A 43,945-nucleotide genomic window follows, 5' to 3' on the forward strand; every position below is an offset into this window, starting at 1 on the left:
AAACAATTTGGTGCTGATGGAAATTTAATGAGACAGAAATCAGCTTTAGCAAAGCCAATTCAGGATCAGGTTTTTACAGCTGTTCAAGATATTGCCGAAGCTAAAAATTATGATTTCATTTTTGATAAATCGTCAGATTTGACAATGCTTTTTAGCAATAAAAGATTCGATATTAGTGATCAGGTACTGCGTATTTTAAACAGAACTGATAAAAGAGAACAATTGACTAAAAAACAATTGAAAGATCAGGAAGCTAAGGAAAGTAAAGAAAATGCAATTGATGAAAATCCGGCAATGGCAGATCGTCAAAAAGCATTAGATGAAAAGAGAACTGCAAGAGAAAAACTGATTGAAGACAGAAGACTGGAGCAGGAAGCTAAGAAAAAAGAATACGACGACAGAAGAAAAGCAATTCAGGCAGAACGAGAAGCTAAAAAAAATGGCACGGTTTCTGAACCAGCAAAAACAACCGAGGCAGCAAAAACAACTGAAACGGCTAAACCTGGAGAAACAGCTAAACCTGCGACAACAACTACTGAGCCTGCGACAACAACTACTGAGCCTGCGACAACAGAACCTGCAGTAGATAAAGCGGCAGAAAGACAAAAACTTTACGAACAGCGTAAAAAAGAATTAGAAGAGAGAAGAAAAAAAATACTCGAAGAACGAGAAGCGGCTAAAAAAGCAAAAGAGGCCGAAACACAAAAAACAAATACGACCAATAATTAATTAATTTTTTAAAATGATGAAACAAATCAAAACTTTACTAATTGCTGCAATACTTATTTTAGGAGCAAGTAATACAATGAACGCACAGGCGAAGGTTGCCCATGTTGATGTTAGCGAGATTATGTCGAAAATGCCTGCTATGCTAGATGCTCAAAATCAACTGCAAAAATTAAGTGGGACATATGATGCTGAATACAAAAAAATGGTTGACGAATACCAAACAAAAATCAAAAAGTATGAAGCTGAAGCAGCAACTGTAACTGAGGCTGTAAACGGTGATCGTTCTAAAGAAGTTCAGGATATGCAAAAAAGAATTGTTGACTACAGAGACAATGCTCAAAAAGAACTTCAACAAAAAGAAACTGATATCGTAAAACCTTTAATGGAAAAAGTAAGAGCTTCTATCCAAAAAGTTGGTAAAGCTAAAGGTTTCCAATATGTTTTAGATGGTTCTACTCTTCTATTAGCTGATGGTCCAAACATTACTGCTGACGTGAAAAAAGACTTAGGATTCTAATAAACGAATTCCTTTAATTAAACTGCTTAAATTTTAAAAATTTAAGCAGTTTTTTTTTACATTTATTTAAAATTAAAATCCATTAATATTTCCAGATTTCTACTAAATTGGAATATATTTTTATTTCAAAAAATACTAATTTTGTATTATGACAAACAATAATCCTATAGGCGTTTTCGACTCTGGTATTGGAGGAACTTCAATCTGGAAAGAAATTCACGATTTACTTCCAAACGAAAAAACAATTTATTTAGCCGATAGCAAAAATGCTCCCTACGGTCAAAAAACAAAAGAAGAGATTGTTGCCTTAAGTAAAAAAAATGTAGAGTTTTTACTTGAAAATAATTGCAAATTAATTGTCGTAGCATGCAACACTGCAACAACAAATGCAATTTGGGAACTTCGTAATGATTATGATATACCGTTTATAGGAATTGAACCTGCAATAAAACCTGCTGCCAATAATTCTAAAACGCAGGTTATTGGAATCCTGGCTACAAAAGGAACCTTAAACAGTGAACTGTTTAATAAAACTGCAGAGATGTTTCAGCATACTACAATTATTGAGCAGGTTGGTTACGGTCTGGTTAAATTAATTGAAGATGGCAATTTATATTCTCCAGAAATGACTCAATTATTAGAGGAATATTTACAGCCTATGATCGATGCTAATATTGATTATCTTGTTTTAGGCTGCAGCCATTATCCTTATTTAATTCCGCAGATTAAAAAGATACTTCCGGATCACATTCAAATCATAGATTCTGGAGAGGCAGTAGCAAGACAAACACAAAATATTTTGCGTGAAAAAGTCGGTTTTACTGACACTCCAAAAAGTGAACCTATATTTTATGTCAATTCAAATCCAGCGGTTTTAAAATCTATTTTAGAAGATAAATATCCGGTAATTGAAAAAGACTTTTAATTAATCAAACTTTCGTTTCACAAACCAAATTCCATCTAAAGATAAATTAAGGGTTATCTTATGATAATTTTCTTTAATAAGATTTTCTGATATCCTGCCTCTTTGACCATAGGAATATGAAATATTTAGGGACGAAGAGGTATTTTCGATTGGCAGATTAACTCCCACAGAAATTGAGGCGTTGTTAACTCTTTTTCCGTCAACTTCAAGATAACCGGTATCAAAATTTGCTCCCGCAGAATAGGTTATCCTATCCCAATATTTACGAATATTTCTATTAGCATTGAAGTACGAAAATCCAAGGGCAAATCTGTCCTGATTTACAAAATCTCCATAAAGATCAGACTGCCTGGTATCATTCCACAAACTTTTTTCGTAATCTAACGTCATGTTCAAAACATTCTTAAATCGCTTGCTGATCCCTACTCCTATTTCTAAAGGCATATAATAATCATCCACATCCGAAGCTGTTTCAGACTCAATAACATTAACAACTCCATCTGCAGATGTTTGAACAGATTGAACTTTTGAGCCTTTAATTTGTGCCGGAAGTTTAAAAGTTGTTCCAATTGTCAATGTGGAATCTATTTTATACTGCGTTCCTAAAGTAGCACGAAATCCGCTGTAATCTGTTTTTTTATGAACATTAGTAATTGAATTCAAAATAGTAAAGGTGCGGTCGTCTGTAATATTTCCAAATAACAAAGCGGCAGTAGCTCCAACAGTCAGCTTTTTACCAAAACGATATCCATAGGAAAAATCAAAATCATTTAATCCTCCTGAACCAGCTGCAGACAAATTATACGATTCCTTACTATCTGCAATAGGCAGTAAAAGATTTGAAATTTTATACGTAGAACTCGAATACGGTTTAAGTGCAATACTAAAACCTGAATTCTTAGTTACGGGAAAAGCAAAAGCTAAATGAGAAAACTGAAAGTTATTTCGCTTCTCGGTTTTGGATTTACTTTGGTATGTTGTTCCAATAGCTTTTCCGCCCACATCAAGCATAAAATGATTTAAAGGCATAAACCCTAAAGACGCCGGATTTAGATTATTAATAAAACCTTCTGAAGGCAAAGCGATTCCGGAAGATCCAATTGATGAAATCGCACCAAAATCGGCATCATACACACTTCCTAAACCATACAATGAATAGGGCGAACTCGAAATACTTTGAGAAAATGAAGTCAGCGCCATTAAAATGAAGCAGCTTACAAAAATTATTTTCTTTTTCATTTAATAGGAGAGGTAATAAATTTTTATTAGAATTTTATTTTCGGGATGTTTTTGATCTCCTAAAACAAGTCTGTTAACTGATTTAGAAATTCCGGGCAATGTTAATATCAGGGATGATCTTGAATCTGACGCTTTCAGCATTTCCTTTTGTAAAAAACTGCCCAGCGGAATGGTATAACCTATATTTTCATTAAACTCATCACTTTTCTGGCTCAAAGTTCCATAAACTGCCGCTCCTGCAGCATTAAGCAAACTGCCGCTAATTCTGTTTAAATTATCGCCTACATATACTTTTAAAGAATCTGCCAGAGGATATTTATTAGAATACGAATTGTTTACAGGTTTTATAAACATTTGAGCGTCGACAATGGCTCCGTTACTTGAAATATTTTTAAGCTGCTTTATATTCGGAAAATCAATACGGCAGGCAACTCCGCTTCCAGACTGAATAAAACCTTGTTTATTGGTTAAGGAACTTGAAAGTTTACTGGTCGAAACGGGTAAATTTTGAATTATAGTTCCTGTTTTATCGAGCGATATAGAGTTAAATTGTGTCGCTGTATTTGACATCAAAAAATCGATAAAAAAAGAATCGGCATCTGTGTCACCCTGATATTTGGAATAATACATTCGAACTTTACTGGTAGCAGTATGAAATCCTATTACACTTGATGAATTAGAACTTGAAGGAACAAGCACTAATCCTTTTAAATATTCAGTAAGATTATCTAAACCTGTAATTTCTCTCTTTTTTATTTTTTGAAAGAGCGCTTCTCCAAAATCCTTACTCATTTTAATATTAATAGAATCTTTTTCTATTGGACGGGGTTTGTACGAAACAGTACCCAGACTTTCGTCGCTGTAGGTTAAAGTGGAGTTATTGTAAAAACTATCATCGTCTTTATTTGGCTTTACTTTTTGGGTTAATCGATGAATATCAAATTTTTGAACCTGAGTAGTATCTCCGTAATAATAGTTATCATATTTTAAAATCATGGAAATAGAATCAAAAACAAAATTTACAGTCTCAGTATCTGAACCTGAATTATTCAAGGCATAAGAACTGGCAGAAAGCTGGAAATAACTGTTTGATTTTACTTTTCCTAAAATAGGATCATCATAATTACCTATTAAAATTCGGCTTTGTCCCGAAGTAATAAGTGAATCGAAATTTATAGTTGACATTTCGACCGTAAGCGTGTCGATCATCACTACTTTATTATTTATAGCCAAATAATCTGAACCTACAACAAAATTTCCTTCATCAGTATCTGTACCGCAGGAAAATATAGTAAAAGCAAAAACTAACATTAATAAAAACTTGCCCATAATCAATTTTTTGAGCAAATATAAAATGCCGTCTTCTGTAGCACACTATAACATATACAGTCACGTGTTTTTAGACTATCAAAGGCGAAAAAACATCTACAATGGAATATCGCAAATAAATATTTCATTCGACCTTAAAAAAGGCTGTTTTGTCTATCAAAAAGAGTCATACATATATCTTCTTTTTTTTAAAACCTTCTCCAACCTACTTTTGAACCAATAAATAAGTAATGAAAATAAGGTTTATAATTTGTTCGGTTTTTTTAGTGTCATTTCTAAATATGAAAGCGCAGGAAAATTTTTCAGTACAGCTGAATTTGAAAACAGAGCCTACTAACAAAATTGATTTTACTGAAACAAGTATTGGTGTTTCGTTCAACAAAAAAATAAGTTCAAAAAGCCTGATTACAAATACGCTGGAATATTCGAATTTGAATGTAAACTATGATTTAGGTCATTATGAATCCTTTGAAGATTTTGACAAGTTACAGCAGATTAAGAACAAATTTGAATTTTCGCAGGAAATATCAAATTCGACAAAACTGAATTTTGCGGTTACGCCAACGTTCAGTTTTCAGGAAAATTTAGGTTTTTCTGATTTTACACTTTTAGGAAGTTTTGAAATAAAACAGGAATTAAGTTCAAAAATGACTTTAAGTATTGGAGCCGCAAGAACCAGCGTTTTTGGAAACCCAAAATTTCTGCCGTCAGCCTCTTTAAATTATAAAATGAATGACAACGCTAATGTGCTGATTGGTTTTCCGGATTCAAGGATTTCGTATTCGAATAACATACGCAACAAGTTTAGTTTAAGTAACAGCTTCAACGGAAGTTTTTACAATTTAAATATTCAGAATGAAATAGATAAAAATGCGGCAAAAGCAACTTTATCACAAATGACAACCTCATTTGAATATGAGAGAAATGTCGATAAAAACTGGTTTTTAAATTTTAAAGCCGGATATGATTTTGACAAAAAATACAAATTAACCGATGGTGATAATCATACTCTTTATGATTTCAACATAAGCAACGGATACATTTTAGGAATTGGGATCAAATACAAACAATAAATAAATTTTAAACACTATGAATAATCTAAAAAAAGGAATATTATTCGCAACCCTGCTTTCGAGCCTCTTTTTTATAAGCTGCAGCAATGATGACGATGACGATGATTTAGTAGGTAACTGGATTAAAAAATCTGCGTTTGACGGTCCTGCAAGATCTAGTGCAACAAGTTTTGTAATTGGAGATTTTGCTTATATAGCAACGGGTTATACCGGAGATGAATACTTAAAAGATTTATGGGCTTATAACTCAACTGGAGATTACTGGGAACAAAAAGCTAATTTCGGAGGTGTTGCCAGAAGTTCGGCATCAAGTTTTACGCTAAATAATAAAGGTTATGTGGGACTTGGTTATGATGGAACTAATAAATTAAAGGATTTCTATCAATATGATCCATCAAGCAACAGCTGGACTCAAAAAGCTGATTTTGCAGGAACAGGTCGTTATGCTGCCGTTGGTTTCCAGGCTGGCGGAAAAGCTTATTTTGGAACTGGTTATGATGGAAATTATTTAAAAGATTTTTACCAGTATGACGACCAGGTAAATACATGGACGCTTGTAAATGGATTTAGCGGTAATAAAAGACGTAATGCTACTGTATTTGTAATTTCAGATAAAGCTTATCTGGTTACCGGAGTTAACAATGGCGTGTATCAGGAAGATTTTTGGGAATTTGATCCTGCAACTGATGTCTGGACAAGAAAAAGAGATATCGATAAAGATACAGATGATGATTACACCTGGAATGATGAATATGCCATTACAAGATCTAATGCTTCTAGCTTTTCAATGAACGGATTAGGATATGTCGTGGGTGGTGAAAATATCAAAACGGTTTGGGAATACAATCCTTCAACAGATCTTTGGGAAGAAAGAACAGCTATGGAAGGTGCAACAAGAACTGATGCTGTTGGCTTTACAATTAACAATCGCGGTTTTTACATGTTAGGAAGAGTGGGTTCTACTTACTTTGACGATGCATGGGAATTTAGACCGCAAGATGAACAAAGCGACGATGACAATTAATACTAAACAATTCTTCTGGAGTAAAATCCAGAAGAATTTATTGCTTTTCATTCTGGTTTTACAAATTGTTTCCTGTACAAAAAAGGAGGTTTTCAAAACCGAATCATTTAAAACAAATTCAGGCTGGGGATATTCGATTTCTTATAAAGATAAAATCATAATCAAACAATCGATTATTCCTGTTATAAATGATAACAAAAGTTTTTCGACAGAAGAAGATGCTTTAAAAACAGCCCATTTTGTGGTTGAAAAACTCAAACAAAACTTATCTCCAACGGTAACCAAAAATGAATTAATTTTATTAAAAATAAAATTATAAATGACACTAGATACCATTAAAAATACAAATTCAAATAAAATACTATTCCATTTTATGATTTGGATTTTCTTTATTCTAACATCGCTGATTCAATTTTATGAAAGTCCATTTAGAATCAATAATGATTTCTATGTACAATGGGCAACGGGAATTCTGTTATTTTATCTGAATTATTTTTACTTGGTACCTGCTCTTCTTTTACAAAAAAAGTATTGGAAATATTTTCTGTTCATTTTTATTCTTATTGCTGTCTTCATGATTATCAGGATTCATTATTTTATTCCTGAGTTTAGACATATGAGAACAAGAATGATTCCGCCTGAAGCAATTAACCTGTATAAGCAAAGAGGCAGAGTAATGATGGCGCCGGCGAGACAGCCGTTGTTTTTTAAAATTGGCCCGTCTTTTTTTTATATTTTAATTATTACCATAAGCGCCGTTATTAGAACACTGACAGAGTTTTATAATAATCAGCAAAACAAACTAATCGCCGAAACACACAGAACGAATACCGAATTGATTTATCTGCGCAAGCAAACCAATCCGCATTTTTTATTCAATTCGTTAAACAGTATTTATTCTCTGGCACATAAGAAATCTGATTTGGTCCCTGATGCCATCGTGACCTTATCTGAATTAATGCGCTATATGCTCTACGAAACAGATAACAAAACGGTGGCTTTAGAAAAAGAAATCAATTACATCCAGAATTATATTGAGCTGCAAAAACTGAGGCTGAATAATATTGAAGACATTGTTATAAATGTTCACGGCAATACCAAAAACAAGTTTATTGAACCTTTGCTTTTAATTTCTTTTGTAGAAAATGCTTTTAAGTACGGAACCGATTATAAAGGTGCTACGCATGTAAAGATTAAGATATTCATTTCTGAAAATGATCTGGATTTTTGGATCGAAAATACTATCGAAAATTATGAAAAAGATCCTGACAATTCTGGTATCGGACTTGTAAATATTCAAAGCCGACTGGATTTACTTTATCCAAATGCACACGAACTGACTATTAATCAGGATAATCATTTTTATCGCGTTCATTTAAGTTTAAAATTAGATGAAATAAAAACCACATAAACGTTAAAATGATACTTGGATTAATTGCGTACTTTTATGATAATTTTAAAACTTAATTCATTGGTTTAAAACTACTTTTGACTGCCAAAACAAATTTAAAAACTTAATTTTCAACAGATGAAATGTGTAATTATAGATGATGAACCTTTAGCAGTTGAACTATTAGAAGATTTTGTCAAGAAGGTAGATTCGCTTGAACTGGTCAGCACTTTTAATAATGCGATCGATGCTGTTTCATTTATCAATCAAAATAATATTGATTTGATTTTTCTTGATATTCAAATGCCGCATTTCTCCGGAATTGACTTTTTAAATACAATCGAAAAAAAACCTTTGGTAATTTTTACAACCGCTTATTCTGATTATGCCGTTGAAGGTTTTAATCTTGGTGCGGTTGATTACTTAGTAAAACCAATTCCGTTTCATCGTTTTTTAAAATCTGTGGTTCGGGCGCAGCAAATCAGTAATCCTGCAGCGGCTGTTCACCCAATTTCTGAAAGTATTCCCACTCCGGAAGTTGAACAGGATTTTATGTTTGTGAGAGCTGAGTATGAAAATGTAAAAATGAATTTTTCGGATATTCTTTTTATCGAAGGCTTGAAAGATTATGTAAAAATTTACACGACAGACAATAAATTCACGCTGACTTTAATCAGTTTAATAAAATTAGAAAACCTGCTTTCAAACAAAGGATTTTCGCGAATCCACAGATCTTATATTATCAATATCAAACATGTAAAATCAATACAAAAAAATAAAGTTTTGATTAGCGACAAACGAATTCCAATAAGTGAAAGTTATCAAAATGCTTTCTTTGAAAAAATCAATTTATAGGTTATTAAATTCCAAAAATGAAAATTCCAAATCCCAATAGTTATTGACACTTCATTGGGATTTGGAATTTTCATTTTTGGAATTTATAATTTTATTTTTCGTTTTTAAACCAGCCAGAATACATTACGTAGTTGTTTGATATACGTTCAATTTCTCCGCCAAAGTCAGATTGATCTATATCTTTTACTTTTTTAGCAGGAACGCCCGCAAAAATAGTTCCCGAAGGAACAACTGTATTTTGGGTCAAAACTGCTCCGGCCGCTACGATCGAATTACTTTCGACAACGCAGTTATCCATTACAATAGCTCCCATTCCTATTAAAACATTGTCGTGAATTGTACAACCGTGAACGATCGCATTATGTCCTATAGAAACATTATTTCCTATAATTGTTGGGTGTTTTTGATACGTACAGTGAATTATTGCGCCATCCTGAATATTTACTTTATTTCCTATTTTAATAAAGTGAACATCACCGCGAACAACTGCATTAAACCAAACGCTGCAAGATTCACCAAAAGAAACATCGCCAACTATAGTTGCATTTTCGGCAACGTAACAATCTTCTGGAATTGCAGGTGATTTTCCGTTTACAGATTTAATAAGCATAATAAAATTTTAATTAATTGCCGGACAGTTACAATCGTAACGTTCCTTTCTACAAAATATATTAACTCCTAAAGTAATCTGGTGGTATCCGCCAGTATCAAATTTTACATCGCCTGTAACCTGAGAATAGGTGTAAGCAAACATAAAGTTTTTAAAATTCACGCCCACAATTGGTGTAAAATATTGCAGTTTTTGATTTGAAACTCCGCTTCCAGAGCTAAACTGAGCTCCGTCAAAACTTCTTCTATAAGATAAAGCAGCCCATAAACTTCCAAAATCTAAATTCTTATAAGCTTTTAAGTTCAGGTCAATAGATTTTTCTTTTGTCTGATCAAACAGTTGAAATAAAATAGACGGTTCCCAGGTAATTTTATCTCTTTTCCCAAATACATAACCTGCACTAAAAAGAAACTTTCTTAAATTATCACTTTCGTAATCTGTATACAATTCTCTTCTGGTTTCAAGAACGCCCTGAACCGTTGCATGCGCATAAAGATCTAAATAGTTATAAGAAGCTCCAAAATCTACATTAAAATAAGAGTCTTTTTGAATAGAACCAAAAACAATTGGATCAAAAGTACCGCCAAATTTTGTTTCATCTAACTGATTCTGAATCAATCCTCCGCTAATACCAAAAGAAAGCTGATTTAAATCGACTTCATCTCTTGAAAACATAATATGATGCGCATAGGTAAGCTTTACTCCTTTTTCAGAATGATATCCGTTTTTATCATTAAAAACAATAATCCCGGCACCGGAACGCTCTCCTAATCTTCCGTTAACACTTAAAGTTTGAAGTGTTGGCGCATCTTCCTGACCAAACCATTGCTTTCTGGCTGTTAATCTAACTTTTGCACAATTTGCTGCTCCAGCCATCGAAGGATGAATCAAGTAGTAATTATCTGATAAATAATCAGAGTAAACAGGAATTCCTTCTTGAGAATAAGTATAAAAAGTCGTTATTAAAAAAACAATTAATAACTTGATTTTTAATTTCATAATGGCGGGCTAGTTAGTCTAATTTTTACACTCTTGATAATTTCGTACGAATTATTTGAATAGAGTCTTAATTATTTTATTAAAAAATCAAATATAGGTAATAGTAGAAAATAACTTTAGTAAATTTGCAAAAAATTACTACCATGACAAAAATCACTATAAAAGAGACTCAAAATCCTACTATCCTAAAATTCGAATTTGAAGATTTCATTACTCAAAATCAAAACTTTGAATTCAAAAACATAGATGAAGCCCAAGCTTCGCCTTTAGCACAGCAATTGTTCTATCTGCCGTTTGTAAAAACCGTTTATATTTCAGGAAATTTTATTGCAATCGAAAGATACAGCATTGTAGAATGGAGTGACGTACAAGATGATGTTGCAGAGCAAATTGCAGCATTTGTAGACAAAGGCGGTGTTATCATTAAAGTTGACGAAAACAAAGCAAAAAAACAGCCTATTACGGTTTATGGAGAAACAACTCCAAATCCTTCTGCACTTAAATTTGTGGTAAGCAGAATGTTGACTAGAAACGCGGTTGAATACAAAAATATTGACCAGACTGTTTCTTCTCCGCTTGCACAGGAATTATTCAAATTTCCTTATGTTAAAGAGGTTTTTATTGATGAGAACTATATTTCTGTTACTAAATACGAAATCAACGACTGGTCTGAAATCACTTTGGAGTTAAGAACATTTATTAAGCAATTTATTGAAAACGGAGGAACTGTTTTAGATGAAAATCTAATTCAGACTACTACTAAAAATGATGTTACAAAAGATGAAGCATTTGACAAATTAGATGTTACATCTCAGCAAATTATCAATATTTTAGAAGAATACGTAAAACCAGCAGTTGCGGCTGATGGTGGAAATATTGCTTTTGATTCTTATAATGAAGAAGACAAAACTGTAAAAGTGATATTGCAAGGTGCGTGCAGCGGTTGTCCATCGTCTACTTTTACTTTAAAAAGCGGTATCGAAAATATGCTGAAAAGTATGTTGAATGATGAAGCTATTAAAGTTGAAGCTTTAAATGCATAAAAAATTTCAATTATCTATAATTGTAAGCGTCTCATTTGAGGCGCTTTTTTTATTTCATAATTAATTAAACGAAAATTAAATTGTTTTTCTCCAAAAATAATTAATATTGTAACCTTAACTAATCATTTTAAAACCATGGGATTATCATCATTTTTCAGCAATTTGTTTGGCTCGGCAAAAGAAACAGCAGTAGATTTTGCAGATCAGGCCGAAAATACTTTTGAAGAAGTTAAAGAAGCCTCAGAACCAATAATCGATTCTGCAGCCGAATATCTGGAACATACTAAAGATGCCGTGAGCGAATATGTAGAAAAAGCATCGGATTCTATACATGATGTGATTGATTCTATCAAAGAAGTAATTACTGAAACTGCCAACGAGGATTATAAATTGGTTACAGAAACTGTAGTTGATGTGAGCGAAGACGGAGTAACAGATTCAGACTCTGAAGAAGAGAAGTAATGGAACTATTTTCATATAAAAACAAAATATAGCTATATTTGCAAAATCATTTTACCTTCTCTTTGAGAAGGTTTTTTTATTCAAAATAATATGTACATCAATCCTGAACAGTTTAGCAATTACGCTACAAAATTCATCAATATTTTAATCGATTATTCTCCAAAACTAATCTCAGCATTACTGATTTTATTTGTTGGTCTATATGCTATTCGATTAATCAACAGAGTAATTAGAAAAGTAATGGTGAAGAGAAATCTTGACCCAACATTGACCAAATTCCTTGCTGACATTTTATTGTGGGCACTTCGAGTTTTATTGTTTGTTACTTTTATTTCAAAACTGGGAATAGAGACTTCTTCGTTTGTAGCTATTCTGGGTGCAATGGGTCTTGCAATTGGTTTATCACTTCAGGGTTCGCTTTCGAATTTTGCGGGCGGAATGCTGATTATCGTTTTCAAGCCTTTTAAGGTTGGAGATACAATCGAGGCTCAGGGAGTTATTGCAACGGTTTTAGAGATTCAGATTTTTGTTACCAAAATGCTTACCGGAAATAATCAAACGGTTTTTGTTCCAAATGGCGCATTGTCAAACGGAACTATTATTAATTATTCGATGCAGGGAGAAAGAAGAGCCGATTTGACTTTTTCTGTTTCTTATGATTCTGATATTAAAAAGGCGAAAGAAGTTTTATTGGATGTTTTAAATAAAAATCCAAAGGTTCTTAAAAAGCCCGCACCAGAAGTTTTTGTGAAAAATTTATCAGCAAGTTCTGTGGATTTTGCAGTTCGTCCGTGGGCAAAAAATATTAATTACGGATCTGTTTTTTCTGATACTTTAGAAAATTGCAAAGCAGCTTTAGACGAAGCAGGAATTTCTGTCCAGCCGTTTACCGTTCAAAAATAAAAATTAGATTATTGTTTTTTTGATGGCAGTGTCATCATAAAATCTTTTAAATAATAAGGTTCAAAATAAGCGACATCAACAGTGTCGCTTTTTTGATATTTATCAAAACTGATTTTACTCATTTCTCTTGCCGAAGGGTATTTGATTTCTTCTAAAAATACAAAATTTTCTTTATTTAAAACTGATTTGCATTTCTCTGCACAATCTCCAACGAAATAAAGTTTTTCTGTATAGGCTGCAAAAGATTCTTCTGTAATAATCTCAGCCTGAATCCCTCTTTCAACTTCTAAATCAGCAGTAAAAATTTCGCTGTATACTTCCATTCTTCTGGCGTCCAGCATCGGAATAATTTTTCCGTCAGAAACATTTGCTTTTGACGCTAAAGTCTGCAAAGTATCTACAGCAATTAACGGAATATTTAATGCAAAACACAATCCTTTTGCCGCCGAAACCCCAATTCGTAAACCTGTATAAGAACCTGGTCCCTGACTTACTGCAATGGCTTTTAAATCCTGAACTGAAATGCCTGATTCTGCAATAACTTCTTCAATAAAAACATGAAGTTTTTCAGCATGCGAATATCCTTCTTCAGCAATTTCTTTACAGAGAATGGTTTCTCCATTTTTTGCAATTGAGACTGAACAGTTTTTGGTAGCGGTTTCGATATTGAGAATGAAAGACAATGTATTTAATTTTAAGTATTTATATTTAATTAGAAATTCTAGTATACACATAAAGCGACACTATAATTAGTACAGGAACAGCACATATACTTATTGCCAAGAAAAGTAAATAAAGTAAAACCTTCTTTCCGCTAGAAAAATAAACATATTCTTCGGTATAATATTTACTTGTATACGCCTTATAATGCGTGTAAAAAAGAACTCCTAAAATAACAATAAATCCAATACCAATTGCTTCAAAAAAACCGTTTGGTACGCTTCCACATAATGAAATCATACTACAAATTTATTTTTTTGGAGCATCCGCTTTTTTAAGCTTTACTTTATCTCCTGAATTTAATTCCTTAGAAACTGTTGTGTAAGGCCCTGTAATTATCACATCACCCGGTTTCAAACCAGACATTACTTCGATATTTGTATCGTCCTGAATTCCTGTTTTAATAATTCTGATTTTAGCTTTGTCCCCTACTTTAACAAAAACACATTCGAATTTTTTATCGCTTTTTGGAGCAGCTTTTTTCTCGTTTGGATCTTCTACTTTAAAGTCAGTAACGGCTGTTGTATCTGACTTTACTACAACAGAACTAATTGGCACGGCTAAAACATTGTTTTTAGTCGTTGTAATAATATCAACAGTAGCTGTCATTCCTGGTCTAAAAGGCGAATACGCTGCTGGTTTCCCTTCTAATAAATCCTGATAGGATTCTTTTAAAATACGAACTTTAACTTTGAAATTGGTAACCTGATCTGAAGTTAATGTTGTACTTGCAGAATTTGAAATACTAGTTACAACACCTCTAAATTTCTTTTTTAGATAGGCATCAACTTCAACATTTGCTTCGTCCCCTATTTTAATTTTTACAATGTCATTTTCGTTTACATCAACTTCAACTTCCATGTTATTAAGATTCGCAACTCTTAAAAGCTCTGTTCCAGCCATTTGCTGCGTTCCTAAAACACGTTCTCCCAATTCAACATTTAGTACCGAAATTGTACCATCTGCAGGAGCATAAATTGTTGTACGTCCTAAGTTGTCTCTGGCTTCTGTTACAGAAGCCGAAGCACTTTGAACATTATAGTAAGAAGATTGTTTTGTTGCCTTTGCGACTTCATAAGTTGATATGGCTTTATCCCAATCTGATTTTGAAATTACACCTTTATCATAAAGCGTTTTATTACGCTCATAATTTGCTTTTGCCTCCTTAAAACTGGCTTCAGACTGCACTAAACCGGCTTTAGTTCCAGATAAATTTGCTACTGATCTTTCTAAACCTGAAGTATACAAATCAGGGTTTATTTTTACCAGTAAATCGCCTTTTTTTACAACCTGGCCTTCTTTTACATTTAATGCAATAATTTCACCGGAAACCATTGATGAAAGTTTTACTTCAATTTCCGGCTGGATTTTTCCTGTTGCCGAAACTGTTTCTACAATTGTTGAAGCAGCTACTTTTGATGTTTCAACTTCTTTTCCTTCATCTTTGTTTCCTATTACTCCTGCTTTGGAAAGCCCTATTAATGCTATGATAATAATTACAGCTCCGCCAACTAAGAAGTAAATTGTTTTTTTTGACATAATAAATTATTTTGTAATAATTGGAACAATTGGAATTCCGAAATAGAACTCAAGTATTTTTATTTTGAACATGTAATCGTATTTCGTTCTGATAACATCAGATTGTGCATTTGTCAGCAAAGTTTGTGCTTGTGTAAAATCAAATGAATTCATTAAACCAACATCGTACTTTTCTTTAGCATAATTATATGCCTGCTGTCTTGCTTCTAAAGTAATCGTTGAAGATTCATAAGTATTTAAAGCGCCTTTTGCATCTGTAAATGCTGTATAAACGTTACGTTGCAAATCTAAACTTTTTTGCTCTAAATCTATTTTAGATTTCTCTAAACTTACTTTGTTTCTTTCAACATTGTTTTTTACAGAGAAGCCATTAAATATTGGAACACTTAACTGAAAACCAAAATTATGCCCTTTGTTATCACTAAACTGTTGAAAAACAGGATCCGGACCTGCGTAAAGTGGATTTCCAGCACCATCAGTTCCAATTAATCGATCACTGTAACTTGCGCTGGTACTGAATTGGTAAAAACCTCTCAAAGTTGGCTGATAAGCTCCTTTTGCAATAGCCACATTTTTTTCGGCAATTTCCAGATTCGTCTGAGCTAATTTTAATTCTGTTCTTGTTTCTTTTGCTTTATTGTAAATATCGATTGGGCTTTGCGCCATGATATTATTTTCATCTTTAGCATTTGTATCATCGATTACATCAAAATCTGCAAATTCTTTTAATTGTAAAAGCTGAGCCAAACTTAATTTCGAAATCAATAAATTATTTTCAGAAACGGTAATATTTTGTTTATCTGTTGCTACAGTCGCTTTTAAATCAAACAAATCACCACGCGGAATCGTTCCGGCATTTACCATTTCTTCAGAACGCGAATAACGTTTTTCGTCGATCGCTAATTGTTCTTTCTTTATTTTTAAATCTTCTTTGTTCGATAAAATCTGAAGAAAAGCATTGGCAACATTCAACGAAATATCTTCCTGCATTTTCAGCAGTTGATATTTTGATGCTATAATAGAAAGACTAGCTCTTCTATATGCATTTTGATTTTGCAGACCTTTGTAAATATCAACATTTGCGTTTACCCCTAATGAAGAATATTGTGTTGTTTGTGTAGTCGCAATATTCGTAACAGGGTTAACGTTCAAACCGATATTCCATGAATGTGAAGCATTTCCATTTACTGTTGGAAGATAACTTCCTAATGCTCCTCTTTTGTCAATCGTTGCAGTTTTGACATCCAGTTCAGATAATTTAATTGTAATGTTATTATCTAATGCGTATCTCACACATTCTTCCAATGTCCATTGTTTTGATTGTGCGTGTCCGGCTAATCCAAACCCGAACAACATAGCAAAAACAAGACTATTATATTTATTTATTTTCATATATTTTGAATGAAAGCGCAGTCAACCAAACTACGCAAATTTAACATTTTTTAAAACCAAAAAACTCTTTACAGCTTCAAATTATTTTTTCTCTTCTTTTTCGTCAATTAAACCCTGATTCCAGATTTTAATTTTATCTGTGTTTTTGATTCCGCTTTTAACCTGAACGTAAATTCCGTCGCTTACACCCAAAACTAAATCTCTTCTTTCAAATTTTTGAGGTGCTGTTTCAACTTCTACATATGGTTTTTGAGTTTTTTTGTCAAATTGAACTAATGATTCTTTTATAGCCAGAACTTTATCTGCTTTTTCAAGAATAATAGATGCATTTGCGCTTAAACCGGCTCTAATAAATGTATCATCTCTATTTTCTAATCTTGCTTTTATTTCAAACTGAATTGCTCCGTTTTCTACAACTCCTTTTGGTGCAATATCAGTTAAAACTGCTTCGAATTTTTTATTTTCAATTGCTCCAACAGTTATTTCAATTGCCATTTTTTCTTTGATTTTTCCAACCTCAGATTCGTCAATTTTTCCAATAAAAATCATTCTTCCAACATCGGCAACACTTGCAATTGTAGTTCCTTCGTTGAAATTATTACTTTCAATAACCTGGTTACCCACTTTTACAGGAACTTGTAAAACCATTCCGTTTACTGTTGAACGAATTAAGGTATTAGCATAACTTCCTAATGAAGTCGTTGTACCTGTTTTAACGATATCTAAGTTTTGTCTTGCAGCCAGATACGTTTGTTTTGCTTGTTTGTAAGCTACTTGTGCCGCATCAAAATCATTGGCAGAAATTACATCTTTATCAAAAAGTGTTTTTTGTCTCTGAAAGATTTTCTCCTGATTGTCTAAAGCAATTTTGGCAGTCTGAACCTGATTTTGAGTACTGCTTACATTAGATACGTTGGCTACAACTCTAATTTTAGCGATCATATCTCCTGCTTTTATTTTTTCTCCCGCTTTGATATAAACCTGCTCAATAATACCTGAAATATTTGGTTTGATTAATACCTCTTCATCAGGCTGAATATTACCAGTCGCAATTGTATTTTTTACGATTGTTTTAATCTCTGCTTTTTCCGTTTTAAAAACAATTGGCGATTCTTGATTCTTTGCGTATAAATAGTAAAGTGCGCCAAAAAAGACTATAGCAATTAAAATTAAAATGGTTACGGTTACTCCTTTTTTCATTTTGTTTTTTAGTTTAATCGATTATTTTTTTGATTGATAATTTTATTCTGTTCGTAAAGCATCTACGGGCTTTACATTAATTGCGATCTGTGCCGGAATAAATCCTGCCAGTAAACCAGATCCTACTAATATAATTAAAGCAACAAATACAACTCCTAAGTCGACACTTGGATTAGCAAACATGGTATCGTTTCCGGGCGGCATCGAATCCAGCGCCATGTTTAAGAGGGCTATAATTCCTGTTGCTACGGCAATACCAAACATTCCAGAAATGATTGTTAAAAATATAGACTCAGATAAAATCTGACTGCGAATTGCTCCCGGAGTTGCCCCTAAAGCTCTTCTAATTCCTATTTCTTTTGTACGTTCCTTAACTACGATCAGCATAATGTTTGAGATTCCAATAACACCCGAAATCAAAACTAATGTCCCCACAAAATAGGCAATGATTTTCAAGATATTAAATAAACTCTGCACTTTATTGAATTGCTCGTACAAATCAAAATTCCCTACTGCCCTATCATCTGCAGGATTTATGGAATGAAGTCCTTTTATTATTTCTAAAATTTTAGGTTTCAAGTCGGTAATCGATGTTTCATCTTTTGCCGTAAGTGCCATCCATCCTACTTTGTCTCCATAATTAAAAGCCTGTTGAAAAGTCGTGAACGGAATAAAAATATTTTTTTGTTCCTGTTCTGCATTTCCACCTTGCTGTTTAGATTTGTAAACACCTACAACCATAAAGTTGACACCATTAATTTTGATATAAGTCCCAACAGGTTCTTCTTCTTTTCCGTAAAGTTCACTAATAACACCTTTACCAATTATAGCTATTTTTCTTTTATCCAGAATATCCTGCTGGTTTATAAATCTTCCGTTTATAATATCCATTGGCTGCTGTTTGATCAACTCGGGATAATCTCCATAAATGGTAAAAGCAGACGTTTTTGTACCTCGAACCACATTATTTGTTCCGTTAAAATCTCCTAACTGATTTCTTGGCGAAACATATAATAAATCCGGCAGCGCTGCTTTTAAAGCTGCAACATCACTATTTCTAAAATCATAACGACGTGTTTTTGGCAGGCCTTTATACGCTTTAGAGGTTGTCTGGCTCCACATAAACATTGTATTTGTGGCAATTCCGTCAAATCCTTTTTTAATACCGTTTTCTAAACCTTGTCCTGCTGCAAGTAATATCACTAATATGAATATACCCCAAAACACTCCAAATGCAGTTAAGATTGTTCTAAAAACATTTGCTGTCAGAGCCTGTAAAATCTCATCCCAATTATCTTTCTTAAACATAATTTATTCTTCTCTAAGTGCTACAATAGGTCTAATTTTGGCGGCTCTGTATGCAGGAAAAAAACCTGCCATCGCACCTGCAAATACAAGTAAAATAAGCGTCGTGAATGCTACGCTAAAATCAACCTGCGGATTCACAAAATATTCGCTTTGTACTTGCGGACCAACAAATTCAAGCAATAACAAACTTGCCAGCAAACCAATAAAACCAGCAACAGTGGTAATAAAAATAGATTCATGAAGGATCATAGAAATAATAGAAAATGGTGACGCTCCAAGCGCCTTTCTAATTCCAATTTCTTTGGTTCTTTCTTTCACAATAATAAGCATAATATTACTTACCCCTACAACTCCGGCTATAATCGTACAAATTCCAACCCACCAAAAGAATAGCCTGATATAAAGATTCAAATCATAAAATTGCTTAACATCTTTAACTGAGTTGTAGGCATTTACCCCTCCATCATCATCAGGGGCTACCATATTTTTACTTCTAAGTAAAGCCTTTAAATCTTGAGTAAATTTCTCAGATTGAGCCAAAGCTTCATCATAATCTTTTGTCTTTTTTAAAGTAAAGAAAATGTTACTTATTTTATCTCCTCCTCCATAAGCTCTCTGAACAGTTGTTTTAGGTAAATACGCCCTCGCTTCCTCTCTCTCCCCACCAGGATCTGTAAAAACTCCTACTACTTTAAAATTGACATTATTGATTGCAATTTCTTTTCCTAAAGGATCTTTGTCTTTAAACAAATCTGTTTTTATTTTCATCCCAATAGCAACAATTTTTTCATTATTTGTCAAATCATTGCTATTAACAAATCTACCTTGAACAATAGTAAGATTTTCAACTCCGGCATAATCAGGATCTACTCCTTTATATTGATAAGTACCCGATTCTTTCCCATATGTAAATGAAGCTCCCCAAAAATTATATGATGCAGACCTTAATTCTAATTTATCACCAAATTTTTGAACCGATTGATTATAATCGCTATTTCTAAATTGAATTTGTCTGCCAGGATTTAATCCTTTATATTCTTTAGTTGTAGTTCCTGACCAAACTTCAATAAGACCAGTAGCATCACGCTCAAAACTTTTTTCAATACCGTTTTGAAGCCCTTTTCCCGCTCCAAGCAAAATCACCAAAATAAAAATCCCCGAGGCCACCGATACTCCTGTCAAAAAAGTTCGGAGTCGGTTTTTGGAAATTGCATCAAATATTTCCTGCCAACGCTCAATATTAAACATAAGATGAAGCTCTAACTTGTTCTACTAATTTATCGTCGATAATTAATCCATCTTTCAGGACTACATTCCTTTTGCACATTGCGGCAATATCAGGTTCGTGTGTAACGATCAAAATTGTTTTTCCTTCATCGTTAATTCCTTGAATAAGTTCCATAACTTCATAAGAAGTTTTGGTATCTAAAGCTCCTGTTGGCTCATCGGCAAGTAAAACTTTTGGGTTCGAGGCCAATGCTCTTGCAATTGCAACACGTTGTTTTTGTCCTCCAGAAAGTTCGTTTGGTAAGTGATGAGAATGTGAACCCAAACCTACTTTTTCAAGATATTTCATTGCAATATCGTAACGCTCTTTTCTTTTTACACCCTGATAATACAAGGGCATAGCAACGTTATCTAATGCTGATTTATAATTGATCAAATTAAAAGACTGAAAAACAAAACCTAAAAACTTGTTTCGGTATCTTGAAGCCAGAGTTTCGTTTAATTTTTTAATTGGCGTATTGTCTAAAATATAACTACCAGAATCGGCTTCATCCAGAATTCCTAAAATATTAAGAAGCGTCGATTTTCCAGATCCAGATGATCCCATAATCGCTACTAATTCTCCTTCGGCAATATTAAAATTTATTCCTTTCAACACATGCAGTTCCGAACTTCCCATTTTATAGGATTTATGCAAATCTTTAATTTCGATCATGGTATTGTTAAATTTTTAAAACAATAATAATATATTTTATAAGTAAATTATGATAATAAAACGTTAATAATTGTGTTTCATTATCTAAATAAGACGGCAGTTGTTATCAAATGTTACACTTTATCAGGATAATTTAATAGTTTTCTTAATTTTGCTTCACTTAAAAAAATCATTAATTATGAAATTTTTTTCCATAATCTCAGTGTTTGCAGTAACTGCCACATTTTTTAGCTGTTCAACTTCTCAAAAATTAGAAACTTTAAAACCAGAACCAGATGATGCAAGTCCGCTAATTTATGATGCCAATCCTTCCTTTATAAATCTGCCTATTACGGTTAAACTGAATGATATTGAAAATCAAACCAATACACTCTTAAATGGGTTAATTTATGAAGATAACAATATTGAAGATGATGATATTGAAATGAAAATCTGGAAACAGGCTCCTATAAAAATTCAAAACGATCCTGCTAATTCGGATAAAAAAATAAAAACGATTCTTCCGTTAAAAGCGACTATTAAATACCGAATTGGAACAAAAAAAATGGGTATTGAACTTTACGATACGAGAGAATTTAATTTAAATGGTGTTATTACATTATCCAGCGATGTTGCTTTAACGAATTGGAAATTAAACACTAAAACTGAATTCAGATCTTTAGACTGGAACGAAAGTCCAACGATGACGGTTTTTGGAAAAAATATGCCGATTACTTATTTGATTAATCCGGCAATCTCCATTTTTAAATCTAAACTGGAACATAAGATCGATGAGGCAATCGAAAAATCTATGGATTTTAAACCGAATGTTTTATCGGCTTTAGAAAAAATCTGTACACCTTTTCAAATGAGCGATACTTATGAAAGCTGGTTAAGAATTGTTCCTGTTGAAGTTTATTCTACCAATGCAAAACTGAAAAATGATTCTTTTTTACTCGAAATGGGAATGAAATGCAATATGGAAACTATTGTCGGCAAACAGCCTGAATCTAAATTTAATGCGAGTAAAATTGTTTTGAAACCAGTTACTAAAATCCCAAATCAGATATCGGCAAATATTGCAGCGATTTCAAGTTATATGGATGCTTCAAAAATTATGACGAAGAATTTTGCCGGACAGGAATTTGGTTCAGGAAGTAAAAAAGTAACCGTTAAAAATGTTTCGATCTGGCACAAAAACGGAAAAATGATTATTGCGCTTGATGTTCTAGGTTCTATAGACGGAACGCTTTATTTAAACGGAATTCCGCAATATAATGCACAGACAAAGGAAATTTATTTCGACAAACTGGATTATGTTTTAGATACTAAAAGCAAACTAATGCGAACTGCAAACTGGCTTGCGCAAGGTTTTGTATTAAGAAAGATGGAAGAAAGCTGCAGATATTCGATACAGCCTAATTTAGAAGAAGGCAAAAAAAGCATGGCTGCTTATCTTAAAAATTATTCGCCAATGCCGGGCGTTTTTGTAAACGGAAAAATGGAAGATATTCAGTTTGATAAAATTCAACTAACCAATCAGGCAATTATCGCTTTTATCAAAATAAACGGAACTGTGAATGTCTCCATAAACGGATTAAAATAAGCGAATTGAAATAAAAAAATGCAGTATAATTATACTGCATTTTTCTTTTTAGATCGGTACATCTTATAAATAAGAAAACCAATTATGGCTACAAGTAAATACGGGATTATCATCAAAAAAACGATTCCGTCATTTACAGCTTCTGCTTTCTTTATGTTAGAATCTCCTGCAAGTGCGGCACGGCACATAGCACATTGTGCATTCGCCGAAATTCCAATTAGGAAAATACAAATTCCAAGAATAAAGCTTTGGAATTTGGAATTTGAGTTTTGAGTTTTAGTTTGCATAGTAAGGAGAAATCATTAAATAAACTACAACACCTGTTACCGCAACATATAACCAAAGCGGAAATGTTATTTTAGCTATTTTTTTGTGTTTATCAAAACGCTTCGCAAGTGCTCGCACATATGTTACCAATACAAACGGAATGATTATAATGGATAAAAGAATATGTGTGATTAAAATAAATGCATATAAATATCTAACAGCACCAATTTTAGCTTTTTCTACTGCATCTAAAATTCCGTCATGATTTATATCTCCAAATTTAGTGGAATCAGCAGTCATGTGATACGCAACATACATCGCCAAAAAAGCCAATGACAAAGCAATTGCAAAAGTCATTAAACGTTCGTGCAGTTTAAGTTTTCCGTTTTTAACGGCAATTACTGCTGCAACTAAAACAATCGCTGTAAGACCGTTTGTAGAAGCATAAATTGGAGGTAAAAAAGAAAGTGGTTCTACATTGATTCCAAAATCTTTTAATTTGATTGCAAAAAGAATCCCTACAAGTACCGGTATAACAATTGAAACCGCAATAATATATTTATTGTATTTTTTTTCTAATGAATGATCTTCCATTTTTATTCTTCTAATAGTATTTTAATATCTTCCTGAATTTCTCTAACACCTTTTTTATCTAAACCATCGTAATAAATATTTGGGTTTCCAAATTCATCTTTTCGGCAGCGAATGTTTCCGTCCTTATCAATCAAAGCAAACAATCCAGAATGTTCAAAACCTCCGCTTACTTTTGAATTTTCTCCGGCATAAAGATTAAAACCTTTGTTCGACAAATCCATAATTGTGGCTCTGTCTCCAGTTAAAAAATTCCAGTTAGAAGATTTTACACCTAATAATTTTGCGTGATCTTTTAAAACCTGTGGTGTATCATGAGTTGGGTCAATGGTAATAGAAACGATTCCGAAATTAGGATTACCAAAAAATGTTTTTTCGATTTCCAGCATGCTCAAATTCATCTTTGGACATATTGACGGACAAGTTGTGAAGAAAAATTCTAAAACATATACTTTTCCTCTATAGGTTGCATTAGATACTTTAACGTTATCCTGATTGGTCAATTCAAATTTTGGAGCTGCACCAATCGTCAATAATTTTGCATCTTTAGAACTTTTAGAACCAACATTATCTAAACGATTCCCTTTTACAACATCCCCATTTTTAATTCTGTCAACAATTTTTGGCACTGCATAGATTCCGAAAATCAAAATAATAAACGAAATCCCTATGTAAGATTTATTTTTGAACATTATATGTGTATTTTAAAGTTGTTTTGTGGCGTTATGGTTCTTTTTAAGAGCGGCACGATATTCATACAAAATGATTTTAAAATCATCCAGCATTTCATTACTTAGTTCTGATGGATGAAAAGTATCGTATCCTTCTTTGTATTCGTCTTTTTTATCTTTATTTCCGCCTTTGCGGCCTCTTAAGTTTCTTTCTTTATCTACAATGAAAACATTTGATGTACCCAATTTATCATTCAGTTTTCCTTTTAAGTGTAATTGATTATAAAATGCCTGAATATCATCTGGTGCAGCAAAAACAAAATTCCAATTTTTAACATCTGTAAAAGGAGATAAGGCATCAACAATTTTCTGAGCTTCTTTTTCAGTTCCCAGCGGACATAAAACTACAAACTGAAGATCTTCAAAACCGTTATAACGTTTGTAGATTTTTTCATTTAAGTTGAAATAATTTCCTCTGTTTTCAAGAATATCTGAGCCTGAAAAACCTAGTATAGTGATTTTTTTATCTAAAGAAACTTTTTTGCCGTCGAGAGATTTCCAGTTTCCAAAGTCAGCAATTTTTGGGGTAATTATGGGAAGTTTTGTAAAACTATTTACACCTGAAGCAAAAAACAAATAGGCTACAATGGGTAAAACAAAAAGCACAAAAAGAACTATATTTTTTTTCATTGTTTTAACGGAAGTTATTGAGGTACAAAAATAAAAAAAGCTCCGTTAAACGGAGCTTCTTTTCGAATTAATATCATGTTAAAAATTCCATTTAATAGTAGAATCTTTAAAAACCCCATAAATATAGTGTCCTTCTGTCAACAAGATGAACAATAAATATAATACCAGGAAAATAACCGGTGATACAACAGACCATCTAAGGCTGCTTTTTTCACCTTCCATGTGCATGAATGCCCATACAATATAATAAGCTTTGAATATTGTTAAGATATAAAATATCCAGTTTAACAAATTCAAACCAACAAAATGATTAAACTCTAATACTCCCGGTTTGTAAATACCAAGGATAACTTCTACTGTAGTTACTACTGATAGTAATGCAAAAACAAACCAGATTCTTTTTGTATTTGATACGTGCTCGTGTGACATAATAATTAAAATCTAAAATTAAACTAAGTAGAAAACTGTAAATACAAATACCCAAACTAAATCTACAAAGTGCCAGTATAAACCAACTTTCTCTACCATTTCGTAGCTTCTTCTTTTCTCGTAAGTTCCTAATAATACATTAAAGAAAATAATGATATTAATGATAACTCCAGAAAATACGTGGAATCCGTGGAATCCTGTGATGAAGAAGAAGAAATCAGCGAATAGTTTACTACCGTATTCATTTCTTGTTAGGTTTGCTCCTTCTACTACATATTTTGCATCAGCTAAACGAGCTTCTGATTCTGCTCTTGTTAAAACTGTTTTTTTCTTTTCAGCAGTAAGTTTTTCAGTTCTGATTAATACATCAGGGTGTGCTTTAAAACCTGCCTGAATTTCAGCAACTGTATAAGTTGGCTGTGTTTCTGCATCCTGAACGAACCAAGTTGCATGGCTTCTTGTTAATTCTTGTCTTTGTTCTGGCAATTTTACTGCAAAATCTGCAAGAGCAACTCTTGTTCCATCTGCTTTAACAAACTGCAATAAACTTCCACCTTTAGTTTCAACTGCACCGTACTCTCCTTTAATGAAGTTTTTCCACTCCCAAGCTTGAGAACCAACGAAAATTAAACCTCCAATAATAGTTAAGAACATGTACACAGCAACTTTTGTTTTCTTTAATTGGTGACCTGCATCAACAGCTAATACCATTGTTACAGATGAGAAAATCAAGATAAAAGTCATTAAGGCTACATAATACATAGGAGCCGAAACACCATGCATAAAAGGAAAGTGAGTAAACACTTCGTCAGCCAATGGCCATGTTTCAATAAATTTAAATCTAGAAAAACCGTAAGCACCTAAAAATCCAGAGAATGTCAAGGCATCTGATACGATAAAAAACCACATCATCATTTTACCATAACTTGCTCCTAGTGGCTGGATATGCTCACCGCCTCCCCAAGTTTTTTCGTCGTTATTTGCAGTAGTAACTGTCGCTTCCATAAAAGATATTCGTTAAAAAGTTCCCAAATTTACGTTTTTTTCTTATTTAAAGAAATATAAAAATAAAAATAATAATACCCATAATAAATCCAAAAAGTGCCAATACATCGCACCTAGTTCTATACCAAGAGTTTGAGTCGGATTGTATTTTTGTTTAAAATGATTATAAATTATAATTAAAAGCGAAATTAATCCGCCTGCCAAGTGCAATAGGTGCATAAGCGCAATTACATAAAGGAAAGTTGTAGTAATTGAGCTACCTTGTCCTGTCATATAATAACCGCTTTCGATAATTTGCCCGAAACCTCTAAATTGTAAAAATACAAATAGAATTCCTAAACCAAATGTTCCTAAAAGAAATGCAGAAGTTGCGCTTCTGTTTCCTTTTTCGATTGCTTTTTTCGCTAAATAAAAAGTAACACTACAGCCAATAATAACTGCTGTACTAAAATAAAATGCAGTTGGTATTTGAAAATTACTCAACCAGTCTGCTCTTGATTTACTTACCACAAATGCACTTGCAAGTCCTGCAAACATCATGGTCATACTTACCATTGCGAACAGCAAAATCAGTTTTGCCGATTTTGATTTTCTTACCTGCTCTTCACTTATTTGAATTGCCATTTCCATAACTATCTTAAAAATTTATCTACTATAAATACAATTTGAAGCAACGAAATATACGATACGCTTACCAGCATTAATGTTCTTGCTGCTTTTGGTGTTCTTAATTGATACAATCGCACCGCATAAAATAACATCCATAAACCTAATAAAAACACTAAAACTGCTGCGATTGGCGAAATAAACAACTGCCCTGTATATCCTAAAACTGGTAATAAGGAAGCAATAATTAACCAAATCGTATATAAAATAACCTGCAAAGCTGTTTTTCTATCTTTATTTCCCGTTGGAAGCATGAAAATACCTGCCTTTGCATAATCATCATACAAAAACCATCCAATGGCCCAAAAATGAGGAAACTGCCAGAAAAACTGAATTAAAAATAATGTTCCGGCTTCGATACCAAATTCTCCGGTTGCCGCAACCCATCCTAACATAAATGGAATTGCTCCGGGAAACGCACCAACAAAAACTGACAATGAAGTTACGGTTTTTAATGGTGTATATATGCTTGTATATAAAAATATTGATACTGCGGCAAACATTGCCGATTTTGCATTGATAGTGTACAACAATGCAATACCTATTATAGTAAGCAGACTTGCAACAATTAATGCCGTTACAGGAGACATTCTTCCGGAAGGAACCGGACGATTCTTTGTTCGATCCATCAAAGAATCGATATCTTTTTCAATTACCTGATTGAAAGCATTTGAAGCTCCAACCATGCAATAACCGCCAATTGACAAAATAAGCAGAACACTCCACTTAAAAGGGTGTTCGTCATTAACTCCTAATAAATATCCGGCGATTGAAGAAAACAAAACACTAATAGCCAAGCCGGCCTTAGTTATCTCTTTGAAATCCAGAAATATTGATTTGATTGAAATTGTATTTTTAGCAGCGTTCAATACCGTAGTCTTTGTATATTTTTTTTGAGTGGTGCAAATGTACAAATTAGATTATAGAATTTGGAACTTTAAAATTAGATTTTTTCCAATAAAACCTCTACAAAATAAGAACTTTCCAATCTTTAACACTATTATTTCGAAAAATCTTATTAAAAATTCTAGTAATCAAAATACCAGTTAAAGACATCTGAACGTAAACCAATAGTAAACCAGGTCGTACTTTGCTTAAATGTTGTTGCCGTTTCCTGTGTTGGATCAAAATTTCTGTAAATGAAACTTCCGAATAATTTTAAATTTGTGATCGGATTTATTAAATATCCTCCTTGTATATCGGCAATAAAAATACTCGTTTTATTTCCCTGACCCACTTTTACACCTGTATCATAAGGACGGTTTAAATCATAGTCTTTATAGATATTTCCTCCGTAATTATAAGTGTTTTCTGCGGTATCAAAATCCAAACCTCTTTTTCCAACCGTAAATTTAGCATCGGCAAAAAGACGTCCTTTATGGTAACGGCCAATTGCAATAAATTCTTCAAAGTTTCCTCCCCATTGATGCCCAATACTTTGATTATTATGGCCATAATTCGTAATTGGATCACTATGAGAATACACATAAGGACGAACGTGATTGTATTCTAATTGTAAAAGCAAATCTTTTACATGAAAAGCATTGTAATATTTAGCGCCTAACTGGTAACCAAATTTATTTTTCCAGCTTTGATCTCCGGACTTCATATCGCCAATCGAGAATTCATCTAATAAAAACTGAGCGTATAAATTAACATTGTTATTCCATTTGTATTTAGACGTCATTCCTAAAAGCGCATTTCCGCTTCGGGATGATGAAGCAAACTCTACAGAACGGTAAAAAATAATAGGATTTACAAAATTAACATCAAATCCCCTATTGTTGGTATCTGTCCAAACTACCGATTCAAAGAAACCTAAATTCAGTTTATTCGAAACATTCCAGCTCAAATAATGATTCGCCATATATTTGCTTGCATACGTTCTGTCCACCGTTACGTCTGGACGAACATCTTTAAGCCACATATAAGTATTGGTATATTTAATTTTCCAGAAAGTCGTATTGATTTTAAAATAAGGATAAGGGCTTGCACCGTCTGTTTCAAGCAAAGAACGATATCCGTCTCCAATAAAATTTCTTCCGTAACCTAACTGTAAGTCAAATATTTTACTTGGCGCAAAAGTAATATTGGCTTCCGCCAAAGGAAAATCGTAAGCATCTGTTTTAAATCTTTTAGCAATTCCCATTCCCGGAATAATTGCCGGATTTCCACCAGAAGGTTTTAATGTTTCTGCATAATCATTGTAATAACCTGCAAATCTTCCCTGACTTTCAAAAATAGTTGTCGTAAAATTAATCTGTTTTCCTAAACCTCCTCTAAAATTAAGCCCGCGCGTATTTACATACGAATAAGAAGCATCAAGATCTGACGCTTTTCCCATTTGCAAATCAAGAATTGGGTTTAATGCCAGCCAGTAATCTTCACCTTGAATCTGAACAAGGTTTTCGTTCCAAAGTTTTCTTCCCCACCAACCTGAAACTTTTTTCTGAAGCGATTCGTTTACCGCTTTTAAATTATAATATTTTGAAACCTCAGCATAAGTATACGGTTTTGAGGCCGTATGATTATTACTTCCTACTTGGTTCATTGCGCCATCAAACTGTGCGTAATAACTATGCGAAAATGGTATATTTAAATGACTTTCAAATTCAGGCATATTGTATTTTTTGTATACAATACTGTCTAGTTCTGTCATTGGTTTTTCAATTGGCTTTTCAATTTCAGATGCTGCCAAAGCTTCTGCTGCAATCTGATCTGCACTTTTTAAAGGAATATCAATTGAGATAGTGTATTTTGAATAAGTCGGTTTTCCGTTATAAGTCGAAGGTTTTATTTTCGGGAATTTTCCAAAAACACGTTTTGCTTCTTCAACTAGTAAATCATCTGCTGCATTTACGTAAATTACTTTAAATCCTCCGTTTGCATCAACTTCAAAAAGCACTTTTACTTCTCCTTTGTAATTGTTTTGTTTTAAGTTTTCGGGAATTTGAAAATTATCATATACAAAATTCTGCACTTCTCTGTAAAAACAGTTTTCTAAATTTTTAGACTGAAGATTTTCGCAATGTGGAAAAATAGGAAACTGCTCTGAAGTAAAAGCAGGTGTGACATTAGTCTGCTGTGCAAAACCAAGTAAGGTAAACAGGCTGATAAAAAAAGATAAAAAAAACTTATTCACTAGATTGGGGCTTATGATTTAATATTGATTTGTGGCATTTTTTCCGTCTGCGATCGCTTTTGCTGCCGAAGTCCCGATGCGTTTAACTCCTAAACGAATCATTTCTACTACATCTTCATACGAGCGAACACCTCCGGCAGCTTTTACCGGCAAAGGGGATGCATTTTCGAGCATCATTATAATGGTTTGAATTGTAGCTCCGTTTGGCAGATTATTTTCGGTTTTATAAAAACCTGTTGATGATTTTACAAAAACGGAAGCATAATCTTCTTCTTTAAAATTCGATATAACAACATTTTTTATTAGAGCCGAAAGCTGAATAATTTCTTTATCTGTCAATGCCGCAACTTCAATAATCCATTTTACTGTTTTATTGCTGGCTAATCCTATTTGGCTGCCTATTAGAATTTCTTCTTTTATTAATGAAATTTCTCCATTTTTAAAAGCTTCATAATTGCAGACAAAATCTAAATCATCGGCACCATTTTCAATCGCTTCATTTGCTTCCTTGATCTTAGATTCTAAACTTGAATTTCCCTGTGGAAAATCTATTACGGTACCAACCAGTAAATTCGAATTTTCTTTTAAGATCATTTCTTTCGCCAGACTCACACATTCAGGCCGAATCATGATGAGTTTAAACTTTTCCTGAATCGCTTCTGCAATTGCATTTTTAACTACAATACTATTCTCCTCTTCCGAAATTCCGGCTTGAGCAGCAGTTTTTAAATAAGTAGAATCTAAGTATTGCTTAACATTCATAATATTGAAGTTAGATCGAATGGGGCAAAAATACATTTAAATTCAGAAAAAATACTGTTTTAAAAGCTTGATTTTATGCCAATAAAAAACCCACCGAAGTGGGTAATTATATTCTTATATTTTATCGATTTGTTTTTTAAAAGCTATTGCTGAAAAAACGCCTACGAATGCACCTAATGCATTTGCTAAAACATCTGTTACATCTGATGCTCGTGTTGTTGTTAAAACACTTTGCATAATTTCGATTGTTATTCCGAAGAAAACAGAAAAGATAAACGAAATCAAATACGCCTTGTAATCGTTCGCATCTTTTCCTTTAAGCTCTTTCTTAAAGAATAAGATCCAGGAAATTGTAAAGCCAAAGTGAAAACAAAAATGCACAATTTTGTCAATACTCGGAAAATTTACCACCGGAATATTACTTGAATCTATTAAACAAAAATACGCAATGATTCCAGAGCAGATAATTGCCCAGATTAACAATAATTGTTTAGGCACCGATAAGTTGTTTATAAGCTTCGTCAGATAATAAACTATCTATTTCTGATGCATCAGCAATTTTAATTTTAATCATCCATCCAGCTCCGTAAGGATCAGAATTTACAGTTTCTGGAGCGCTTTCTAAATCTTCATTAAAAGCAATAATTTCTCCAGTTAAAGGCAAAAACAAATCAGAAACTGTTTTTACAGCTTCAACTGTTCCAAAAACCTCATCTTTATCAAGTGTCTGATCTAAAGTTTCTACTTCAACATACACGATATCCCCTAACTCTTTTTGTGCAAAATGAGTAATTCCTACAGTCGCAACATCTCCTTCGATGCTAACCCATTCGTGATCTTTTGTGTACTTTAAATTTGCTGGTATGCTCATAATAGTATGTTTGAAAATTGATATTTTAATAATTCAGCAACAAATGTAATAATCTTCTAATAAATTCTCGATTATAAACCTAAATTTAATTTCCGAAATTATATCGAAGCGTAAAACCAGATCGAATGTTCGTTAAAGGGAATGATGTTGAAATCACTGCCTTTGAGAACGAATGATCATAATAGAATATTGCCGTAAGGTTTTTGCTAAATGAATAATCTGCTGTTAATTTTAATGACCAGATATTTTGTCCGGCCGCTAATTGATTGTTATCATAATCTAAGTAACGAACTAAAGTTTGATTATTTCTAAATGAAAAATCAGCTTTTATGTTGATATCACTTTTAATAATTCCTGTTGGATTATCAGCAAGTCTTGATGAAAATATAACGTCTTTAAATCGATATCCTAAACCAACTACGTATTCTATACCTTTAACTTCTGTCAATAAATTATTGTCAAAACTCATTGATAAAGCTCTGTCTTTTTTAATTTCAGAAAGAACTCTCAGCGAACTTTTCAACTCAAAATCCATTCTGATTAACGGGCTGAATTGCTCTACCAAGTTGATATTCGACATAATAATTTTATTGAAGAAATTGGTATTAACGTCCTGTACTGTTGGCGTATCATTATAATCAAAGTTTGATCTAAACTGATTGATAGTATACGATGCTCTATAATTATGCTGTAATGAAAAACGCTTGAATTTATCCTTGAAATATTTATAACGCATTAACCCATTGTACTTAATACTCCAGTTTGGAATTGGGAAACTTCTAAATATATCTGTTGATGAACTAGAAGCATCATTTCCTGCATACGCAGCAAGGAATGACGGCAACAATACGGCCTGATTACTCTTAGTGTATCCTATTGGATACCCTTCATTGGCAGTATAAATCGCATAATTTGGAGCTGTCGGTGCCGGAATTGGATTGTTCACATCTCCATATCTTGGAATCTCAACTCCTGAACCGTAATGCTGCTCTGCCAAACGGTTTGCAATTATTAAACGGTTATTTCTAAAATCATCAAATGCAGCTGACTCATTTTCGTTGCTGGTTTGAAAAGCTGTTTTTATTAATACTGTCGAAATAGAGAACATTCCATAAGTATAAGGAGACAACGGCATATATTCACGAGTCGCAGGATCAACTGTATATTGTTCTGAAGTATTTTCAGAATAAGAGCGGTCCATCGACAAATCAACTTTTAAATCTGGCAATAAATCAATATTAGCTGTAACCTTCAACAGTTTATTAGTAACCTGCGAGTAGCTTTGGTTAAAATCCTGATAAGTTGTTAACCATCCGTTTTTAGCCGCTTCGTAACGTACATCATCCTGACTTCCAAAAATAAATCCTAAACTTGGTTTAGATGTTCCTAAGAAACCAATACTTGGCGTATAACCCGGTAAAACGGTTCCGCTGTTTTTGGTATAATTAATTTGTACATTTTTAAGACTTGTTAATACGCCTATTAAACCATCGTAGAACGGACTGCTGCTTACTACTGGTTTAGCTGTATTTACAATTTTTTCTCCCGGTTTTGGCGGAGCTGCCGGTTTAGGCTTCGCTTGCTTTTTTGCACCAGGAACTAAACCTAAATACTTATACAGCGTAGCCATAGTTAAGGTCGTTGTAAGCGTATTTGAGTTCGCATTTTGAATTGTATTTCCTAAATCATAAATAGCACCGGTATTAGGATCTTCGTATTGAGAAAACGCTGTTGATGAACGCTGCCAGTTATAATCTGCCGTATAAGAATAACTTGCTTTTACAAAACTAAAAATTGGAATTTTATTAATTGGAATTTCATAATTCAAGACCAATTGCTGTGCGTGCTGGTTTGGTGTTCCAATATCAAAATAATCATCCCAGATATTAAAATCTTCTTTTGGAGTATTGTCATCGTTTAAGAAGTTTCGAACAATGTTATTTGATGTTGCACTATAATTCAGCTTTAAAGATTTAGTTAAATTAAAACCAAAACCATATTGATAATTAAAGGCAAAATTTCTTCTGTAAAGCGGATCAAGTCCAATACTATTTTCAGTTAATTCAACTTCTCTAAATTGCTGACGATTACTTTGTCTTAAAATATTAGAGTTGAAAGATATATTTGAAGGAAGATAATTAAAGTTGAAATCACTTAGCAATTTCCAGTAATCACTTTTCTTCATGAATTTAGTACTCTTAAACGGAACAACTTCTTTTGGCTGGAATGTGTAAGCATAGTTTACAGCCGTATTTGATTGTTCGTCTTCATAGTTTTCAACTTCATAATCATGACGTTCCACCTGATTGTAGGATTGTGAAAATGTAAAATTCTCCACATCATAAACGTGAGGTTTTTGCTCTTGTGCTCTGTCTTTTCTTACGCCGATAAAGTTGATACTTTTTCGTTTTGTATAATCTACCGCACGAGTTCTAATATTGTCTTTTTCTGCCTGATCTGTCGTTTCTCTAATTAATTGATCTAACTTAATATCCTGGTTGAACGGATCATATTCCGGAGTAATTACTTCTTCGCCAATTGCATAATTAAATGGCAGGTTAATTCCCCATTTTTTAGGCAGTAATTTTCCTAAGTTTAAATTAGTAACAATGTTATACTGCTGGATATCTTCACGGCTGCGTTCGTTTGCTCCCTGCTCTAAAGACCCAAAACCAATTGTACTTTTTCTACCCGTTGCAGAAAGTGTAGCAAGATCGGCCATATTGGTGTCGACATTTAATATCGCAGCCATACCGCCTTTGTTTTCTAAATCAGACATACGAAGTTCGTTAAACCAAACCTCTCCTTTAATATCTTTATGATCTGCCCTACTCTTTACTCCGACCATTAAGTTTCGGACTAAACCGAAGTTAGGATTTCCTTTAATACCTAAAGTTAATCTGTCGCTTCCGTCACCGCCTTCAACATCCGGATCATTATCCGGGTAATAAATTCCATTGACATCTCTTTTAGTAGAATTGATATCAATGCTCATCCCTTTGATTTTCATTTTAGTCAGCAATTCGAGCGCCAAATCAATATCATTTTCTTCCATCCAAACATGATCCGGACTTATGTTACAAGATGCTCCTGTAGGAGTTACTTTTAAAGGAATTTCTACTTGATAGAAGTTTTGTGTAAAGTCATTTCCAAAACGAATGAAACCTACCATTTCATCATTTTCAAGTGTGTTTTCACGTGGTAAAGATTCTGCGTGTAAAAACATTTTCAGTTTTTTATACTGACGCATATCAACACTTACGTTTTTGAAAACTGCTCTCGAATCTTGGTATTGTAACCCTGAACCCGCAACTCTTACTGCTAAAGCTTGTTCGTTTTGATTAATAACCGTGTTGTTATTGTACAACTGTTCTCTTTGTACTCCCGGCGGAATTACATAGTTAACCGGACATTTATTACTGTTTTCCTGAATGTTTACCGCTGCAACATCAAATTCTACAGTAGAATCTTCTGGTTTTGGGTGGTTAACATCTAGTGTCCCTGTGTATCTTCTCCATTCCCCTCTTACTAAATCTAAAGCACCAAAACGTACCGTTGCCTGACTGCTAAACCCAGTCATGAACATACGCATGAAACGAATAGATCTAAAGTCTGTAATGTTTCCAATCGTATTTTGCGGCTGCGAAACAGGGATTTTAAATTGAATCCATCTGGCAGTTGTTGTTCCTCCATTTGGCAATTCTATAGGTCCTAAATCACCCGGTTCACGAATATCTGTAATGTAGTTTTGACCAATCTGCATTCCTGGTTTAATATCAATACTATATTCATAATACGCATTGATGGTACTCATTGTGTTGTCACGGTTAATATCTTCAACATCCGGCAGAGTTGTAGAACCACGATTAGGATCGTCGATGCTTACTGCAGAGTTTCCTTCTGTACCGTTATAATTTTTATAGCGTTCTAAAACGCCTCCATCTGTATTTAAATAATACGTATAATCATCTGCAGCCGGATCTGCCTCGCCTGCATAATTGGTATAAATTTGACCTTCCTGAGAACTTGGCAATCCATCTAAACCAATATCCTGATTTTTTCTATTGTCAGGATTAGTATCAAAAGCATAAATTAAAGATTGCGAAGCCGGAACATCTCCCCAAAGCGGCCTCGGATTAACCTTAATTTGATCTGGTCCTAATCCGTTTTCGTATTGCTTTCTTCCGTCTTTTAAAACATCTTCAGAAATTTCTCCTAAGTTGAAATAAATTTTACCTGTATTATTTGCCGGTGCTTCTGAGTTTCCAACATATGGATCAAGAACCCAAAATTGAATATATTCAACATTTCCCTGCTCAAAATTGGTTGAATTTAAAGCACGCATAATCCCTCCAAAATTTGTTGCCGGATTAGTGGTTCCAAAATCTGGATTATTATTATACGGACCTCTTTCAGATGGGTAATATGTTAAATCAAGTGTATTAACTACCTGAATTTGTCCTTGAGCAATATCTGTATTTGGATATAACTCTCTACTATAAATTCTTCTTGTTGTATTTAATGATAAATCATCATTTGAGATTCCTGATGGTTTTGAGGTATAAAATACCGGGTCAATGGTATACCAGGATAATTTTGCTCTTTTAAAACCGTAATCTAAAGTATTAAAACCTGCATTAAAGGTATTATCTGCATCATTATTAATAAATGGAACAGAAGATAAACTCCATGCATAAGCAGAACGCATATCTATAGTTGACTGCGAACCTTCAAAATCATCAACATAAATTGTTGCTTCTCCTTCAAAATCACTGGCTTTTGGCGCATCTGGTTTTAAAAATGCAACTTCACCACGAATAGATAAATTCGAAGGAACATCTGTATCAACATTTGGAAGCTTGTTTGCTAATCTGGTTAAGAATGGAACTTCTGTTGAATAGTTTCCGTTGAATCCAAAAATGGTATTGTTTACAGATTCCTGACCATAACTTGATTTTTGGGTAAATGGTCTTTCTGTCATTTTTAAGAAAGTTCCGCCCACTACAAATTTATCCGAAATTTTATGCTCGACATTTAATCCCATAAATCTTCGGGTCTGTTGTCCGAAGATGGAGTTGTTTTCTAATGAAACTTCAATTGGCGTATTTGATGCCTGCAATGAAGGATCAAGAATTTGAACCCTTCCTAATTGATAATCGACACTATAGTCAATTCCTTCAACTAAAACCCTTCCGGCTGCCGTAACTACAACAGAACCTTGCGGTACATTGAACGCTCCAATAGGGATTCCGTTACTTCCGGATGATTTGTATTTTCCTCTTAATAAGAATTTATTTTTATCACTGTCCTGCAATGCACCTGCTTGTGTATTTCGGTACATATTTCTAAATACGTACTTCTGCTGGTTTGCATTATAGGTTGATGGATCGTTATAATTTTGACCACCATCTTTCAATTTATCAAATATAAGTTCCCCAAAAGGTTCTTTTGTGGTAAATATAATTCGTCCGTTTTGAACATCGACTGTAACACCCGGAATATAATCGAAGAAACCATCACCTCCAGCTTGTGGATCGTTATTATAATTTAAACGGTCTAGGTTGAAAACATTTAATAATGGGGTATTTTCTACCTTCATATCCGATGTTGGGTTTGCAGGAAAACTTGATCCCTGAACCGGCGTGATATAATTTATTGGCGAAGGATCTGTGTAAAGAATATTTAACCTGAAATCGTCTTGTTTAATTTGATATGCCTGTGGAATTTGATAAACGTTTTTCATCATCAGGTTCCAAACCGGATTTTGAACGTTTGTCAAATTACTTTTCAGCATTTTTAAAACTAAACTCTGCGTAATAATTGCCTGATTTGCGTTGTTATTTCCTGTTACGACTGTTCCGTCGACACCATCACTACCAAATTCTCCAACTTGGTACACTTTTCCTCCAATGGTATATTCGAAGGCAACAGCCAGAATTTCATCATTTGCCAAACGCTGTTGCAAAGAAAGGTATCCTAACTGTGGATTAAATGTATATTCTGCCGTGGTTAATTTTCTGGCATTTTCTAAAACTGAATAATCTGTTGCTTCACTTACGTTTGTATTGTTGAATCCCGCTTTTGCTGTTACAATTTCTCTAATTTTAGAATTCAGGAAAGAACTTGCCTGACCTATTGTTGCCGGGTCGTACTTATTGTTATTGTTATCGGTTGGCGAATCTATCCCATTATTGAAAAATCCTGCAGTTGAACTAATAACGACAACTTGATTATCTGGAATTCCTGTAATTTGAGCTTCACCTAAATCCTGAAGCGCGATAATATTTCTTAAGTTATTATTATTCGTACTTACACGATTTTGTTTGTTTGTTACCCAAACTTCTAATCTTGTAATTTGAACACGGCTGTCAATAAATGGATATTTTTTTAATGATGCATCGTACTTATTTCTAAAATATTGAGATAAGAAAAAGTGACGATCACTATCGTAGTCTAAAGCATATAAATCAAAGTTTTGAACCGTTCCTCCGTTTTCTGCAACTACACTTTTTGTTTGTGATTTTTGCTCAGAGAAAACCCCTGTAATGGTTGTTTTACCAAATTGCAATTGTGCTTTTACTCCGAATAAACTTTGCGCTCCACGTATCAAGGTACTATTCAGCGGCATACTCACGTTACCTACTTCTACTTTTTGAATAATATCATCTTCGGAAGGAGTGTACGCTAACTTAAATAAGTTTTGAAATGCAAATGTTGATTGGGTATCGTAATTAGCATTTACCTCTAATCTTGTTCCTACTTTCCCCATTAAACTCATACTGATACGCTGATCGAAGTCGAAGGTAAGACTTGATCTGTTTCGGGGTGAGAATGAAGGGTTGTCTTGTTTGGTGTAACGAACACCTAAATCCATTTCGACAGAACCCGTTGGTTTTACATCAATGGTGTTACTTCCAAAAACACTTTCAAAAAGACTTGAATTGATATAGTATCTTGGCAGTAAATCTTTTTTAGCCGCTTCGGCCCCGGTTTTTTTACCGTCGATTGCATCTGCTTTTTTTCTAAAATAATCTCTTCGTGATTCTTTTAGAACTAAATCTTCATATTCTTTAGGAGTTAAAACAAGAGGATAGTCGATTGAAAAGCCATCAACCGAAGTAGTGTAAATATATCGATCTGTAATGGGATCGTATTTATAAGCCGAAAGTATGCTTGGAGGATTATCGATCTCGAGTTTCCCTACAGAAAACTGAGTTTTAGTTGTATCTTGAACCGCCGGATTTACTTGTGATCGTATAACATTACCACAAAATAAAACCAGTAAAAAAATACAAATTTTACGCATACAATTGGTTATAAAAAATTGGTTTTATAAGCTTTTTAAAGCCTTTTTGATGATCGTTTCTACAGTAGCTTCCGGATCTTCTTTTACGATCTTTTCTACCACTTTTTCTGAAGTTTTTCGAACGAAACCTAAAACTTCCAAAGCAGATAACGCTTCATCTCGATTTGTATTGTTTTGAACTACTGAAACTTCATCCAAATCGTACAACTTTAACACTTTTTCTTTCAAATCAAGTATTACTCGCTGTGCAGTTTTGTTTCCAATTCCTTTTATGGATTGGATTAAACCAACATCTCCTGAGGCAATTGCATTAATAATTTGTCTTGGTTCTATTGAAGAAAGCATTGTTCGTGCAATGTTTGCTCCAATGCCTGATACAGACAAAAGCATTCTAAATATTTCTCGTTCAGATTTTTCTACAAATCCAAATAAAGTATGCGCATCTTCTTTGATTTGAAGATGCGTATACAATTTTATAAAATCAGCATTAGGGATTAATGAAAAAGTATGTAAAGAAATATTTACGTGGTATCCTACTCCACCGCAATCAATTACAACTTCTGTGGGATTCTTTTCGACTAATTTCCCCTGCAAATGTGCTATCATATGTATTATTAATAAGTATCAAATATAATAAAAATGCAATAAAAATAAGACAATATTATTTGATCCTTATTTAATTCTACTTATTGAGCCAATTTATTTTTTTTATTTTCTTTTTCTTGAGCGTCGATAACAGCGATTGCTGCCATGTTTACCATTTCTTCAACGCTTGCTCCTAATTGAAAAATGTGAACAGGTTTATTTAATCCCATCATAATTGGTCCAATAGAAGCTGATTTATTCAATTCTTTCATCAGCTTATAAGTGATATTTGCTGACTCTAAGTTAGGGAATATCAGTGTATTTACTTTTTTTCCTGCTAATTTAGAGAAAGGAAATTTCTCCTGAAGCATTTCTGAATTTAAAGCAAAGTCTGCCTGAATTTCACCATCTACGACCATCTCAGGGTGATTTTTATGCAAATACGCTACAGCATCTCTTACTTTTGAAGCATTTTGATGTGATGATGAACCAAAGTTTGAATACGAAACCATTGCAATAACAGGTTCAATTCCGAACATTTTTGCTGTTTTAGCTGTCATTAATGCAATGTTCACTAAATCTTCAGATGATGGGTTGATGTTTATTGCAGTATCTGATAAAAACATTGGCCCGCGAGACGTTAACATCATGTTTGCTGTTGCAACAAGTGAAGCTCCGTGTGCTTTTTCAATCAATTGAAGCATTGGTTTTACTACACTTGGGTAACTTCTTGAGTAACCTGTTACAAGAGCATCTGCTTCGCCTTCGTTTACCATCATGGCAGCGAAATAGTTTCTTTCGCGCATGAATTTTTGAGCATCAAGCAATGAAACTCCTCTGCGTTCTCTTGTTTCCCAGTATGAAGCTGCAAATTTGTTACGTCTTTCTTCTTCTTCGTTTGTTTTAGGATCAATGATTTCTAATTCAGCATCAAAACCTAATTCTTCTTTTAATTCTAAAATAGTCTCTCTGCTTCCTAATAAAACCGGAATACCAATTCCGTCTTCGTGTACAATCTGCGCTGCTTTTAATACATTTAATTGGTCTGCCTCAGCAAAAACAATTCGTTTAGGATCTAATTTAGCACGGTTTGTAATTAAACGAACCATTTTATTATCATTACCCATACGTTCGCGAAGCTTATCTTCATAAGCTGCCCAGTCTGTAATAGGATTTTTTGCTACTCCAGATTCCATTGCTGCTTTTGCAACTGCAGGCGCCACAACGGTAATTAATCTAGGATCAAATGGTTTTGGAATGATATATTCTTGTCCGAAACCTAATTTTGTTGCTCCATAAGCTACGTTAACCTGTTCTGGAACTGGTTCTTTTGCTAAAATAGCCAATGCTTTTACAGCAGCCATTTTCATAGCTTCGTTAATTTTTGTAGCACGTACGTCTAAAGCTCCTCTAAAAATATAAGGAAATCCTAAAACGTTATTTACCTGATTAGGAAAATCAGAACGGCCTGTAGCCATAATAACATCTTTACGAGTTTCTACAGCTAAGTTATAATCGATCTCCGGATTTGGATTTGCCATTGCAAAAACAATCGGGTTATCTTTCATTGTCAATAGCATTTCTGGCGAAAGAATATCTCCAGATGATAATCCGATGAAAACGTCAGCTCCTTTTACAGCTTCTGCTAATTCAATTTTTGGACCGTCGATTGCATATTTTAATTGTAAATCTGATAATGAAGGATTGTCTTTTGTTAAAAGTCCTTTACTGTTATACATTAAAACATTCTCCACTTTTACTCCTAATAATACATATAAGTCTGTGCAGGCAATTGCTGCAGATCCTGCTCCGGAAACTACTACTTTTACATCTTCGGCTTTTTTTCCTGCTAATTCAAGCGCATTGATTAAAGCTGCAGAAGAAATAATTGCAGTTCCGTGCTGGTCATCGTGCATTACCGGAATATCTAATTCTTCTATTAATCTTCTTTCGATTTCAAAAGATTCCGGTGCTTTGATATCTTCAAGATTAATACCTCCAAAAGTTGGAGCAATATTTTTTACAGTCTGAATAAATTCTTCAACATCTTTTGTACCAACTTCGATGTCAAAAACGTCAATATCAGAGAATATTTTAAACAACAACCCTTTTCCTTCCATTACAGGTTTTCCTGCTTCCGGACCTATGTCTCCAAGACCTAAAACAGCTGTACCGTTTGAAATTACAGCAACTAAATTTCCTTTTGCAGTGTATTTGTATACATCTTCAATGTTTTCTGCAATTGCTAAACAAGGCTCAGCAACTCCTGGCGAATAAGCCAGCGATAAATCTCTTTGGGTTGCATATTTTTTTGTTGGAACTACCTGAATTTTTCCTGGAGTTGGCTCTGAGTGATACAGTAACGCCTCTCTTTTTTTACTCTCTTTGTTCATTATTTTAGCTTTTATTCTAGCTTACAAAGATATAAGTCTTAGTTTTAAAATGGGGCGTTTTGGTTCTTTCTTTTGTTAAAATATCAAAATCGAGAAGTCAAAAAAAATAGTCCGAGCTGTATCGGACTATTGAAAAAAGTATTTTAATAAGTATTTACTGTGATATGTAAGAGTTTAAGTGATTAATAGTGTCTTTTTGAATTTCGATAATTGCCTTAACAACATCGCTAATTGAAATAATTCCCACTACTGTTCCATCTTCTAAAACAGGAAGATGTCTGATTCTTTTTGAACTCATGAGTTCCATGCAGTCTTCGATATTATTTGAAAGCAGTACCGAGAAAACATTGCTTTCCATAATTTCATGTACAAAAGTTTCTTTTGAAGATTTGTCTTTTAAAACAATTTTTCGAGCATAATCTCTCTCAGACAAAATCCCTTTTAAATCGTTTCCGTCAATAACAAGAATGGCGCCTATGTTTTTATCGCCCATTACTTTTAAGGCTTCAAAAACGGTTGTTGTTGAACGTACGGAATATACATTCCTTCCTTTTGCATTAAGTATTTGATGTACAGTCATATCTGAAAAATTTTAGATTTATAAAGTTAAAATAAAAACAAATACAATGCGCAACGAAATCGATTTTTTAAAAACACAAATTGCTCATTTTAAACAAAATACACAAAAATTAAAATTTTAAAAATTATACGTTAAAGAAAGAAAAGATTTACAAAGTTTTTTTAGAGAAAATTAGATTTTTTAACATTTACCAACCAGTTACTCCTAACGGAGTATTTTCTTAAAATTTAAATATTATAGTTTAAGATTTTTGTTTGGAATTAGATATTAGCAGAAACATCATTCCAAAATATTTCGTGGGAGATATATAATATAATATTAAATGTATAGTCCCTCCGGGACAAAATGCATGTCGGATATTTTTTTTTTGCTACCGACCAGTCACTCCTAACGGAGTGCTTCGTAGAAATTCAATATTAGAAAAATTCCATTAGGAATTAAATATCGGTAAAATCAAATGTTATAATTTGTATGGAATACTCCGTTAGGAGTATCTGGTTGGTAGAAAAAATGAAATCATTCATCCAATAATTTCCCGTAGGGAGATATGAAACAATATTAAACGTATAGTCTCTACGGGACAAAATGCACGACGATATTTTACAATTGCTACCGATATATAATTTCTACGAAATATTAAATGATGACAAAACCGAATTTAAATTTTAAGAAAATACTCCGTTAGGAGTAATTGGTTGGTAGAAAAAAAAGAAATTTCCACCCAAACAATTTCCCGTAGGGAGATATAAACAATATTAAATGTATAGTCCCTCCGGGACAAAATGCATGGCCGATATTATAATAGCTACCGATATATAATTTCTACGAAATATTAAAATGACAAAACCGAATATAAATTTTTAGAAATACTCCGTTAGGAGTAATTGGTTGGTAGAAAAATGAAATCATCAATTCAATAATTTCCCGTAGGGAGATATGAAACAATATTAAACGTATAGTCTCGACGAGACAAAATGCATGGCCGATATTATAATAGCTACCGATATATAATTTCTACGAAATATTAAAATGACCAAACCGAATTTAAATTTTTAGAAATACTCCGTTAGGAGTAACTGGTTGGTAGAAAAAAAAGAAATTTCCACCCAAACAATTTCCCGTAGGGAGATATGAAACAATATTAAACGTATAGTCTCTACCAGACAAATGCATGTTGATATTTTTAAATGGCTACCGATATAT

At 33.3% G+C, this 43,945-nt stretch carries 40 protein-coding genes (1 of these 40 running past the window's edge); 12 read left to right on the forward strand and 28 right to left on the reverse strand.

Going from position 1 to position 43,945, the window contains the following annotated elements; all coding sequences use genetic code 11:
* The 3 genes from FLAPXU55_RS09810 to murI all read left to right on the forward strand — a co-directional run.
* Nucleotides 1-729: the 3' portion of an OmpH family outer membrane protein gene (locus FLAPXU55_RS09810; protein WP_180857507.1), read on the forward strand. 315 nt of this gene lie to the left of the window's left edge; 729 of the gene's 1,044 nt are visible here — the last part of the coding sequence; its start codon lies beyond the left edge, outside the window; its stop codon occupies nucleotides 727-729.
* Between the two features lie 13 nt (nucleotides 730-742).
* Nucleotides 743-1,246 (forward strand): OmpH family outer membrane protein, encoded by a 504-nt coding sequence (locus tag FLAPXU55_RS09815; protein WP_177178064.1) that lies wholly within the window; start codon nucleotides 743-745, stop codon nucleotides 1,244-1,246.
* A 148-nt stretch (nucleotides 1,247-1,394) separates the two neighbouring features.
* Nucleotides 1,395-2,171, forward strand: coding sequence for a glutamate racemase (gene murI, locus FLAPXU55_RS09820; RefSeq protein ID WP_053471631.1), 777 nt, complete (start codon nucleotides 1,395-1,397; stop codon nucleotides 2,169-2,171).
* Here murI and FLAPXU55_RS09825 read toward each other — a convergent pair whose 3' ends face one another.
* Nucleotides 2,172-3,410 carry an aromatic hydrocarbon degradation protein gene (locus FLAPXU55_RS09825; RefSeq protein WP_180857508.1) on the reverse strand — a complete coding sequence of 413 codons (1,239 nt, stop codon included), beginning with the start codon at nucleotides 3,408-3,410 and terminating at the stop codon, nucleotides 2,172-2,174. It abuts the gene before it with no gap.
* A complete protein-coding gene (locus tag FLAPXU55_RS09830; RefSeq protein ID WP_180857509.1) occupies nucleotides 3,411-4,739 on the reverse strand; it encodes a DUF4270 family protein in 1,329 nt (442 codons plus the stop codon). It abuts the gene before it with no gap.
* Between the two features lie 281 nt (nucleotides 4,740-5,020).
* Between FLAPXU55_RS09830 and FLAPXU55_RS09835 the strand changes: the two genes are divergently transcribed.
* The 5 genes from FLAPXU55_RS09835 (at nucleotide 5,021) to FLAPXU55_RS09855 (ending at nucleotide 9,081) form a co-directional block, all read left to right on the forward strand.
* Nucleotides 5,021-5,812, forward strand: a complete 792-nt coding sequence (locus FLAPXU55_RS09835) for a DUF6268 family outer membrane beta-barrel protein (RefSeq protein WP_235992019.1) — start codon at nucleotides 5,021-5,023, stop codon at nucleotides 5,810-5,812.
* A gap of 16 nt (nucleotides 5,813-5,828) precedes the next feature.
* Nucleotides 5,829-6,836: a Kelch repeat-containing protein gene (locus tag FLAPXU55_RS09840; RefSeq protein ID WP_180857511.1), complete on the forward strand. Its 1,008-nt coding sequence runs from the start codon at nucleotides 5,829-5,831 to the stop codon at nucleotides 6,834-6,836.
* The gene (locus tag FLAPXU55_RS09845) at nucleotides 6,826-7,155 is read left to right on the forward strand and encodes a DUF4907 domain-containing protein (protein ID WP_180857512.1); all 330 of its coding nucleotides are present in this window, start codon (nucleotides 6,826-6,828) and stop codon (nucleotides 7,153-7,155) included. Before FLAPXU55_RS09840 ends, FLAPXU55_RS09845 begins: the two co-directional genes overlap by 11 nt.
* Nucleotides 7,156-8,247 carry a sensor histidine kinase gene (locus FLAPXU55_RS09850; protein WP_180857513.1) on the forward strand — a complete coding sequence of 364 codons (1,092 nt, stop codon included), beginning with the start codon at nucleotides 7,156-7,158 and terminating at the stop codon, nucleotides 8,245-8,247.
* A gap of 117 nt (nucleotides 8,248-8,364) precedes the next feature.
* Nucleotides 8,365-9,081 carry a LytR/AlgR family response regulator transcription factor gene (locus FLAPXU55_RS09855; RefSeq protein ID WP_180857514.1) on the forward strand — a complete coding sequence of 239 codons (717 nt, stop codon included), beginning with the start codon at nucleotides 8,365-8,367 and terminating at the stop codon, nucleotides 9,079-9,081.
* Between the two features lie 91 nt (nucleotides 9,082-9,172).
* Here FLAPXU55_RS09855 and FLAPXU55_RS09860 read toward each other — a convergent pair whose 3' ends face one another.
* On the reverse strand, nucleotides 9,173-9,691 hold the full coding sequence (locus tag FLAPXU55_RS09860; protein WP_180857515.1) for a gamma carbonic anhydrase family protein: 519 nt from the start codon (nucleotides 9,689-9,691) through the stop codon (nucleotides 9,173-9,175).
* Between the two features lie 9 nt (nucleotides 9,692-9,700).
* Complete coding sequence (locus FLAPXU55_RS09865) at nucleotides 9,701-10,690, reverse strand: PorP/SprF family type IX secretion system membrane protein (RefSeq protein ID WP_180857516.1); 990 nt, start codon at nucleotides 10,688-10,690, stop codon at nucleotides 9,701-9,703.
* A 143-nt stretch (nucleotides 10,691-10,833) separates the two neighbouring features.
* Here FLAPXU55_RS09865 and FLAPXU55_RS09870 point away from each other — a divergent pair, with 143 nt between their 5' ends.
* From FLAPXU55_RS09870 to FLAPXU55_RS09880, 3 genes are all read left to right on the forward strand, one after another.
* Nucleotides 10,834-11,733: a NifU family protein gene (locus FLAPXU55_RS09870; RefSeq protein ID WP_053471641.1), complete on the forward strand. Its 900-nt coding sequence runs from the start codon at nucleotides 10,834-10,836 to the stop codon at nucleotides 11,731-11,733.
* 135 nt (nucleotides 11,734-11,868) lie between these two features.
* Entirely contained in the window at nucleotides 11,869-12,195 is a 327-nt protein-coding gene (locus tag FLAPXU55_RS09875; RefSeq protein WP_073489016.1) for a hypothetical protein, read from the forward strand.
* A gap of 90 nt (nucleotides 12,196-12,285) precedes the next feature.
* Nucleotides 12,286-13,098, forward strand: coding sequence for a mechanosensitive ion channel family protein (locus FLAPXU55_RS09880; RefSeq protein ID WP_180857517.1), 813 nt, complete (start codon nucleotides 12,286-12,288; stop codon nucleotides 13,096-13,098).
* A gap of 8 nt (nucleotides 13,099-13,106) precedes the next feature.
* On the opposite strand, the gene tsaB is transcribed toward FLAPXU55_RS09880, so the two are convergent.
* The 8 genes from tsaB to FLAPXU55_RS09920 form a co-directional block, all read right to left on the reverse strand.
* The gene (gene tsaB / locus FLAPXU55_RS09885) at nucleotides 13,107-13,781 is read right to left on the reverse strand and encodes a tRNA (adenosine(37)-N6)-threonylcarbamoyltransferase complex dimerization subunit type 1 TsaB (protein WP_180857518.1); all 675 of its coding nucleotides are present in this window, start codon (nucleotides 13,779-13,781) and stop codon (nucleotides 13,107-13,109) included.
* 25 nt (nucleotides 13,782-13,806) lie between these two features.
* On the reverse strand, nucleotides 13,807-14,058 hold the full coding sequence (locus FLAPXU55_RS09890; RefSeq protein ID WP_180857519.1) for a hypothetical protein: 252 nt from the start codon (nucleotides 14,056-14,058) through the stop codon (nucleotides 13,807-13,809).
* A 9-nt stretch (nucleotides 14,059-14,067) separates the two neighbouring features.
* A complete protein-coding gene (locus FLAPXU55_RS09895; protein ID WP_180857520.1) occupies nucleotides 14,068-15,357 on the reverse strand; it encodes an efflux RND transporter periplasmic adaptor subunit in 1,290 nt (429 codons plus the stop codon).
* A 6-nt stretch (nucleotides 15,358-15,363) separates the two neighbouring features.
* A complete protein-coding gene (locus tag FLAPXU55_RS09900; protein ID WP_180857521.1) occupies nucleotides 15,364-16,749 on the reverse strand; it encodes a TolC family protein in 1,386 nt (461 codons plus the stop codon).
* A gap of 81 nt (nucleotides 16,750-16,830) precedes the next feature.
* Entirely contained in the window at nucleotides 16,831-17,949 is a 1,119-nt protein-coding gene (locus tag FLAPXU55_RS09905) for an efflux RND transporter periplasmic adaptor subunit (protein ID WP_180857522.1), read from the reverse strand.
* A 42-nt stretch (nucleotides 17,950-17,991) separates the two neighbouring features.
* Nucleotides 17,992-19,257, reverse strand: coding sequence for an ABC transporter permease (locus FLAPXU55_RS09910; RefSeq protein WP_180857523.1), 1,266 nt, complete (start codon nucleotides 19,255-19,257; stop codon nucleotides 17,992-17,994).
* Nucleotides 19,258-19,260: 3 nt separating this feature from the next.
* Entirely contained in the window at nucleotides 19,261-20,505 is a 1,245-nt protein-coding gene (locus FLAPXU55_RS09915; RefSeq protein WP_180857524.1) for an ABC transporter permease, read from the reverse strand.
* Nucleotides 20,498-21,199: an ABC transporter ATP-binding protein gene (locus tag FLAPXU55_RS09920; protein WP_180857525.1), complete on the reverse strand. Its 702-nt coding sequence runs from the start codon at nucleotides 21,197-21,199 to the stop codon at nucleotides 20,498-20,500. The genes FLAPXU55_RS09915 and FLAPXU55_RS09920 overlap by 8 nt, the downstream gene beginning before the upstream one ends.
* Nucleotides 21,200-21,377: 178 nt before the next feature.
* Between FLAPXU55_RS09920 and FLAPXU55_RS09925 the strand changes: the two genes are divergently transcribed.
* Nucleotides 21,378-22,784, forward strand: a complete 1,407-nt coding sequence (locus tag FLAPXU55_RS09925; protein ID WP_180857526.1) for a DUF4403 family protein — start codon at nucleotides 21,378-21,380, stop codon at nucleotides 22,782-22,784.
* Nucleotides 22,785-22,813: 29 nt separating this feature from the next.
* Here the strand turns inward: FLAPXU55_RS09925 and FLAPXU55_RS09930 are convergent, their stop codons facing one another.
* From FLAPXU55_RS09930 to FLAPXU55_RS10005, 16 genes are all read right to left on the reverse strand, one after another.
* Nucleotides 22,814-23,071, reverse strand: a complete 258-nt coding sequence (locus FLAPXU55_RS09930; protein ID WP_180857527.1) for a hypothetical protein — start codon at nucleotides 23,069-23,071, stop codon at nucleotides 22,814-22,816.
* The gene (locus FLAPXU55_RS09935; protein WP_180857528.1) at nucleotides 23,061-23,645 is read right to left on the reverse strand and encodes a DUF420 domain-containing protein; all 585 of its coding nucleotides are present in this window, start codon (nucleotides 23,643-23,645) and stop codon (nucleotides 23,061-23,063) included. The genes FLAPXU55_RS09930 and FLAPXU55_RS09935 overlap by 11 nt, the downstream gene beginning before the upstream one ends.
* A 2-nt stretch (nucleotides 23,646-23,647) precedes the next feature.
* Complete coding sequence (locus FLAPXU55_RS09940; RefSeq protein WP_180857529.1) at nucleotides 23,648-24,334, reverse strand: SCO family protein; 687 nt, start codon at nucleotides 24,332-24,334, stop codon at nucleotides 23,648-23,650.
* Nucleotides 24,335-24,346: 12 nt separating this feature from the next.
* On the reverse strand, nucleotides 24,347-25,003 hold the full coding sequence (locus tag FLAPXU55_RS09945) for a hypothetical protein (protein WP_180857530.1): 657 nt from the start codon (nucleotides 25,001-25,003) through the stop codon (nucleotides 24,347-24,349).
* Between the two features lie 78 nt (nucleotides 25,004-25,081).
* Entirely contained in the window at nucleotides 25,082-25,432 is a 351-nt protein-coding gene (locus FLAPXU55_RS09950; RefSeq protein WP_053471657.1) for a cytochrome C oxidase subunit IV family protein, read from the reverse strand.
* An 18-nt stretch (nucleotides 25,433-25,450) separates the two neighbouring features.
* The gene (locus FLAPXU55_RS09955; protein WP_053471658.1) at nucleotides 25,451-26,437 is read right to left on the reverse strand and encodes a cytochrome c oxidase subunit 3; all 987 of its coding nucleotides are present in this window, start codon (nucleotides 26,435-26,437) and stop codon (nucleotides 25,451-25,453) included.
* Nucleotides 26,438-26,479: 42 nt separating this feature from the next.
* The gene (locus tag FLAPXU55_RS09960) at nucleotides 26,480-27,067 is read right to left on the reverse strand and encodes a cytochrome c oxidase subunit 3 (protein WP_053471659.1); all 588 of its coding nucleotides are present in this window, start codon (nucleotides 27,065-27,067) and stop codon (nucleotides 26,480-26,482) included.
* Between the two features lie 2 nt (nucleotides 27,068-27,069).
* A complete protein-coding gene (cyoE, locus tag FLAPXU55_RS09965; RefSeq protein ID WP_053471660.1) occupies nucleotides 27,070-27,972 on the reverse strand; it encodes a heme o synthase in 903 nt (300 codons plus the stop codon).
* 158 nt (nucleotides 27,973-28,130) lie between these two features.
* Nucleotides 28,131-30,245: an energy transducer TonB gene (locus FLAPXU55_RS09970; protein ID WP_180857531.1), complete on the reverse strand. Its 2,115-nt coding sequence runs from the start codon at nucleotides 30,243-30,245 to the stop codon at nucleotides 28,131-28,133.
* An 18-nt stretch (nucleotides 30,246-30,263) separates the two neighbouring features.
* Nucleotides 30,264-31,007 carry a deoxyribose-phosphate aldolase gene (gene deoC, locus FLAPXU55_RS09975; RefSeq protein ID WP_180857532.1) on the reverse strand — a complete coding sequence of 248 codons (744 nt, stop codon included), beginning with the start codon at nucleotides 31,005-31,007 and terminating at the stop codon, nucleotides 30,264-30,266.
* A 114-nt stretch (nucleotides 31,008-31,121) separates the two neighbouring features.
* Complete coding sequence (locus tag FLAPXU55_RS09980) at nucleotides 31,122-31,505, reverse strand: VanZ family protein (protein ID WP_180857533.1); 384 nt, start codon at nucleotides 31,503-31,505, stop codon at nucleotides 31,122-31,124.
* Nucleotides 31,498-31,878, reverse strand: a complete 381-nt coding sequence (gene gcvH, locus FLAPXU55_RS09985; protein ID WP_053471664.1) for a glycine cleavage system protein GcvH — start codon at nucleotides 31,876-31,878, stop codon at nucleotides 31,498-31,500. The genes FLAPXU55_RS09980 and gcvH overlap by 8 nt, the downstream gene beginning before the upstream one ends.
* Before the next feature lie 85 nt (nucleotides 31,879-31,963).
* The gene (gene sov, locus FLAPXU55_RS09990) at nucleotides 31,964-39,184 is read right to left on the reverse strand and encodes a T9SS outer membrane translocon Sov/SprA (RefSeq protein ID WP_180857534.1); all 7,221 of its coding nucleotides are present in this window, start codon (nucleotides 39,182-39,184) and stop codon (nucleotides 31,964-31,966) included.
* 24 nt (nucleotides 39,185-39,208) lie between these two features.
* Nucleotides 39,209-39,790, reverse strand: coding sequence for a Holliday junction branch migration protein RuvA (gene ruvA / locus FLAPXU55_RS09995; RefSeq protein ID WP_053471666.1), 582 nt, complete (start codon nucleotides 39,788-39,790; stop codon nucleotides 39,209-39,211).
* Nucleotides 39,791-39,870: 80 nt separating this feature from the next.
* Nucleotides 39,871-42,162, reverse strand: a complete 2,292-nt coding sequence (locus tag FLAPXU55_RS10000; RefSeq protein WP_053471667.1) for an NADP-dependent malic enzyme — start codon at nucleotides 42,160-42,162, stop codon at nucleotides 39,871-39,873.
* 154 nt (nucleotides 42,163-42,316) lie between these two features.
* Nucleotides 42,317-42,742 (reverse strand): CBS domain-containing protein, encoded by a 426-nt coding sequence (locus FLAPXU55_RS10005; protein ID WP_053471668.1) that lies wholly within the window; start codon nucleotides 42,740-42,742, stop codon nucleotides 42,317-42,319.
* Nucleotides 42,743-43,945: the final 1,203 nt, after the last annotated feature.

Source organism: Flavobacterium panici (assembly GCF_903819335.1).
Taxonomy (GTDB): domain Bacteria; phylum Bacteroidota; class Bacteroidia; order Flavobacteriales; family Flavobacteriaceae; genus Flavobacterium; species Flavobacterium panici.

Coding starts and splice junctions, on each gene's coding strand:
- FLAPXU55_RS09840 (WP_180857511.1), top strand. CDS start 5,829: ATGAATAATCTAAAAAAAGGAATATTATTCGCAACCCTGCTTTCGAGC.
- FLAPXU55_RS09830 (WP_180857509.1), bottom strand. CDS start 4,739: ATGGGCAAGTTTTTATTAATGTTAGTTTTTGCTTTTACTATATTTTCC.
- FLAPXU55_RS09890 (WP_180857519.1), bottom strand. CDS start 14,058: ATGATTTCATTATGTGGAAGCGTACCAAACGGTTTTTTTGAAGCAATT.
- sov (WP_180857534.1), bottom strand. CDS start 39,184: ATGCGTAAAATTTGTATTTTTTTACTGGTTTTATTTTGTGGTAATGTT.
- FLAPXU55_RS09955 (WP_053471658.1), bottom strand. CDS start 26,437: ATGGAAGCGACAGTTACTACTGCAAATAACGACGAAAAAACTTGGGGA.
- FLAPXU55_RS09915 (WP_180857524.1), bottom strand. CDS start 20,505: ATGTTTAATATTGAGCGTTGGCAGGAAATATTTGATGCAATTTCCAAA.
- FLAPXU55_RS09865 (WP_180857516.1), bottom strand. CDS start 10,690: ATGAAATTAAAAATCAAGTTATTAATTGTTTTTTTAATAACGACTTTT.
- FLAPXU55_RS09910 (WP_180857523.1), bottom strand. CDS start 19,257: ATGTTTAAGAAAGATAATTGGGATGAGATTTTACAGGCTCTGACAGCA.
- FLAPXU55_RS09905 (WP_180857522.1), bottom strand. CDS start 17,949: ATGAAAAAAGGAGTAACCGTAACCATTTTAATTTTAATTGCTATAGTC.
- FLAPXU55_RS09960 (WP_053471659.1), bottom strand. CDS start 27,067: ATGGAAATGGCAATTCAAATAAGTGAAGAGCAGGTAAGAAAATCAAAA.
- FLAPXU55_RS10000 (WP_053471667.1), bottom strand. CDS start 42,162: ATGAACAAAGAGAGTAAAAAAAGAGAGGCGTTACTGTATCACTCAGAG.
- FLAPXU55_RS09845 (WP_180857512.1), top strand. CDS start 6,826: ATGACAATTAATACTAAACAATTCTTCTGGAGTAAAATCCAGAAGAAT.
- FLAPXU55_RS09835 (WP_235992019.1), top strand. CDS start 5,021: ATGAAAGCGCAGGAAAATTTTTCAGTACAGCTGAATTTGAAAACAGAG.
- FLAPXU55_RS09935 (WP_180857528.1), bottom strand. CDS start 23,645: ATGGAAGATCATTCATTAGAAAAAAAATACAATAAATATATTATTGCG.
- FLAPXU55_RS09850 (WP_180857513.1), top strand. CDS start 7,156: ATGACACTAGATACCATTAAAAATACAAATTCAAATAAAATACTATTC.
- FLAPXU55_RS10005 (WP_053471668.1), bottom strand. CDS start 42,742: ATGACTGTACATCAAATACTTAATGCAAAAGGAAGGAATGTATATTCC.
- FLAPXU55_RS09895 (WP_180857520.1), bottom strand. CDS start 15,357: ATGTCAAAAAAAACAATTTACTTCTTAGTTGGCGGAGCTGTAATTATT.
- deoC (WP_180857532.1), bottom strand. CDS start 31,007: ATGAATGTTAAGCAATACTTAGATTCTACTTATTTAAAAACTGCTGCT.
- FLAPXU55_RS09875 (WP_073489016.1), top strand. CDS start 11,869: ATGGGATTATCATCATTTTTCAGCAATTTGTTTGGCTCGGCAAAAGAA.
- gcvH (WP_053471664.1), bottom strand. CDS start 31,878: ATGAGCATACCAGCAAATTTAAAGTACACAAAAGATCACGAATGGGTT.
- FLAPXU55_RS09815 (WP_177178064.1), top strand. CDS start 743: ATGATGAAACAAATCAAAACTTTACTAATTGCTGCAATACTTATTTTA.
- ruvA (WP_053471666.1), bottom strand. CDS start 39,790: ATGATAGCACATTTGCAGGGGAAATTAGTCGAAAAGAATCCCACAGAA.
- FLAPXU55_RS09950 (WP_053471657.1), bottom strand. CDS start 25,432: ATGTCACACGAGCACGTATCAAATACAAAAAGAATCTGGTTTGTTTTT.
- FLAPXU55_RS09855 (WP_180857514.1), top strand. CDS start 8,365: ATGAAATGTGTAATTATAGATGATGAACCTTTAGCAGTTGAACTATTA.
- FLAPXU55_RS09860 (WP_180857515.1), bottom strand. CDS start 9,691: ATGCTTATTAAATCTGTAAACGGAAAATCACCTGCAATTCCAGAAGAT.
- FLAPXU55_RS09880 (WP_180857517.1), top strand. CDS start 12,286: ATGTACATCAATCCTGAACAGTTTAGCAATTACGCTACAAAATTCATC.
- FLAPXU55_RS09940 (WP_180857529.1), bottom strand. CDS start 24,334: ATGTTCAAAAATAAATCTTACATAGGGATTTCGTTTATTATTTTGATT.
- FLAPXU55_RS09945 (WP_180857530.1), bottom strand. CDS start 25,003: ATGAAAAAAAATATAGTTCTTTTTGTGCTTTTTGTTTTACCCATTGTA.
- FLAPXU55_RS09925 (WP_180857526.1), top strand. CDS start 21,378: ATGAAATTTTTTTCCATAATCTCAGTGTTTGCAGTAACTGCCACATTT.
- FLAPXU55_RS09900 (WP_180857521.1), bottom strand. CDS start 16,749: ATGAAAATAAATAAATATAATAGTCTTGTTTTTGCTATGTTGTTCGGG.
- FLAPXU55_RS09870 (WP_053471641.1), top strand. CDS start 10,834: ATGACAAAAATCACTATAAAAGAGACTCAAAATCCTACTATCCTAAAA.
- FLAPXU55_RS09920 (WP_180857525.1), bottom strand. CDS start 21,199: ATGATCGAAATTAAAGATTTGCATAAATCCTATAAAATGGGAAGTTCG.
- FLAPXU55_RS09930 (WP_180857527.1), bottom strand. CDS start 23,071: ATGCAAACTAAAACTCAAAACTCAAATTCCAAATTCCAAAGCTTTATT.
- murI (WP_053471631.1), top strand. CDS start 1,395: ATGACAAACAATAATCCTATAGGCGTTTTCGACTCTGGTATTGGAGGA.
- FLAPXU55_RS09825 (WP_180857508.1), bottom strand. CDS start 3,410: ATGAAAAAGAAAATAATTTTTGTAAGCTGCTTCATTTTAATGGCGCTG.